Source organism: Streptomyces sp. NRRL F-5123, from assembly GCF_000721495.1.
Lineage (GTDB): Bacteria > Actinomycetota > Actinomycetes > Streptomycetales > Streptomycetaceae > Actinacidiphila.
The window spans coordinates 113,208-170,878 of sequence record NZ_JOHY01000037.1 but is presented as its reverse complement, the minus strand read 5'-3'; the positions used below and the strand labels follow the sequence as shown (position 1 = coordinate 170,878).

Sequence of the window (57,671 nt, the reverse complement as noted above, 5' to 3'; positions counted from 1 at the left end):
GGCTCTGGGGGAGTCGTTGAGCTTGCCGACCGTGCCCGAGACCACGACGGTGCAGTTCGGGGCCCGGTGCAGCCGCCAGCACAGCTCCGGGGTCTGGATGCGGCGGATCGAGACCTGCTGCTCCGCGGTGGAGGTCAGGAAGCGGGCCCGGGAGATGACGAGGGCGTTGCCGAACCGCCCGTCGTCGAGGCGCAGCCCGCCGTGGCAGGTGAAGTCGCGGATTTCGGTGTCCGGGGCGGGCGGGGCGGAGGGGGCGGCGCCGGGGACGGTGCGGCGTCCGCCGGACAGGTAGAGGGTGTGCTCGACGGCGATGCGGGCGGCGTTGAGGGCCTGCCGTCCGCCGGGGTTGCGCAGCGTCGCCCCGCGCAGGCTGAGCCGGCCGCCGATACGGGCGCTGCGCAGGCTCAGCTCGCCGGTGACGTCGATGAGCTCGGCGTCCAGGTCCTGCCCGACGGTGAGGCCGTCGGCGGCGATGGCCCGCGAGGAGCGGCCGGGGCGGACGGTGACGTCGTTGAGCAGCAGGTCGGTGCCGATGTGCGCGTCGGTCAGCCGTATGCCCCCGTCGATCCGGCACTGCGGCAGGTGCAGGTCGCCGCTCATCTGCAGCCGGGCGGCGTCCAGCCGCGGGATCCGGCAGCGCACCAGCCGCATGCTGCCGGCCTGGCACTCCTGGAGCATCAGGTGCTCGTCGAAGCGGCAGTCGTCGAACTGGACGTACGGCGTGACGGTGGCCCCCGACAGCATCAGCCGTCCGCCGACCCGCACCCCGGCGAGCTTGAGCGCGGTGACCCGCCCGGGCGCGGCCGGCGGCCCGGCGAGCAGCAGCTCGGCGACGACCTGTGCCCGTACCGTACGGTCCGCCCCCCACGCGGGGCCGTGCAGCGGGTCGTCCTCCGCGGCGATTCCGGTGCGCAGGTCCAGGGTGCGGCCCTGCCGGAAGGCCTCCCACATCCGCTGCTCGACCGCCGTCCAGTCCGGCGGCGCCCCCGCCCCGTGTGCAGCGTCACTCACCGGTGTCCCCTCCCCGTATCCCGACGCCGACACGCTAGTGCCCGCCGGGCCGGGGCGGGACCGCTCGTATCACGGAGTGGATGGCGCGGCCGGGCGGCCTGTCCGGGTCTCTACACTTGGCAGCGTGATCTCCCGAATCGATCTGCGCGGTGCCGCCTTCCCCGAGGGCGGGATCGACCGCGACCTGCTGCCCCGTGCCGACTTCGACGTCGAGGCCGCCCTTGAGGCTGTGCGGCCCATCTGCGACGACGTACGGCATCGCGGCTCGGCGGCGGTGCTCGATTTCGGGGAGCGCTTCGACGGTGTGCGCCCCGCCTCGCTGCGGGTGCCCGCGCAGGCCCTCACCGACGCCCTCGCGGAGCTGGACCCGGCGGTGCGGGCGGCGCTGGAGGAGTCGATCCGGCGGGCCCGGCTGGTGCACCGCGAGCAGCGGCGTACGGACGTCACGACACAGGTCGTGCCCGGCGGCACGGTCACCGAGCGGTGGGTCCCGGTGCGGCGCGTCGGGCTGTACGTGCCCGGCGGCATCGCCGTCTACCCGTCCTCCGTGGTGATGAACGTGGTGCCTGCGCAGGAGGCGGGCGTCGAGGGCATCGCGGTGTCCTCGCCCTCGCAGAAGGAGTTCGGCGGCCTGCCGCACCCGACGATCCTCGCGGCGTGCGCGCTGCTCGGCGTGACCGAGGTGTACGCGGCCGGCGGCGCCCAGGCCGTCGCGATGTTCGCCTACGGCACCGAGGACTGCCGCCCGGTCGACCTGGTCACCGGCCCCGGCAACATCTACGTGGCCGCCGCCAAGCGCCTGCTCAAGGGCCGGATCGGCATCGACGCCGAGGCCGGGCCCACCGAGATCGCGATCCTCGCCGACGACTCCGCCGACCCCGCCTTCGTCGCCGCCGACCTCATCAGCCAGGCCGAGCACGACCCGCTGGCCGCCGCGGTGCTGGTCAGCACCTCCGCGGAGCTGGCCGACGCCGTCGACAAGGAGCTGGACGTCCAGGTCGCCGCCGCCCGGCACCGCGAGCGGATCACCGCCGCGCTGTCCGGCCGGCAGTCCGCGACCGTGCTGGTCGACACCCTCGACCAGGGCCTGGAGGTGGTCGACGCCTACGCCGCCGAGCACCTGGAGATCCAGACCCGGGACGCCGCCGCCGTCGCCGCCCGGGTGCGCAACGCGGGCGCGGTCTTCGTCGGCCCGCACGCCCCCGTCTCGCTCGGCGACTACTGCGCCGGTTCCAACCACGTCCTGCCCACCGGCGGCTGCGCCTGCCACTCCTCGGGCCTGTCCGTGCAGTCCTTCCTGCGCGGCATCCACGTCGTCGACTACTCCCGCGACGCCCTCGCCGACGTCGCCGGCCACGTCGTGACGCTCGCCAACGCCGAGGACCTGCCGGCGCACGGCGCCGCGGTGCAGATCAGGTTCGAGGGAGGCGCGGCGCAGTGACCCGTATCGACGACCTGCCCATCCGCGACGAGCTGCGCGGCAAGTCCCCGTACGGCGCCCCGCAGCTCGACGTGCCCGTGCGGCTCAACACCAACGAGAACCCGTACCCGCTGCCCGACGCCCTCGTCGCCCGGATCGCCGAGCGGGTGGCCGAGGCCGCGCGCGGCCTCAACCGCTACCCGGACCGCGACGCGGTCGAGCTGCGCACCGCGCTCGCCGCGTACCTCGCCAAGACCGCGGGCCACGCGGTGACGCCCGAGCAGGTGTGGGCGGCCAACGGCTCCAACGAGATCATCCAGCAGCTGCTGCAGACCTTCGGCGGTCCCGGCCGCCGGGCGATCGGCTTCGAGCCGTCGTACTCGATGCACGCGCTGATCTCCCGCGGCACCGGCACCGGCTGGATCTCGGGGCCGCGGCGCGACGACTTCACGATCGACCTCGCCGCCGCCGTCGCGGAGATCGCCGAGCGCCGCCCCGAGGTGGTGTTCGTGTGCTCGCCCAACAACCCGACCGGCACGGCCGTCTCCGCCGAGACCGTCGTCGCGCTGTACGACGCGGCGCAGGAACGGGGCCCGGCGCTGGTCGTGATCGACGAGGCGTACGGCGAGTTCTCGCACCAGCCGTCGCTGCTGCCGCTCATCGAGGGCCGCCCCAACCTGGTGCTGACCCGCACCATGTCCAAGGCCTTCGGCGCCGCAGGGCTGCGCCTGGGCTACCTCGCCGCCGACCCGGCGGTGGTGGACGCGGTGCAGCTGGTCCGGCTGCCCTACCACCTGTCGGCCGTCACCCAGGCCACCGCGCTCGCCGCGCTGGAGCACACCGACACCCTGCTCGGCTACGTCGAGCAGCTCAAGACCGAGCGCGACCGCGTCGTCCGCGAGCTGACCGCGATCGGCTACCAGGTCACCGCCTCTGACGCGAACTTCGTGCAGTTCGGCGTCTTCGCCGACAACCGCACCGCCTGGGAGGCGATCCTCGCGCACGGCGTGCTGGTCCGGGACCTCTCGGTCCCCGGCCGGCTGCGGGTCTCGGTCGGCACCCCCGCCGAGAACGACGCGTTCCTGGACGCGGCGCGCGCGGTCTTCAAGGAGCACACAGCATGACGGAGGAGACGCGCATGAGCCGCGTGGGCCGCATCGAGCGCACCACCAAGGAAACCTCGGTGGTCGTCGAGATCGACCTGGACGGCACCGGGCAGGTGTCGGTGTCCACGGGCGTCGGTTTCTACGACCACATGCTCGACCAGCTCGGCCGGCACGGGCTGTTCGACCTGTCGGTCAAGACCGAGGGCGACCTGCACATCGACACCCACCACACCATCGAGGACACCGCCCTCGCGCTCGGCGCCGCCTTCAAGCAGGCGCTCGGCGACAAGGTGGGGATCTACCGCTTCGGCAACTGCACCGTCCCGCTCGACGAGTCGCTCGCGCAGGTCACCGTCGACCTCTCCGGCCGCCCGTACCTGGTGCACACCGAGCCGGAGACCATGGCGCCGATGATCGGCACGTACGACACCACGATGACCCGGCACATCCTGGAGTCCTTCGTCGCCCAGGCGCAGATCGCGCTGCACGTCCACGTGCCCTACGGGCGCAACGCCCACCACATCGTCGAGTGCCAGTTCAAGGCCCTCGCCCGCGCCCTGCGGTACGCCAGTGAGCGTGACCCGCGGGCGGCGGGAATCCTGCCGTCGACGAAGGGCGCGCTGTAGCCGTGAACAAGGGATCGACCCTCTTCATCCTGCTGGGGCTGTTCCTCGCCGGCGGGGTCTACTCGTTCTGGCAGCAGAAGCAGTCCAGGTCGCTGATCGCGCTGCTGGCCATCGGATCGGTGATGGCACTCGTCACCGGTCTGCTCCAGCTCTAGGGGGACGGACATGAGCAAGAGCGTCGTCGTACTGGACTACGGCTTCGGCAACATCCGCTCCGCCGAGCGCGCCCTCGCGCACGCCGGGGCCGACGTCGAGATCACCGCCGACTACGACAAGGCCATGGCCGCCGACGGGCTGCTGGTGCCCGGCGTGGGCGCCTTCGCGGCGTGCATGGCCGGGCTGAAGGAGGTCCGCGGCGACTGGATAGTGGGCCGGCGGCTGGCCGGCGGGCGGCCCGTCATGGGCATCTGCGTCGGCATGCAGATCCTCTTCGCCCGCGGCATCGAGCACGGCGTGGAGACCGAGGGCCTGGACGAGTGGCCCGGCACGGTGGAGCCGCTGCGGGCGCCCGTCGTCCCGCACATGGGCTGGAACACGGTGAAGGCCCCCGCGGACTCCCGGCTCTTCGCCGGGACGGACGCCGACACCCGCTACTACTTCGTGCACTCCTACGCGGTGCGCCGCTGGGAGATGGACGAGCGCAGCGACCGCATCCGCAGCCCGCAGGTGACCTGGTCCACGCACGGCGAGCCGTTCGTCGCCGCGGTGGAGAACGGCCCGCTGTGGGCCACGCAGTTCCACCCGGAGAAGTCCGGCGAGGCGGGCGCGCTGCTGCTGCGCAACTGGCTCGACACCTTCTAGGCCCGGCGGCCCTGCCCGGGGCGCCGCCCGCCAAGCCCCACCGCTCACCCATGACCCGAGGACGACCCCCGATGACCACCACGCTCGAACTGCTCCCCGCCGTCGACGTCCGCGACGGCCAGGCCGTACGCCTCGTGCACGGCGAGTCCGGCTCCGAGACGTCGTACGGCGACCCGATGGCCGCCGCACTCGCCTGGCAGAGCGCGGGCGCGGAGTGGCTGCATCTGGTCGACCTGGACGCGGCCTTCGGCACCGGCGACAACCGGGCGCAGATCGCCGAGGTCGCCCGCAGCATGGACATCAAGGTCGAGCTGTCCGGCGGCATCCGCGACGACGACACGCTCGCCGCGGCGCTCGCCACCGGCTGCACCCGGGTCAACCTCGGCACCGCGGCGCTGGAGACCCCGGAGTGGGTCGCGAAGGTCATCGCGCAGTACGGCGACAAGATCGCGGTGGGCCTCGACGTGCGCGGCACCACCCTGCGCGGCCGCGGCTGGACGCGCGACGGCGGCGACCTCTACGAGACGCTGGCCCGCCTGGACTCCGAGGGCTGCGCCCGCTACGTCGTGACCGACATCAACAAGGACGGCACGCTGCAGGGCCCCAACCTGGAGCTGCTGTCCGGCGTCTGCGCGGCCACCGACCGCCCGGTCGTCGCGTCCGGCGGCGTGAGCAGCCTGGACGACCTGCGCGCGATCGCCTCCCTCGTCCCGCAGGGCGTGGAAGGCGCGATCGTGGGAAAGGCGCTCTACGCGAAGGCGTTCACGCTCGAAGAGGCCCTGGAGGCTGTGTCCCGATGACCCCGAACCCCGCAGTACGGCGTGAGCAGTCCGGCAGTCCGCTGGAGGAGGCCTACGGTTTCGCGCACGCCGTCGCCGCGGGGGACAGGGTCCTGGTGTCCGGCACCCTGCCCGTCGTCGACGGCGAGGTGCGCGGCGAGGGCAGCCCGTACGAGCAGGCGCTGCTGGCGCTGCGCAACGCGCTCGCCGCGCTCGAACCGTTCGGCCTGGGCGCGGACAGCGTGGTCCGCACCCGGCTGTACCTGAGCCATGCCCGGGACGCCGACGACGTGGGCCGCGCCCACGCCGAGGTGCTCGGCGCGGTCCGCCCGGTGTCCACCATGGTGGTGGTGGCCGGCTTCACGGACTCCCGGGTGCTGGTGCAGGTCGAGATCGAGGCGTTCGGCGGATCGCGGGAAGCCCGGGACGCCCGGGGAGCCCGGGGAGCCCGGGAAGAGTCAGAAACCCGAGAAGAACGAGAAGACCGAGGAGACCCGGCATGACACTCGCCGTACGCGTCATCCCCTGCCTCGACGTGGACGGCGGACGGGTCGTCAAGGGCGTCAACTTCCAGAACCTGCGCGACGCCGGCGACCCGGTCGAGATGGCCCGGCTCTACGACGCCCAGGGCGCCGACGAGCTGACCTTCCTCGACATCACCGCCTCCTCCGGCGACCGCGAGACCACCTACGACGTGGTGCGCCGCACCGCCGAGCAGGTCTTCATCCCGCTCACCGTGGGCGGCGGCGTGCGCAGCGCCGACGACGTCGACAAGCTGCTGCGGGCCGGCGCCGACAAGGTCGGAGTCAACACCGCGGCCATCGCCCGGCCCGAGCTGCTGCGGGAGATCGCCGAGCGCTTCGGGCGCCAGGTGCTCGTGCTGTCGGTCGACGCCCGGCGCGCCGCCTCCGGCGAGGGCTTCGAGGTCACCACGCACGGCGGCCGCCGCGGCACGGGCATCGACGCGGTCGAGTGGGCCGAGCGGGCCGCCGAGCTGGGCGCGGGCGAGATCCTGCTCAACTCGATGGACGCCGACGGCACGAAGGACGGCTACGACACCGAGATGATCGCCGCGGTGCGCGCCCGGGTGTCGGTGCCGGTCATCGCCTCCGGCGGCGCGGGCCGGCTCGACGACTTCGCGCCGGCCGTCGCGGCGGGAGCGGACGCGGTGCTCGCGGCCTCCGTCTTCCACTTCGGCGACCTGCGGATCCCCGAGGTCAAGTCGGCGCTGCGCGAGGCGGGCCACCCCGTCAGGTAGCGGCCCCGCGGCTCAGCGGCCGGTCCGCGTGCAGACCAGGGTCGACAGGTCGGGCGCGAGCGGGATCTCCACCGTCCGCAGGGCCGGGTGGTCGAGCCAGTGCAGCCGGGCGGTGTCCGGGGCGCCGTTGTGGACGGGCGGGGCGCCGTGCGAGGGCGTGAAGTCGTCGATGACCAGGACGCCGCCCGGGGTGAGCAGCGCCGACGGGTCGGCGGCGGCCCCGCCCTTGGCCTGGCCGCCGCCGTCGAGGACGAGCAGGTCGAAGGGGCCGTGCTCGGCGATCGCCGTCCAGTCGCCCTGCCGCACGGTGACCCGGGGCGCGAGCGGCGCGAAGAGCTCCGCCGCCGCCTTCGCGCGCTCCGCGTCCTGCTCGACGCTCACGGCGGTGGCGCCGCTCCGCATGCCGGAGGCCAGCCAGGCCAGGCCCACCCCGCAACCGGTGCCGGTCTCGCCGATGCGCTGCGCGCCCGCCGCGAGCGCGTGCAGCAGCCGGCCCTGTTCGGGGCGGCAGGAGTAGGGGAAGTCCAGCCGGGTCGCCGTCCGTGCCGCACGCTCGACGAGGGGCGGCAGGTCACCGGGACCGCTGAGGTGTGCGCGGGTGCCGTCAAGAGACATGGCGGCATCCTGCCCTCCGGCCGGGAGCGGAGGGGCGCGATCAGGTGAGAAAGAAATATTGCGCAAATATAGTTGTGCAATATTTCTTTCGTATCTAACCTCGGTGGGGTGAGCGACCAGAACAGCACTCCCGGCACCCCCGGTGGCATGTACCAGATCACCGACCTCGACGCGCTCAAGGTCTTCACCCACCCCTTGCGCATCCGCCTCTACCGGGCCCTCCTCACCGCCCGCAGCGCCACCGCCTCCCATCTGGCCGACCAGGTCGACGAGGCCGTCTCGCTGGTCAGCTACCACCTGCGGAAGATGTCCGCGCACGGCTTCATCACCGAGGACCCGGGCCCCGGCACGGACGGCCGCGAGCGCTGGTGGAAGGTCTCCACCGACCGCGGCTGGTCCTTCCGCAGCGCCGACTTCGCCGACCGCCCGGAAGGCGCCGCCGTCCTCGCGCAGGTCACCCGGCAGCTGCTCGCCACCCGCGCCGAGCGCTACGAGCAGTTCCTCGACCAGCAGGCGGCCTGGCCGCGGGAGTGGACCGACGCGTCCTTCTCCTCGGAGTTCATGCCGCTCCTCACCGCCGCCGAACTCCAGCAGATGGCCGACGAGGTCACCGAGCTGATGCAGCGCTGGACCGACCGGGGACGGGCCGCCGAGGAGGCAGGCGACACCGCGGGCCGAGAGCACGTCGCCGTGCAGATGTACGGCTTCCCCTTCCGCCCCTGACGCCCCGCCCCTGACGCCCCGCTCCCGACGCCGCCCCCGACCGTCCGTCCCGATGTTGAGGAGACCGGCCCATGGCCCCGACCGCGACAGCCGCCGCCGCGACAGGCACCGGCCGGCCCGCGTACCGGGACGGCAACGTGCTGCGCTGGCTCGGCGCCTACACCGCCTCGATGCTCGGCGACTCCGTCTACTTCGTCGCCCTCGGCTTCGCCGCCGCCCGGGCCGTGCCCGCCGCGCAGGTCGGCCTGGTCATGGCGGCGGGGGCGGTGCCGAGGGCGCTCCTCATGCTCGGCGGGGGAGTGGTCGCCGACCGCTTCGGGCCGCGCCGGGTGGTCATCGGCAGCGACGCGGTGCGCTGCGTGCTGATCCTCGCCGCCGCGGCCGGGCTCGCGGCGGCCTCGCCGGGGCTGTGGCTGCTGGTCGCGCTGGCGCTGGCCTTCGGCGTGGTCGACGCGCTGTTCATGCCCGCCGTCGGCGCGCTGCCGCCGCGTATCACCACCTCCGACCAGCTCGTACGGGTACAGGGCCTGCGCGCGCTCGTGGTGCGGCTCGGGCAGGTCGCAGGGCCGCCCGCGGGCGGGCTCGCGATGGGCCTGGGCGGCGGCGCCACGGCCTTCCTGGTCGCCGGGCTGTTCTTCGCGGCGTCCGTGCCGCTGCTGCTCGGCACCCGTATCGACCCCGGCCCGCGCCCCGCGGCGACCCGGGCACCCGCGGGGAGGGAGCTGCGCGACGGGCTCGGCTACATCCGGCGGCACCCGCTGGTCGGCCCGCTGGTGCTGTCCGGCGCGCTGTGCGAGCTGGGCCTGGCCGGTCCGATGAACGTCGGCATGGTGCTGCTCGCCGAGCGGCGCGGCTGGGGCGCGAGCGGCTACGGCTGGGTGATCGCCGCGTTCGGCGCCGGCGCCGCCCTCAGCGCGGCGCTGCTGGCCGCCCGCGGGCGGATACGCCGGGCCGGGGCCGTGCAGATCGCGACGCTGCTGGTGGGGAGCGCGGCCCTCGGCCTCATCGGGATCTGGCCCGCGCTCGCCGCCGCGGCCGCCACCGCGTTCGTGGCCGGGCTGGTCTGCGGGGTGTGCGGGGGGCTCGCGACCGCGCTGATCCAGACCGCCACCGCACCCGGCTACCTCGGCCGGGTCACCTCCGTGATGAGCCTGACCGGATTCGGGCTCGCTCCGCTGGCCTACCCGCTCTTCGCCGCCGCCGCGGGCGCGCTGGGGCCCTCGCCGGTCTTCCTGGCCAGCGCCCTGCTCGCGGCCGTCGGCGGCGCGTTCACGGCCTTCCTGCCGGCCGTGCGGACCGCCGAGCTCCCCTGACGCCGCCGGGCGGTCAGACGCCGAGTTCCGCGACCGCCGCCTTGCCCACCGCGTCGGCCTCGCCCTCCGCCGTGACGTCCGCGACCGTCTGCCGCCCGAAGGCGTACATCGTCAGCTCGGCCGGTTCGCCGGTGACGGTCACGACGGGCGAGCCGCGGTGCGCCACCACCGTCTGGCCGTCCGGGCGACGCAGCACCAGGCCGACGGGGGAGCGGCGGCCGAAGATCCGGGCGGCGCGCTCCAGCCGCTTCCACAGTGCGTCCGCGAAGACCGGGTCGATCTCCCGCGGGGTCCACTCGGGCGCGGCGCGCCGCACGTCCTCGGTGTGGACGTAGAACTCCACCGTGTTGGACGCCTCGTCCAGCTGCTTGAGGGCGAACGGCGACAGCCGCGGCGGCCCCGTCCTGATCAGCCGGATCAGCTCGGCGTACGGGCGCTCCGCGTACTCGCGGCGGACCCTTTCGAGCCGGTCCGCGAGTCGCGGCACGACCAGGCCGGCCGCCGCGTCGCCGCGGCGTTCGCGTACGACGACATGGGCGGCAAGATCCCGGGTCGTCCAGTTCCCGCAGAGGGTCGGCGCGTCGGGCCCGGAAGCCTCCAGCAGGTCGGCGAGGAGCAGACGTTCACGCTGTGCATGGGTCGTCATGGCGCCAGGTTAGAACCCCGGCGCCGCTCCCGCCCGCTCCTCGCGACCGGCGCGTTACTTCATTTCCCGGCGCTACGCCAGCTTCTTGGTGAGCTTCTTGCCGTTGGTCCCGTCGTTGATGCTGAGCGCGCAGGTGACCGTCTTGCGGCCCTGGATCTCGTACGTCACCAACTGCGGGTAGAGCACGTACTCGTAGTACTCCTTGCCGTCCGCCGGCGCGTGCGCCTTGGCGTCGGCCTTGCACAGGTCGAATGCCTTGTCCTGGATGTCCTGCTCGGAGGCGAAGGTCCCGGACAGCGTCTTGGTGGCGACCGACTGCGCGTCGTGCGGCGTCGTGCAGGACACGACCTGCACCTCGTCGATGGTGTGCGTCATCGACGGGGCGTTGAAGCACTTGCCCGGGTCGACCACGATGTACGCGATGTCCTGGGAGTCCGACGCGGACGGGTCCGGCTCGTCGGAGCTGTCGTCGCTCGGGAGGTCGGTCGGCAGGTCCAGGCTCGGGAAATCGGTGGGCAGGCTGAACGTCGGTGACGGGATGTCCGTCGGCAGATGCGTCGCGGTCGGCATCGATATCGACGTCGTGTCCTTCGCGCTCGGCTTCTTGTCGCCGTCGCCACCGCCCGCTGCGACCGCGATGCCGATGATGGCGCCGACGACCACGACCGCGCCGACGGCTATCCAGACGTTGCGCTTGGTGTTGTTCGGCGGCGGGGGCGGCGGGAATCCGCCGGGCCCGTAACCGCCCTGCCCGAAGCCGCCGCCCTGCGGAGGGCCGCCGTAGCCGCCGCCCTGCGGGGGGCCGCCGTAGCCGCCGTCACCGGGGTAGCCGTAGCCCCCGCCGGGAGGGGCCGGTGGTCCGGGGGGCCCGGGCGGGCCGAAGCCGCCGCCCTGCTGCGGGTAGCCGTAACCGTCGTTCGGGGGCGGGGGAGGAGGCGGGCCGAAGCCCTGGGGCGGGCCGAAGCCGCCACCCTGGTCGGGGGGCGGCGGCGGGCCGTTGTGCGGAGGCGGAGGTGGAAAACCCATGCACGAAGGATGCCCCATACGGGTGACGGTCGCGAGTAACAACCCCGCGACAGCTTGGCTACAGCCAATCCGCTTATCCCCTTTGCCGGTTATCGATGCCGGTGCGCGCTTTCCGGGGCCTCGTGACGGTACGGATCCAGCCACTTCCGGCCGCGCACCCGGAGCCGGCCGCGTACCCCGGAAGGACCCGGTCCGGCATCCGGACACGTCATTTCCGCGCGCACCCCGAACGGCGGCATCATGGACCCCATGTCCCAGCTCGACCCCGCCGTCGCCGCCCGCCTCAAGCGCACCGCAGACGGCCTGGTGCCCGCCATCGCCCAGCAGTACGACACCGGTGAGGTGCTGATGCTCGGCTGGATGGACGACGAGGCGCTGCACCGCACCCTGACCACCGGCCGCTGCACGTACTGGAGCCGCAGCCGCGGCGAGTACTGGACCAAGGGCGACACCTCGGGGCACGTCCAGCACGTCAAGTCCGTCGCGCTGGACTGCGACGGCGACACCGTGCTCGTCCGGGTCGACCAGGTCGGCGCCGCCTGCCACACCGGGGACCGCACGTGCTTCGACGCGGACGTCCTGCTGCCCGCACCGGGCCAGTAAGGTCTGCGGCCATGGACCTGGACACGTTCCGCAAGCTCGCGGTCGACCGCCGCGTCATCCCGGTCAGCCGCCGCCTCCTCGCGGACGGCGACACGCCGGTCGGGCTCTACCGCAAGCTCGCCGGCGAGCGGGTCGGCACCTTCCTGCTGGAATCCGCCGACACCAGCTCCAACAGCGGCGCCGGCGGCGGTTCCTGGTCCCGCTACAGCTTCGTCGGGGTGCGCTCGGCGGCGACGCTGACCGTACGCGACGGGCAGGCGCACTGGCTCGGCTCCCCACCGGTCGGCGTGCCCGTCGACGGCGACCCGCTGCAGGCGCTGCGCGCCACCGTCGAGGCGCTGCACACCCCGCGCGACCTCACGTCCGGTATGCCGCCCTTCACCGGCGGCATGGTCGGCTACCTCGGCTACGACATCGTGCGCCGCCTGGAGCGCATCGGCGACAGCACCCACGACCCGCTGGACCTGCCCGAGCTGACCATGCTGCTCACCTCCGACCTCGCGGTGCTGGACCACTGGGACGGCACGGTGCTGCTGATCGCCAACGCGATCAACCACAACGACGAGGACACCGGTGTCGACGAGGCCTACGCCGACGCCGTCGCCCGCCTCGACGCGATGCAGGCCGACCTCGGCCGGGCGCTCCCGCAGCCGCCCGCCGAACTGCCCGCGTCGGTCGACTTCCCCGTCAGCTGGGGCTTCGGCGGCCAGGAGTACCAGAGCGCGGTCGTGGACATCAAGGAGCGCATCCACGCGGGCGAGGCCTTCCAGGTCGTCGTCTCGCAGCGGATGACGACGGACTGCGTGGCGAGCGCCCTCGACGTCTACCGCGTGCTGCGCACCACCAACCCCTCCCCGTACATGTACCTGCTGCGGCTGGAGGGCTTCGACGTCGTCGGCTCCAGCCCCGAGGCGCTCGTCAAGGTCGAGGACGGGCAGGCCATGGTGCACCCCATCGCGGGCACCCGGCCGCGCGGCGCGACCCCGCAGGCGGACGCGGCGCTCGCCGAGGAGCTGCTCGCCGACCCCAAGGAGCGCGCCGAGCACCTGATGCTCGTCGACCTCGGGCGCAACGACCTGGGGCGGGTGTGCGAGCCGGGCAGCGTCGAGGTCGTCGACTTCATGTCGGTCGAGCGCTACTCGCACGTCATGCACATCGTCTCGACCGTGACGGGCCGGGTGGCCGAGAACCGCACCGCCTTCGACGTGCTCACCGCGTGCTTCCCGGCCGGCACGCTGTCGGGCGCGCCCAAGCCGCGTGCCATGCAGATCATCGAGGAACTGGAGCCCGTCCGCCGCGGCGTCTACGGCGGCTGCGTCGGCTACCTGGACTTCGCCGGGGACTCCGACACCGCGATCGCCATCCGCACCGCGGTGCTGCGCGACGGCGTCGCGTACGTGCAGGCGGGCGCGGGCGTCGTCGCCGACTCCGACCCGGAGGCGGAGGACACCGAGTGCCGCAACAAGGCGGCGGCGGTGCTGCGCGCGGTCGCGATCGCCAACCACATGACGCGCGCGGCCCGGGCGTCGCAGCCCTCGTAGCGGATCCCTCTCACGGATGCCGGGGGGCGGGCCGTCACGCCCGCCCCGCCCCCCGGCCGTTCTGTCAGCCGGTCAGCCGGTGGAGGCGGTCGGGCCGTTCGGGGTGCCGATGCCGGTCGGGCCGTCGTAGCCGACCGCGCCCGTGCAGAGGTACGAGCCCGCGCACTCGCCGTTCGTGCCGCTCCGCACGTCGTTGAGCGCCTCGCCGTGCGTGTACGGGAAGGACACCGGGTAGGAGCCCTCGGACCCGGTGAGGGGGTGTGGGAGCGGCTTGTCCCGGTCTGCGCGTTCCGCGCCGCCGCGGGCCCCGGTCGCCGGTACCACCCGGCGGCAGGGGATAGTGGTGGGGTGACCTCCGTCCCGCGCCAGTCCGCCGCCGAAGAAACCGCCGCCGACGCCTCCGCCCCTGCCGCCGGGTCCGCGCCGGACGCCGCCGTGCCCGCGGGCGGCGACGTGTCCGCGTCCGCCGCCGTGCCCGCGGGCGGCGACGTGTCCGCGTCCGCGGAGGACCGCGCCGCGGCCGCGCGGCGCGCCGGGTTGCGCACCCTCGGCGTCGCACTGCCGGCGGGGGCGCTCGGGGCGAGCCTGGTGCTGGTCGCCGCGAGCAAGACCTGGTCGCGCGGCTACGCCGCCTTCGGCGAGACCAACCTCCCCGTGCACGCCAGCGGCACGGACACGACCGCGCTCCCCGGCGGGCTCGCCCTCGTGGGGCTGGCCTCGCTCGTCGCCGTCTTCGCCGTCCGCCGTACCGGCCGCTACATCGTCTCCGCCCTGCTCGCGCTCACCGGCCTCGGCACTGTGGCGGCCACGCTCGCCCGGCGCGGCAGCCACGCGGCAGTGAACGAGGCCGCCGCCTCCACCGCGGGCCTCGCGCACGACACCGCCCGGCACGTCACCACGACCGGCTGGCCCTTCGTCTCCGTCGCCGGCGGCCTGCTGCTGCTCGCCGCCGGGCTGCTCGCGCTGCGGTACGGCCCGTCCTGGCCGGCGATGTCCAGCCGCTACGACGCCCCGGGAGCCGCCCGCCCCGCCCGTACCCGGGCCACCGCCGCGGCCCGCCGCCCCGCGCCCGTCGACCCCGACCGCGCGGAGGACCTGTGGAAAGCCCTGGACCGCGGCGAGGACCCGACCGGGCCCGCCGCCTGAGACCGGCACCACACCCCGGCGCGCCCACCCCGCTGCACGTTCCGCCCCCGATACGCGCAACAATGGGGGCGGAGCAGGAGGCGAAGGTCGCCCCCGAGTGTGAGCATCAGGGAGTTCTTCATGGCGGCCCACTACGACCACGGACACACCCCGGCCGCCTGGACCGGCGTGATCATCTCCTTCGTCGGCTTCTGCGCCGCCGGTGTCTTCATCGTGGCCGCGGACCCGGTCCCGTTCTGGATCAGCATGGGCGTCACCCTGCTCGGCCCGGTGGTCGGCGGCATCATGAAGTCCATGGGCATGGGCCGCAAGACGCAGGTCACCGTGCCGGCGACGACGAGCGAGCGCGGCGAGCGCGAGCAGGCCGCCGCGCACGCCTGACCCCTCCGGGGCTCCGCCCCGTCCCTCCTCCGGCGCAGCCGTTCCCCTCGCGGGGGACGGGCTGCGCCGCCGCGTTTTCCGCTGCGCAGGGGCTCGTGCCCCGAAGGGGCGCGTGGGGGTACCTTCCAGGCGAAGCTGCGGGGGAGAACTGCGCGAGCAACCACCCACCGGCCGGTGGTCCGGACGCGAGAGCAACTGCCCCTTCGGGCCGGTGACCACCCGCGCCCCGGTCGGGGCTGGGAGGTACGCCCACGCGCCCCTGAAAACGCTCACCCCCCAGCCCCGCCGCAGGCTGGAAACGCTCACCCCCCAGCCCCGCCGCAGGCTGAAAACGCTCAACCCGCGGCGCAGCCGCCACCTCATCACCCGTACGGAGGCTTCCGGGGTGCCGGCCCGCGAAGGGCGGGGGAGGATCGGCGGCGTGACCCACGCCGCGACCGCCGCTCCCACCCGCGTACGCGGCGGGATCGCCGTACCGCTCGGTGTGCTCGGCGCCGTCCTCGCCGGGTTCGGCTACGTCGCAGCCGTCGACCCGAACCAGCCCGGGCACTACCCCGTGTGCCCGCTGCTGCACTACACGGGCCTGTACTGCCCGGGCTGCGGCGGCCTGCGCGGCGCCCACGCGCTCGCCCACGGGCACCTCGGCACCGCGCTGGGCTGCAACGCGGCCGCGGTCGCCGGGTACGCCGTCTTCGCCGCCGTCTGGACGCTGTGGTTCCTCCGCGCGCTGCGCGGCCGGCGCTTCGACCCCGCCCTGCCCCCCGCCGCGCTCTACGCCGTGTGCGGGCTCCTGCTGGCCTTCACCGTGGTCCGGAACCTGCCCTTCGGGGCGGCACTCGCGCCCTGAACTTGCCCCGGGTTCTCGCAACCGGGGCAAGATTGTCCAGGTGGTGGGACCGCGGATCACCGGATGCGGGCTGCCGGGCACCTGCCCGATACCATCGTCGGAGTCGGTGGTCACCGCCTCCGGCCTGATCATTTCGCTGTACGGCCGGCCGAAAGGGAGCTGTCGCGTGAGTGTGCTCGACGAGATCATCGACGGAGTCCGTGCCGACCTCGCCGAGCGGCAGGCTCGCGTGTCCCTCGACGAGCTCAAGGAGCGCGCCGCCAAGGCCCGTGACGCGAAGGACGGCGTCGCGGCCCTCCGCGGCGACGCCGTGAAGGTCATCTGCGAGGTCAAGCGGTCCAGCCCGTCCAAGGGCGCGCTCGCCGCGATCGCCGACCCCGCGGGCCTCGCCGCCGACTACGAGGCGGGCGGCGCGGCGGTCATCAGCGTCCTCACCGAGCAGCGCCGCTTCGGCGGCTCCCTCGCCGACCTGGAGGCGGTCCGCGCCAAGGTCGACATCCCCGTCCTGCGCAAGGACTTCATCGTCTCCGCCTACCAGCTGTGGGAGGCCCGCGCCTACGGGGCGGACCTCGCGCTGCTCATCGTGTCGGCCCTCGACCAGCCCGCGCTCGTCTCGCTCATCGAGCGGGCGGAGTCGATCGGCCTCACCCCGATCGTCGAGGTGCACGACGAGGAGGAGGTCGCGCGGGCGGTCGACGCCGGCGCGCGCATCATCGGCGTGAACGCGCGCGACCTGAAGACCTTGCAGGTCGACCGCGGCAATTTCGGGCGCGTCGCGCCGGAGATCCCGGACCACATCGTGAAGATCGCGGAGTCCGGGGTCCGCGGGCCCCACGATCTCATCGCCTACGCGAACGACGGCGCTGACGCGGTGCTCGTGGGTGAATCGCTCGTCACCGGGCGCGACCCCCGCACCGCGGTCGCGGACCTCGTCGCCGCCGGCGCCCACCCGGCCTTGCGGCCCGGCCGCGACTGACCTCACCTCCGCCCCGCCGGGCATCCCGGCCCCCGCCGGGCGGGCGTTTTCGGCTGCTGCACAGGGCGGCGGGCGTTTCCAGGCCGCGGCCGCATCGTGGGGCACCCGTTTCAGGCGCGCGTGGGGGTACTTCCACGAGCCCCTCAAAAACGCTCGCCCCCCGCGGCAGGCGCACCCGGCGGCGTCGGGGCAGCCCCCCCGAAAAAAGCTCACCCGGCACGGTAAGGTGAAGCCCATGTCATTGGACGTACGGCTGGCGCGCGGATGCCGGCCCCGGGGGTGCCGGGCGCCGGCGCGCCGGGTGCTGGGGCGGCGCGTGCGGTACGTCATCGGGTGCGAGCCCGGCCAGGTGAACGGCAGGCGATGGCGCCGCGGCGCGACAGCAGCCGCACAAGCACGCCCTCACCGCCACCCGTAGCAGCCGCCGAGCCGCGGCGTACGCGTGCCGTTCCGTCACCGCGCCCCGCGGGGCAAGCGCATCCGGACCCGCGTCCGGACGAGTCGAGCCCCGCGCGCAGCGCGTACGTACACCTGACCAGGGGACACCCATGCCAGCAGAGCACGACTTCTTCCTCCCCGACCCGGAGGGTCAAATCCCCAGCGCCGAGGGCTACTTCGGCGCGTTCGGCGGCAAGTTCATCCCGGAGGCGCTGGTCGCCGCCGTGGACGAGGTCGCCGCCGAGTACGAGAAGGCGAAGGCGGACCCCGCCTTCGCCGCCGAGCTGAACGACCTCCAGGCCAACTACACCGGCCGGCCGAGCGCGCTCACCGAGGTGCCGCGGTTCGGCGCCGAGGCGGGTGGCGCGCGGGTCTTCCTCAAGCGCGAGGACCTGAACCACACTGGCTCGCACAAGATCAACAACGTGCTGGGCCAGGCCCTGCTCACCAAGCGGATGGGCAAGACCCGGGTCATCGCCGAGACCGGCGCGGGCCAGCACGGCGTGGCCACGGCCACCGCGTGCGCGCTCTTCGGCCTGGAGTGCACGATCTACATGGGCGAGGTCGACACGAAGCGGCAGGCCCTGAACGTGGCGCGGATGCGCATGCTCGGCGCCGAGGTGATCGCCGTCACCTCGGGCAGCCGCACGCTCAAGGACGCCATCAACGAGGCCTTCCGCGACTGGGTCGCCAACGTCGACCGCACCCACTACCTCTTCGGTACGGTCGCCGGGCCGCACCCCTTCCCGGCGCTGGTGCGCGACTTCCACCGGGTGATCGGCGTCGAGGCCCGCCGCCAGCTGCTGGAGCGCACCGGGCGGCTGCCCGACGCGGCGGTGGCCTGCGTCGGCGGCGGCTCCAACGCCATGGGCCTCTTCCACGCCTTCCTGCCGGACGCCGGCGTCCGGCTGGTCGGCTGCGAGCCGGCCGGCCACGGCGTGGCGAGCGGCGAGCACGCGGCGACGCTGACCGCGGGCGAGCCCGGCATCCTGCACGGCTCGCGGTCGTACGTGCTCCAGGACGACGAGGGCCAGATCACCGAGCCGTACTCGATCTCCGCCGGGCTCGACTACCCGGGCGTCGGCCCCGAGCACGCCTACCTCAAGGACACCGGCCGCGCCGAGTACCGCGCGGTGACGGACGACGCGGCCATGCAGGCGCTGCGGCTGCTGTCGCGCACCGAGGGCATCATCCCGGCCATCGAGAGCGCGCACGCGCTGGCCGGCGCGCTGGAGCTGGGCCGCGAGCTGGGCCCGGAGGCCCTGCTCCTGGTCAACCTCTCCGGGCGCGGCGACAAGGACATGGACACGGCGGCCCGCTACTTCGGGCTGTACGACACCGAGAGCGCTGAGGGGGCGGCCAAGTGAGCGGCACGATCGAACTGCTGGACAAGACGCTCGCGGACGCGAAGGCCGAGAACCGCGCCGCGCTGATCGCGTACGTCCCCGCGGGCTTCCCGACCGTCGACGGCGGCATCGAGACGATCAAGGCGGCCTTCGACGGCGGCGCCGACATCGTCGAGGTCGGGCTGCCGCACAGCGACCCGGTGCTGGACGGCCCGGTCATCCAGACCGCCGACGACATCGCGCTGCGCGGCGGCGTCCGGATCGCCGACGTGCTGCGCACGGTGCGCGAGGCGTACGCGGCCACCGGCAAGCCGGTGCTGGTCATGACGTACTGGAACCCGGTCGACCGCTACGGTGCCGAGCGCTTCGCCGCCGAGCTGGCCGAGGCGGGCGGCGCCGGGTGCATCCTGCCCGACCTGCCGGTCGAGGAGTCCGGGACGTGGCGGAAGGCGGCCGCCGAGCACGGTCTCGGGACGGTCTTCGTCGTCGCGCCCTCCAGCCGCGACGAGCGGCTGGCGCGCATCACCGAGGCGGGCTCCGGCTTCGTCTACGCGGCCTCGCTCATGGGCGTGACCGGCACCCGCGCGAGCGTCGGCGAGCAGGCGGCCGACCTGGTGCGGCGCACCCGCGCCACGACCGGCCTGCCGGTGTGCGTCGGGCTCGGGGTGTCGAACGCCGCGCAGGCCGCCGAGGTGGCGGGCTTCGCCGACGGCGTCATCGTCGGATCGGCCTTCGTCAAGCGCGTACTGGACGCCGGTGACGACCTGGCCGCCGGGCTCGCCGCCGTCCGCGCGCTGGCCGCCGAGCTGGCCGAGGGCGTACGCAAGCGGGCCTGACGATCACCCGGGGGAGCGATTCTTGTCACTCCCGCGAGCGAAAAACGGTGGGGGGAGGCGCTGGGCGCATCCCCCCACCGTTGCGCTGGGCGTGAGCGAACGCAATCGAGACGGAAAACGCAGCGCCCGCGAGGCCCTGCGCGAGCAGCGTGCCCGGGAGCAGGCCCGGCAGCGCCGCAAGCGGACCCTGATCGCCGTGGCGGTGGTGGCGGCCGTACTGGGCGTCGGGGCGGTGATCGGGGTCGTGGCCAGCAACCACGGCTCGGGCAGCGGCGCCCTCCCCGGCACCCCTGCTGCCGCGCCCAGCGGCGCCACCGGCGACAACAGCCTGGTGATCCCGGTCGGCGCCGCGGACGCGCCCTCGGTCCTGACGATCTACGAGGACTTCCGCTGCCCGGCGTGCGACGCCTTCGAGAAGCAGTTCACGCCCACCATCCACGCGCTGGAGGACAGCGGGCAGATGCGCACCGATTACCACCTGGTGACGCTCATCGACGGCAACCTCGGCGGCGACGGCTCGCTCAACGCCGCGAACGCCGCGGCCTGCGCCCAGGACGCCGGGAAGTTCCGCGCCTACCACGACGTCCTCTACGACAACCAGCCCGACGAGCAGGACGACAAGTTCGGCGACAAGGACACTCTGCTCTCCCTCGCCGAGAAGGTGCCCGGACTGAAGACGGCCGCCTTCACGTCCTGTGTGAACGACGGCACACACGACAACTGGGTGCGCAAATCCAACGACGCCTTCGGCAAATCCGGGTTCAACTCCACCCCGACCGTGCTGCTGAACGGCAAGAGCGTCTACGGCACCAGCCCCGCGCTCACCCCGGACAGCCTCAAGCAGAGGGTCGCGGACGCCAACAAGGGCAAGCCCGCCGGCACGGCGACGGCCTCCCCCGGCCCGACGGCGACGGCAACACCGACAGGGACCGCGAGCCCGTCGCCGTGAGCCGCCCCGGGCTCCGCGGGCACCGCCCCGGCGGTCACGCGGAGCCGCGGGGGCCCGACGCTGCGCGCCCGGCCGTTATCCAGACGTAGCCGGGCGGGCTGCCGTGTGCGCGTCCGGCACGGTAGCGTCGGACATTGCCATGGAACTCGCATTCATCCCCAGCCCCTCGCACGGCGTCGTCCACCTCGGACCGGTCCCGCTGCGCGGCTACGCGTTCTGCATCATCATCGGCGTCTTCATCGCCGTCTGGTACGGCAACAAGCGCTGGATCGCCCGCGGCGGCAAGGTCGGCACGGTCGCCGACATCGCCGTGTGGGCGGTGCCCTTCGGCCTCGTCGGCGGCCGGCTCTACCACGTGATCACCGACTACGAGCTGTACTTCACCGACGGCAAGGACTGGGTCGACGCCTTCAAGGTGTGGCAGGGCGGCCTGGGTATCTGGGGTGCCATCGCGATGGGCGCGCTGGGCGCCTGGATCGGCTGCCGCCGCCGCGGCATCGCTCTGCCCGCGTACGCCGACGCCATCGCGCCGGGCATCGCCCTCGCGCAGGCCGCGGGCCGCTGGGGCAACTGGTTCAACCAGGAGCTGTACGGCAAGCCCACCACGCTGCCGTGGGGCCTGAAGATCGACGCCGCGCACCGCCCGGACGCCACGCCGGACCTGGTCACGTACCACCCGACCTTCCTGTACGAGTCGCTGTGGTGCGTCGGTGTAGCGCTGCTGGTGATCTGGGCCGACCGCCGCTTCAAGCTCGGGCACGGGCGGGCCTTCGCGCTCTACGTGGCCGCGTACACGGTGGGGCGGTTCTGGATCGAGCACATGCGCGTCGACTACGCGCACCGCATTCTGGGCATGCGTCTCAACGACTGGACGGCGATCGTCGTCTTCGCCGCGGCCGTGGTGTACCTCGTGGTGTCGAGCAGGCTGCGGCCGGGCCGCGAGGCGGTCGTGGAGCCGGGCGCGGACGGTGCCGCGGGCATCAAGGCGGCCGACGTGACCGGCGGGGCCGGAGACGCGGGGGACGCCGGGAAGCCCGCCGCGGACGCCGAGGACGTCTCCGAGCCCGGGACCGAGGCCGGAGCGGGGGCCGACGAGGACACCGAAACCGCCGCCGAGCAGCCGGAAGAGGGCGCGGCGGAACCCGCCGGCAAGCCCGCCGCGGGCTAGTTTTCGCAGGTCAGGGCAGCCTTTCCTTGCTGGCGGAGGGCTGCCGCCCCCCGGTACGGTCGAATCTGTTTCCGGATTCCGCGGCCGTGCGGCCGCGCGGGGGAGGGGTGGACCGTATGACCAGCGCAGCCGTCGAGGACGCCGCCTCCGCCCCGTCCACCCCCTACCACGTACCCCACCACCAGCACCGGGACGTGTCCGGCGGCTGGCTTCGGCCCGCGGTCTTCGGGGCGATGGACGGCCTGGTGTCGAACCTCGCACTGATGACCGGCGTGGCCGGCGGCGATGTGAGTTCGCGCACCGTCGTCGTGACGGGTCTGGCCGGGCTCGCGGCCGGCGCCTTCTCCATGGCCGCCGGGGAGTACACCTCGGTGGCCTCGCAGCGCGAGCTGGTCGAGGCCGAGCTCGCGGTCGAGCGGATCGAGCTGGACCGGCACCCCGAGGACGAGCTGCGCGAGCTGGCCGCGCTGTACGTGTCGCGCGGCGTGGAGCCGGAGCTGGCGCACGAGGTGGCCCGGCAGCTGTCGAAGGACCCCGAGCAGGCGCTGGAGATCCACGCCCGCGAGGAGCTGGGCATCGACCCGGGCGACCTGCCGTCGCCGCTGGTGGCCGCGTCCTCGTCGTTCGTGTCCTTCGCGCTGGGCGCGCTGCTCCCCGTGCTGCCCTACCTGCTGGGCGCGGACGCCCTGTGGCCTGCGGTGCTGCTGGCGCTCGCCGGTCTCTTCGGCTGCGGCGCGGCCGTGGCGCGCGTCACGGCCCGGTCGTGGTGGTACAGCGGTCTGCGGCAGCTGGTCTTGGGTGCGGCGGCCGGTGGAGTTACCTTCGTACTGGGAAGCCTGATCGGCTCCGCCGTCGGCTGACCGAATTCCGTCCGCCGGCACACCCGTAACAAGTCTTGTGTTTCGTGGCCGTTTCAGTCAGCGCCACACCGGGCATCACTCGGTAACCCAACCGGCAGAGCTGCCAGGGCACCCCTCGGCATCGTCGGTAACCCCCGCGGTACGAGGACGGCCCGATATGGCCGCTCCACCCCTTCGGTATGTCCATATGGTGATACTGAGTATCCGGTTCTCGAACACTCGGCCATCATGTAACCTGCACGAAATCGCAGAGGGCCAACGTCGTCCCTGTTGCGCATGCCTGGAGACAGGCGATGCTTTCAAGCCAATGACGACGACGGGAGAGCCATGCGTTCGCGTTCCGCGTTCATGGACGGGCACCCCGCCCCGCAGGGGATGTACGACCCCCGCAACGAGCACGACGCCTGCGGCGTCGGCTTTGTGGCCACCCTCACCGGCGAGGCCAGCCATGCCCTCGTGGAGCAGGCCCTCACCGTCCTGCGCAACCTGGAGCACCGCGGAGCCACCGGCGCCGAGCCCGACACGGGTGACGGCGCGGGCATCCTGCTCCAGGTCCCTGACGCGTTCCTGCGCGACGCCGCCGGCTTCGACCTGCCCGCCGCCGGGCACTACGCGGTCGGCCTGGCGTTCCTCCCCGTCGAGCCGGACGACCGCGTCAAGGCCGTCGACGCCATCGAGCGCATCGCCGCCGAGGAGGGCCTGACCGTCCTCGGCTGGCGCGAGGTCCCGGTCGCCCCGGACATGCTGGGCTCCAGCGCCCGCGCCACCATGCCGTTCTTCTCCCAGCTCTTCGTCGCCGACGCCGACGGTGCCGCGAAGTCCGGCATCGAGCTGGACCGGCCTGCCTTCGTGCTGCGCAAGCGCGCCGAGCGCGAGGCCGAGGTCTACTTCCCGTCGCTGTCCGCGCGCACCCTCGTCTACAAGGGCATGCTCACCACCGGGCAGCTGGAGCCGTTCTTCCCGGACCTGTCCGACCGGCGCACCGCCACCGCCATCGCGCTGGTGCACTCGCGCTTCTCGACGAACACCTTCCCGAGCTGGCCGCTCGCCCACCCGTACCGCTTCGTGGCGCACAACGGCGAGATCAACACCGTCAAGGGCAACCGCAACTGGATGCGCGCCCGCGAGTCGCAGCTGGCCAGCGAGCTGTTCACCGGCGACCTGGAGCGGATCTACCCGATCTGTACGCCCGGCGCGTCCGACACCGCGTCCTTCGACGAAGTCCTCGAGCTGCTGCACCTCGGCGGCCGCTCGCTGCCGCACAGCGTGCTCATGATGATCCCCGAGGCGTGGGAGAACCACGAGTCGATGGACCCCGCCCGGCGGGCGTTCTACCAGTACCACTCCACGCTCATGGAGCCGTGGGACGGCCCGGCGTGCGTCGCCTTCTCCGACGGCTCCGTCGTCGGCGCGGTCCTGGACCGCAACGGTCTGCGCCCCGGCCGCTACTGGGTCACCGACGACGGCCTGGTCGTCCTCGCCTCCGAGTCCGGCGTGCTGGACATCGAGCCCTCCCGCATCGTGCGCAAGGGCCGGCTGCAGCCGGGCCGGATGTTCCTCGTCGACACGGTCACGCACCGTATCGTCGAGGACGACGAGATCAAGGCCGAGATGGCCGCGCAGAACCCGTACGCCGACTGGCTGGACGCCGGCCTGATCGACCTGGCCGACCTGCCCGAGCGCGAGCACATCGTGCACACCCACGCCTCGGTCACCCGCCGCCAGCAGACCTTCGGCTACACCGAGGAGGAGCTGCGCGTCCTGCTCGCGCCCATGGCGCGCACCGGCGCCGAGCCGATCGGCTCGATGGGCACCGACACGCCGATCGCGGCGCTGTCCGACCGGCCGCGGCTGCTCTTCGACTACTTCACCCAGCTCTTCGCGCAGGTCACCAACCCGCCCCTGGACGCGATCCGGGAAGAGCTGGTCACCTCGCTGATCTCCACGATCGGCCCGTCCGGCAACCTGCTGGAGCCCAGCCCGGCGTCCTGTCGCAACATCACGCTGCCCTTCCCCGTGATCGACAACGACGACCTGGCCAAGCTCATCCACGTCAACGCCGACGGCGACATGCCCGGCCTGAAGGCCGCCACGCTCTCCGGCCTCTACCGGGTCACCGGCGGCGGCGAGGCGCTGGCCGCCCGGCTCGCCGAGATCTGCGCCGAGGCGGACGCCGCGATCGAGGACGGCGCCCGGCTGATCGTGCTGTCCGACCGGCACTCCGACGCCGAGCACGCGCCGATCCCGTCGCTGCTGCTCACCTCCGCGGTGCACCACCACCTCATCCGCACCAAGCAGCGCACCCAGGTGGGCGTGCTGGTCGAGGCCGGCGACGTCCGTGAGGTCCACCACGTCGCGCTCCTGATCGGCTACGGCGCCGCGGCCGTCAACCCGTACCTGGCCATGGAGTCCGTCGAGGACCTGGTCGCCGCGGGGACCTTCCTGGACGGCATCGAGCCCGAGGCCGCGATGCGCAACCTCATCAAGGCGCTCGGCAAGGGCGTCCTGAAGGTCATGTCCAAGATGGGCATCTCCACCGTGGCCTCCTACCGCGGTGCCCAGGTCTTCGAGGCCGTCGGCCTGGACAGCGACTTCGTGGACACCTACTTCCACCTCACCGACACCAAGATCGGCGGCGCGGGCATCGACGTCGTCGCCGCCGAGGTCGCCGCCCGGCACGCCAAGGCCTACCCGGTCTCCGGCATCCAGGCCGCGCACCGCCGGCTGGAGATCGGCGGCGAGTACCAGTGGCGCCGCGAGGGCGAGCCGCACCTGTTCGACCCCGACACGGTCTTCCGGCTGCAGCACGCCACCCGCACCCGGCGCTACGACATCTTCAAGCAGTACACCGGCCGGGTGAACGAGCAGTCCGAGCGCCTCATGACGCTGCGCGGCCTGTTCGGCCTGTCCTCCGACCGGCAGCCCGTGCCGCTGGACGAGGTCGAGCCGGTCTCCGAGATCGTCAAGCGCTTCTCCACCGGCGCGATGTCGTACGGCTCGATCTCCCGCGAGGCGCACGAGACGCTCGCCATCGCGATGAACCAGCTCGGCGGCAAGTCCAACACCGGCGAGGGCGGCGAGGACCCGGACCGGCTGTACGACCCGGCCCGGCGCAGCGCCATCAAGCAGGTCGCCTCCGGCCGCTTCGGCGTCACCTCGGAGTACCTGGTCAACGCGGACGACATCCAGATCAAGATGGCCCAGGGCGCCAAGCCCGGCGAGGGCGGCCAGCTGCCCGGCCACAAGGTCTACCCGTGGGTCGCCACCACCCGGCACTCCACCCCGGGCGTCGGCCTGATCTCCCCGCCGCCGCACCACGACATCTACTCCATCGAGGACCTCGCCCAGCTGATCCACGACCTGAAGAACGCCAACCCGAAGGCGCGCATTCACGTCAAGCTGGTCTCCGAGGTCGGCGTCGGCACCGTCGCCGCGGGCGTCAGCAAGGCGCACGCCGACGTGGTGCTGATCTCCGGCCACGACGGCGGCACCGGCGCCTCGCCGCTCACCTCGCTCAAGCACGCGGGCGGCCCCTGGGAGCTGGGCCTGGCCGAGACGCAGCAGACGCTGCTGCTCAACGGGCTGCGCGACCGCATCGTCGTGCAGACCGACGGCCAGCTCAAGACCGGCCGCGACGTCGTCATCGCCGCGCTGCTCGGCGCCGAGGAGTTCGGCTTCGCGACCGCGCCGCTGGTCGTCTCCGGCTGCGTCATGATGCGGGTGTGCCACCTGGACACCTGCCCGGTCGGCGTCGCCACGCAGAACCCGGTGCTGCGCGACCGCTTCTCCGGCAAGCCGGAGTTCGTGGTCAACTTCTTCGAGTTCATCGCCGAGGAGGTCCGCGAGCTGCTCGCCGAGCTGGGCTTCCGCAGCATCGAGGAGGCCGTCGGCCACGCCGAGGTCATCGACGCCGGCCGCGCCGTGGACCACTGGAAGGCCCAGGGCCTGGACCTCGCCCCGCTGCTGCACGTGCCGGACCTGCCCGAAGGCGCCGTCCGGCACCGCATCACCGAGCAGGACCACGGCCTGGCCAAGGCGCTGGACAACGAGCTGATCAAGCTCGCCGCCGACGCCCTGGACAGCGGCGCCCCGGTCCGCGCGCAGGTCGCCATCCGCAACGTCAACCGCACGGTCGGCACCATGCTCGGCCACGAGGTGACGAAGAAGTACGGCGGCGCGGGCCTGCCCGAGGGCACCATCGACATCACCTTCACCGGCTCCGCGGGCCAGTCCTTCGGCGCGTTCCTGCCCAAGGGCATCACCCTGCGGCTGGAGGGCGACGCCAACGACTACGTCGGCAAGGGCCTGTCCGGCGGCCGGGTCGTCGTCCGGCCCGACCGCGGCGCCGACCACCTCGCCGAGTACAGCACCATCGCGGGCAACACCATCGCCTACGGCGCCACCGGCGGCGAGCTGTTCCTGCGCGGCCGCACCGGCGAGCGGTTCTGCGTCCGCAACTCCGGCGCGACCGTCGTCTCCGAGGGCGTGGGCGACCACGGCTGCGAGTACATGACCGGCGGCCGGGCCGTCGTCCTCGGCCCGACCGGGCGGAACTTCGCGGCCGGCATGTCCGGCGGTATCGCCTACGTCCTGGACCTGGACCCGGCGGCCGTCAACCGCGGCATGGTCGAGATCGAGGCGCTGGACGCCGACGACATCACGTGGCTGCACGACGTGGTGCGCCGCCACGCAGAGGAGACCGGCTCCACGGTCGCCGAGCGGCTGCTCGCCGACTGGGGCGGCGCCCTCACCCGCTTCGGCAAGGTCATGCCGAGGGACTACAAGGCAGTGCTCGCCGCCAAGAACGCCGCCGAGCAGGCCGGACTCTCCGAGTCCGAGACCACCGCGAAGATGATGGAGGCGGCAAATGGCTGACCCCAAGGGCTTCCTCACCACCGGCCGCGAGGGCGCGCCCACCCGCCCGGTCGAGGAGCGCAAGCAGGACTGGAACGAGGTCTACGTCCCCGGCGGGCTGCTGCCGATCATCACCAAGCAGGCCGGCCGCTGCATGGACTGCGGCATCCCGTTCTGCCACAACGGCTGCCCCCTCGGGAACCTGATCCCCGAGTGGAACGACTACGCCTACCGCGAGGACTGGAAGGCCGCCTCCGAGCGGCTGCACGCCACCAACAACTTCCCGGAGTTCACCGGGCGGCTGTGCCCGGCGCCCTGCGAGTCGGCGTGCGTACTCGGCATCAACCAGCCGGCCGTCACCATCAAGAACGTCGAAGTCACCATCATCGACAAGGCGTGGGACGCCGGTGACGTCACGCCGCAGCCGCCCGAGCGGCTGTCCGGCAAGACCGTCGCCGTCATCGGCTCGGGCCCCGCAGGCCTGGCCGCCGCCCAGCAGCTCACCCGCGCCGGGCACACCGTCGCGGTGTACGAGCGGGCCGACCGCATCGGCGGACTGCTGCGCTACGGCATCCCCGAGTTCAAGATGGAGAAGCGGCACATCAACCGGCGCATCGAGCAGATGCGCGCGGAGGGCACCAAGTTCCGCACCGGCGTGCAGATCGGCACCGACCTGGACGCGGCGAAGCTCGCCAAGCGGTACGACGCCGTCGTCATCGCGGCCGGCGCGACCGTCTCCCGCGACCTCCCCGCCGAGGGCCGCGAACTGGCCGGCGTGCACTACGCCATGGAGTACCTGCCGCTGGCCAACAAGGTGCAGGAGGGCGACTTCGTGACGTCCCCCATCACCGCCGAGGGCAAGCACGTCGTGGTCATCGGCGGCGGCGACACCGGCGCGGACTGCGTGGGCACCGCCCACCGCCAGGGCGCGCTGTCGGTCACCCAGCTGGAGATCATGCCGCGCCCCTCCGACGACCGCCCCGCCGGCCAGCCCTGGCCGACGATGCCGGCCGTCTACAAGGTCACCTCCGCGCACGAGGAGGGCGGCGAGCGGGTCTACTCGGTCAACACGGTGAAGTTCACCGGCGACGCCGATGGCAACGTCCGCGAGCTGCACCTGGTCGAGGTCGTGTTCCAGGACGGCAGGTTCGTCCCCCAGGAGGGCACCGAGCGCGTCATCCCGGCCGACCTGGTCACCCTCGCGATGGGCTTCACCGGCACCGACCAGTCCAACGGCCTGGTCGACCAGCTCGGGCTCCAGCTCGACGCCCGCGGCAACATCGCCCGTGACGCGAACTACGCGACCAACGTCGACGGCGTCTTCGTCGCCGGCGACGCGGGCCGCGGCCAGTCCCTCATCGTCTGGGCCATCGCCGAGGGCCGCTCCGCGGCGAAGTCGGTCGACGCGTACCTGACCGGACTCCCCTCGGCCCTCCCCTCCCCGATCCGCCCGACGGACCGGCCCCTGACCGTCTGACGGTCCCCCGCCTGTCCCGCACAACGACGTGCGGTGCAGTAACACCACAGCGCCCACCCTTCCCCGACCACGGAGGTGGGCGCTGTGCGTTGTTTCCGGGGGCGCTGCGGGGGGCGTGGTGCGGTGTCCCGCGCGACCGGCCCCTCACCGGCAGAAGACCGCGACGCCTACCGCAAGAGGCACCCCCGGAAGCGGCCCCCGAAAAGCAGAAGCTCACGTGTCGAGCGCCAGCTCCGCCCCGCACAGCGTGCACCTGGCCCGCACCCGGCCCCGGCAGGGCAGGCGGAGGCGCTGGAAGCAGTGCGGGCAGGGGAAGGAGACCTTGACGCCCGAGGGGTCGGAGGAGAAGGCGTACCCCGGGCCGGAGGCCAGGGCGCGGCGGTCGCGGGTGTAGCGGCGGCGGGCGGTCCAGCCCGCGGCGGCGAGGGGGGCGGCGCGCAGGTCCTCGATGTGGCGGTCGCGGCCCGCGCGGTAGGCGTCGACGGCCTGCGGGGAGCGGAACCACGGCTCGGGGTCCTCCGCGAAGGCCGCGCCCCGCTTGGCGAGGACGTAGCCGAACTCCTCCGGCGTGAGGTAGCCCAGCTTGTACGCGGCCCGTGTGACCCGGTCGCCGACGACCGCCGCGTCCTCGCGGTATGCGTCGAGCAGCAGCCACCCCGCCCCGAGGTACGTGGCAGCGGTGTCCGTGAGGATCTCGTTGTCGCGGGTGCCGGGCAGCGAGAGCCCGAGCCGGTGCAGGTAGACGTGCATGACCTCGTGCGCGAGGGCCGCGGCCACGTCCCGCCGGTCGGCCTTGAACCGGGCGTGCAGCTCGATGAAGTACTCGGGCCCGGCGGCCAGTTCGACGTTCCCGGCGTGGACCATGTCGCGGAAGCTCACGACCATCCGCGCGTCCGGCAGCCGGAAGTGCTGCACCATCACCTTCGCGACGCGCTGCACGCCGAGGTAGAGGTCCTCCTCCGCGGGGAACGCGGCGAGTTCGGGGTGCACGCTGGCGGCGAAGCGCCGTACGCCGTCCCCGGAGAGCCGCCGGTGGAGCGCGGCGAGCGCGGTCCGTACGGTGTCCAGGTGCGGGAAGCCGTGCACGATCGGCCCGCCCCCCGTGCCCTGCTCCGTCTCCTCGGCGTACCCGGCCATGGCCACCTCCCCCTACGCCGACGAGCCTACGCGCCGGAGCACCGCGGCGCTTACCGGGCGGCGGCCCGGTAGGGCAGCATGAGCCGCATGCCTGTTCTGACCCACGCCGAGGCCGAGACCCGTGCCCGCGACCTGACCGTCATCCACTACGCGCTCGACCTCGACCTCACCCGCGGGGACGAGGTGTTCGGCTCGACGGCCGTGATCCGGTTCGAGGCCCGGCGCGACTGCGACACCTTCGCCGAGATCCGCCCCGCCGCCCTGCGCCGCGTCGTCCTCGACGGCCGCGCGCTCGACCCGGCGCTGCTGGACGACAACCGGCTGCCGCTGGCGGGCCTGGCCGCGGGCGAGCACGAGCTGACGGTCGAGGCGGACATGCCGTACTCGCGCACCGGCGAGGGCATGCACCGCTTCACCGACCCGGCGGACGGCGAGGCATACGTCCACAGCCAGCTGTTCATGAACGACATGCAGCAGGTCGCCGCGTCCTTCGACCAGCCGGACCTGAAGGCGGTCTTCGACGTCACCGTGACCGCCCCGCCCCAGTGGACGGTGCTCGGCAACGGCGTCGCGACCCGTACCGCGCCGGGCCGCTGGCAGCTCGCGACGACCCCGCCGCTGGCGACGTACTTCGTGGCGGTCGCCGCCGGGCCGTGGCACTCGGTGCGCACCGAGCACGCCGGGCTGCCGTTCGGCCTGCACTGCCGCCGCTCGCTCGCGCCGCACCTGGACCGGGACGCGGCCGCGCTGTTCGACATCACCCGTCGCTGCTTCGACCGCTACCACGAGCTGTTCGACGAGCCCTACCCGTACGACTCCTACGACCAGGCGTTCGTGCCGGAGTTCAACGCGGGCGCGATGGAGAACCCCGGGCTCGTCACCTTCCGCGAGGCGTACCTGCCGCGCTCGGCGGTCACGCCCGCCGAGGAGCAGTTCCGCGCGGTGGTGATCGCGCACGAGATGGCGCACATGTGGTTCGGCGACCTCGTCACGCTGCGCTGGTGGGACGACATCTGGCTGAACGAGTCCTTCGCCGAGTACATGGGCTTCCAGGTGCTCTCGGAGGCGACGTCCTTCACGGGCACGTGGACGGACTTCGCCGTCGCCCGCAAGGCGTGGGGCTACGACGCCGACCAGCGGCCCTCGACGCACCCGGTCGCGCCCGACCCGGCGGACGTGCCCGACACCGCGTCCGCGCTCAACAACTTCGACGGCATCTCGTACGCCAAGGGCGCCTCCGCGCTGCGGCAGCTCGTCACCTGGCTCGGCCCCAAGGCCTTCACCGCAGGGCTCAACACGCACTTCGCCCGGCACCGCTTCGGCAACGCCGACCTCGCCGACTTCATCGACTCCCTCGGCAGCGCGACCGACCGCGACGTCCCCGCGTGGGCCGCGGCCTGGCTGCGCACCTCGGGCGTCGACACCCTCACCCCCGACACGCCGCCCGGCGCGCCCGAGGGGTTCTGGCGGCTGGAGATCCGGCACCGCGGCACCCGCCCGCACCGCGTCGGCGTCGGACTGTACGACCGGGCCGTCGCCGACCCCGGCACGCTGGTGCTGCGCGAGCGCCTCACGGTGGACGTCGCCGCCGGGTCGGTCGGCGAGCACCACGACCTGTCCGGGCCGCGGCCCGACCTCATCCTGCTCAACGACGGCGACCTCACGTACACCAAGGTCCACTTCGACCCGCAGTCGTGGGAGACGCTGCGCGACACCCTCGGCGGGCTGCCCGACCCGCTCGGGCGGGCCGTCGCCTGGAACGCCGCGCGCACCCTCGTACGCGACGGGGGCCTGCCGCCCGCGGACTACCTCGCCCTTGCCGCCGCCCACCTGCCGGGCGAGCCGGAGCCCGCGATCGTCGAGGCCGTCCTCACCTTCGCCCGCACCCTGGTCGCCGACCGGTACCTCTCCCCGGACGCCCGCCCGGCGGCGCTGCGCACGCTGGGCGCGATCGCCCGGCAGCTCCTCGCGGCAGGCCTCGACGGCACGCGCCTGACCGCGACCCGCACGCTGGTCGACTGCGCGTACGACGAGGAGTCCGTGGCGGAGCTGCGCGGCTGGTACGACGGCGGCGAGATCCCCGGCGGCGCGCCGCTCGACCCCGAGCTGCGCTGGCGCATGCTGCTGCGGCTGGCCGTGCTCGGGGCGGCGTCGGCCGCCGAGATCGACGCGGCGCTGGCCGCCGACCCGAGCGCGACGGGCCTCGAGGGCGCCGCCCGCTGCCGCGCCGCCCTCCCCTCGGCCGAGGCCAAGGCCGCGGCGTGGGAGGCGATGTTCACCGACGACACGCTGTCGAACTACCTCTTCGCGGCCCACGCGCAGGGCTTCTGGCAGCCCGAGCACGCCGATCTGACCGCGGACTACGTGGCCCGCTACTTCGCGGACGCCCCGCCGCTCGCCGCCCGCCGCGGCACGGCGATCGCCTCGGAGGCGGGGAGGACGGCGTTCCCCTCGACGGCGGTCTCGACGCAGACCCTGGAGCTGGGCCGCGAGTGCCTCACCTCGACGGGCCTGACGCCCGCGTTGGCGCGGTCCCTGTCTGACCGCCTCGACGACCTGGCCCGCACCCTGCGCGTCCGCGGGGGCGCGGCCTGACTCCGCGGTGGGGGTGGCCCGAGTCGGCGCTCCGGGCTGCCCCTTCCGCCGAAGGCGGGTCCTTGCGGTGGGCGGGTGGCCGAGCGGGCAGTTCTCCCCCAGAGCTTCGCCTGGGAGAAACGCCCGCGCGCCCCTGAAACGAGTGCCCTCCCCCGCAGCAGCCCCCGCTGCAGGAACAACGGGTGCCCTCGCCCCGCACACATCACCCCCACCGGCAGGCAGCCGCCAACGATGCCGGAGGGGGACGGTGCGGGGTGCCCCCGCAGGAATGCGCATCGAGGCCCTTGCCGAATACGGGAGAGGTCGGACGCGCATTCCGAGGAGGTGCCCCGTGCCGGCCGGCACCCGACCCACACCGCACGGAGTGCGCGATGCCCCGCCGGGCAACCAAAGGGGCGCGTGGGGGCATCTCCCAGGCGAAGCCCTGGGGGAGAACTGCGCGAGCAACCCCCCACGCGCAGAAGGTCGCGTAAAGCACCTCCAGGCGCACCCCGGGGCGACCCGGATCAGCCCCCACGGGCGAAAGAGCGCGGGCACCACCGCAAAACGCACCGCGCAGCGAACCGTACCGCCGCACGCAGTGGCTCGTTGGGCTCTCCGGGAGAGAGGACGGGTCCAGATGGAGATGCCCGCGCTGGCCGGAGGCCGGCACGGGGCCGCGGAACTGCGGCCGCTGGTCGAGACGGTGCTGGCAGCGTTGGAGGAGGGCGCGGCGGCGCGGGGCGGGCCGGTGCCGGCCGGGGGGCCGGGGGAGACGGCGCGGCGGGTCGCGGGGGCGATGGGGCGGCCGATGCAGGGGCACGGGACGGGCGCGCACGAGGCGCTGCACACGCTCGTACGGGAGATGGCGCGGGGCGCGGCGGACCCGGCGGACGCGTACTGCGCCGCCCATCTGCACTGCCCGCCCCTCGCGCTCGCGGCAGCCGCGGAACTGGGGGCGGCGGCGCTGAACCCGTCGCTGGACTCCTGGGACCAGGCGCCCGCGGCGACGGAGATCGAGGGGCGGGCCGCGGCGGTGCTGGGCGCGCTGGTCTACCCGGACCTGCCCGCGCCGGACGCGCTCATGACCACCGGCGGTACGGAGTCGAACCAGCTCGCCCTGCTGCTGGCCCGGGAGCGGGCGGCGGGGGGCCCGCGCGTGCAGGTGGTGTGCGGGGCCAACGCGCACCACAGCGTGCAGCGCGCGGCCTGGCTGCTGGGCCTGCCCAAGCCGATCGCCGTGGACACGCCCGCGGGCGTGCTGGACCCGGCAGCGGTGGACGCCGCCCTCGACGAACTGCCCGGCCGCGCCCTGCTCGTCGCGACCGCGGGAACGACGGACACCGGGGCCATCGACCCGCTGCCGCAGCTCGCCCAGACCGCCGCGCGGCACGGCGCGGAGCTGCACGTGGACGCGGCCTACGGCGGGCCGCTGCTCTTCAGCCGGCACGAGGCGGGCAAGCTCGACGGGCTCCAGTCGGCGGTCTCCGTCACCCTCGACCTGCACAAGCTGGGGTGGCAGCCGGTCGCCGCGGGCCTGCTGGCCGTGCCGGACGGCGCCGCCCTGCGCCCGCTCGGCCACCAGGCCGACTATCTGAACGCCGCCGACGACACCGAGGCCGGCATGCCCGACCTGCTGGGCCGCTCGCTGCGGACGACCCGCCGCCCGGACGTGCTCAAGATCGCCGTCACGCTGCGGGCGCTCGGCCGCGAGGGCATGGCGGCCCTGGTCGACGCGGTGTGCGGGCACGCCCGGGAGCTCGCCGCGGCGGTGGAGCGCCACCCGGACCTGGAGCTGTACGCGCAGCCCACGATCAGCACCGTCCTCTTCCGCCCCGCGGGCGCCGGCGACGAGCAGGTGGCGGCGCTGCGCCGGGAGCTGATGTACGAGGGCCGGGCGGTACTCGGCCGCGCCACCGTGGACGGCCGGCTGTGGCTCAAGGCGACCCTGCTCAACCCGCACATCCGCCCGCAGGACCTGGACGCCCTGCTCCGCCTGGTGACCGACGCGCACACCCGGCGGGCGCAGGAGCTGTCCTGACCCGCCGGGCGCTGCACCACGGAAGGAAGGCCCAGTCCGATGAACGCCCCGACCCCGCAGCCCGCGGAGCCCGACCCCACCCCCGGCCCGCACCGGGCCGCGCCCCCCGAGCCCGCGCCCCCCGGGCCCGCCGCCCTCGCCCCGCCCGCGCCGGACCGGCCCCCGTACGCCGCCCCCGCCCCCGAGTACGCCGCGGCCCCGCAGCAAGCCCCTGACCAGCAAGCCCCCGACCAGCCGACAGACCAGCCGGCCCCCGACCAGGAAGACCCCGAGCCCTTCGACCTGCTCGGGATCGGGGTCGGGCCCTTCAACCTCTCGCTCGCCGCCCTCGCCGACGCCGTACCGGGCCTGACCGCCGCCTTCTACGACCAGCGCCAGGCCTTCCACTGGCACCCGGGGCTGCTGGTGGACGGCGCCACCCTGCAAGTGCCCTTCCTCGCCGACCTGGTGACCCTCGTCGACCCGGCGAGCCGCTGGTCGTTCCTGAACCACCTCAAATCCCGCGAGCGGCTCTTCCCCTTCTACTTCGCCGAGCGCTTCCACATCCACCGCGCCGAGTACGACGCCTACTGCCGCTGGGTCGCCGACGCCCTGCCGTCCACGCACTTCGGGCAGCAGGTCGACACGGTCCGCTGGGATCCGGGGCACGCCCGCTTCGAGGTCGACCACACCCAGCTCGACGCACGCGGCGAGGCCGAGGCGCTGGGCCGCACGTACGCCCGGCACCTGGTGCTCGGCGTAGGCACCGCCCCGTACGTCCCCGAGCCGCTGCGGCCGCTCGCGGAGGCGCCGACCGTGCCCGTCGTGCACTCGGCGGAGTACGTCCCGCAGCGCGAGCGGCTGCTCGCGGCCGAGCACGTCACGGTGATCGGCTCGGGGCAGTCCGGCGCCGAGGTCTTCCTCGACCTGCTGCGGTCGCGGCCGGTGGGGCGGGAGGCGATCACCTGGCTGGCCCGTACCCCCGCGTTCGCGCCGATGGAGTACAGCCGGCTCGGCCTGGAGCACTTCACCCCGGATTACACGCGGTACTTCCACGCCCTGGCCGAGCCGGTGCGCGACGGGCTCCTGCCGCGGCAGTGGCAGCTGCACAAGGGCATCGACACCGAGACGATCACCGCGATCCACGACGAGCTCTACCGCCGCACCCTCGACGGCGGCTGGCCGGACGCGGTGCTCACGCCCGGGGTGAGCGTGCGCACGGCCGGGCGGATCGGCACCACCGCGATCGAACTGCACCTGGAGCACCCCGAGCAGGGCACCCGCAGCCGGCTGGTGACCAACGCCGTGGTGCTGGCGACCGGCTACCGCGAGCGCCCGCTCGACCAGCTGCTCGCCCCGCTGGAGGACCGGCTGCTGCGCGACGCCTCGGGCCGGCCGCGGGTGGACGCGCGGCACCGGCTGGAGCTGGACCGTTCGGTGACCGGCCGGATCTACGTGCAGAACGCCGAGCGCCACACCCACGGCGTCGGCGCCCCGGACCTGGGCCTGGCCGCGTGGCGCTCGGCGGTGATCCTCAACGACCTGACCGCGCTGCTGGCCGGCACCGAGTACTACCCGCTGCCGGCCAGGACCGCCTTCACCACGTTCGGCCTCGGCGACCCCGCCCGCACCCGCGCCGGGGGAGGGGCCGCCGGGGCGGAGTCGGCTATGCGAACACCGGCACTCCGGCGCGGGTGAGCCGCCACTGGTCGGCCGGGAAGGACGCCGGGTCGATGCCGCCGTGCGCCCGGACCCACGCGATGATCGTGTTGCGGATCTCGTCGGAGTTGGACCACACCGACTGCGCCGCGGCCACGTGCGGGTAGTTGCTGCCGCCGCTGGAGCGGTAGTTGTTGACGGCGAGCACGAACTGCGCCGCCGGGTCGACCGGCTGCCCGCCCGCGGTGAGGTTCACGATGCGCGAGCCGGCCGGCTGGGCGATGTCGATGTCGTACGACAGCCCGCTGAGCACGTCGTAGCTGAAGTCGGGCGTGTTGTTGGCGTTGGTGAGCTTCGCCGGGTCGACGGGCGCGTCCGGCGCGGTCTGCACGAAGTAGGCCGCGGACCACTCCAGGTAGTCCTTGACCTGGGCGCCGGTGAGGATCTTGGCGTCCAGGGTGTTCTCGTAGACGTACAGGCCCGCGACGTCCCGCAGCGAGACCTGGCCGGCCGGGATCGCGGCGGTGCGGGAGAAGGGCGAGGCCTCGGAGATCACCGGCAGGTCGGCGTACTGGGTGCCCGCCAGCGCGGCCTTGACGGTGTCGGCCTGGACCAGGTTGAGGAAGTCGATGATCGGCGTGTCCTTGTACGTGGACTGCGCCGCGGACATCGCGACGGTGCAGGTGCCGATGATCTGGTTGACATAAGCGACGACCTTCTGGTGCTCGTCCCGGACCAGGCGCGCCACCTGCGGGTCCTCGGCGACGGTGTTGGCGTTGCGCACCTCGGCGGTGACCGAGGAGACGTGCCAGCGGCCGCGCTCGAAGGTGAGGTCGATGTCGAAGACCGACAGCCGCATGCCCCAGTACAGCGGCTCGGACAACACGACGGTCTTCCCGGTCTCCTCGTTGACGACCAGGGTCTGCGGCCGCTCGACGTGGGTGTGGCCGACCAGGATCGCGTCGATGCCCGGCACCTGCGCGGCGACCTGCGAGGACGCGTTCTCCGGGTAGGGCACGGCGTCGCCGTACGTGGTGCCGCCGTCCAGGCCCGAGTGGTCGGTGCAGATCACCACGTCGCAGCCGAGGGCCCGCAGCTTCGGGACGTATACCTTCGCCTGCTCCACCAGGCCCGGGAAGGCCATCTTGCCCTGCACGTTGGCCTTGTCCCACACCGCGATGCCGGGGTTGGTCAGGCCCAGGATCCCGACCTTGACCGGCGGCAGGCCCGGTACCTTCAGCTCCTTGACCAGGTAGGGCGGGAAGGCGGGCTTGAGCGTCTTGGCGTCGACGGCGTTGGCGGCCAGCAGCGGGAAGTCGCACTGTTCCTGGAAGGCGCGCAGCAGCGGGATGCCGTAGTTGAACTCGTGGTTGCCGAGCGCGGCGGCGTCGTACTTCATGTGGTTCATGGCCAGCGCCATCGGGTGCTGCGGGCCCGTGCGCGCGCCGGTGATGGGCTCCACGCGGGCGAAGTAGTACGACAGCTGGGTGCCCTGGATGATGTCGCCGGCGTCGATCAGCAGCGTGCGGTCGTGGCCCTTCTCGGCGCGGGCCTGCTCGACGAGGGTGGCGATCTTGGCGAGGCCGACGTCGTTGTGGGTGGCGTCGTCGTACTCGGCGTTCGTGAAGTAGTCCCAGTTCAGGGCATGGCCGTGCAGGTCGGTGGTGCCGAGGACGCGCAGCCCGAAGGTCTTCTGCCGCCCGTGGCCCTCGCCGGCCTCCGCGGCCTGCGCGGGGGCGGCGGCGACCGCGCCCGCGGCGCCCGCGAGCGCGACGCCGGCGCCGGTGGCGGCCGAGCGGTTGATGAAGTCCCTGCGGTTGAGCGGCATGTCGTTCTCCTTGACGGTTCGCGGGCGCTGAAGCACAACGCGCGTAGATTGTGGACCAACGACAGGCCGGAGCAACAGGCCTTGCAGGTTAACTACTGTTGTCGTCGCGACCGGGGTGCTCATCCGAGCGGCCCCCCGCACACTTCGAAAGTTGTCAACAACCGTTAATTCAGCTGTCGTTGGGCAGTTGCCCGTAGAGGCCACGACTACCAACCGGTAAGTCATACGCTCGACACATGCGCCGAGCCAAGATTGTCTGCACCCTGGGACCTGCCACCGACTCCTACGACCAGATCAAGGCCCTGGTCGAGGCCGGAATGGACGTGGCACGCCTCAACCTGAGCCACGGAAGTTACGCCGAGCACGAGGACCGTTACCGTCGGGTGCGCAAGGCCTCCGACGAGATCGGCCGCAGCGTCGGCATCCTGGCGGACCTTCAGGGCCCGAAGATCAGGCTCGGCCGTTTCGCGGAGGGCCCTGTACTGCTTGAACGCGGTGACCTGTTCACCATCACCGCCGACGACATCGAGGGTGACCAGCAGATCTGCGGCACCACGTACAAGGGCCTGCCGGCCGACGTGGCGCGCGGCGAGCGGATCCTGGTCGACGACGGCCGGGTCACCCTGGAGGTGACGGACGTCGAGGGGCCGCGGGTGCACACCATGTGTATCGAGGGCGGCCTGGTCTCCGACAACAAGGGCCTCAACCTGCCGGGCGTCGCGGTGTCCGTGCCCGCGCTGTCCGACAAGGACATCCGGGACCTGCGCTGGGCGCTGCGCACCGGCGCGGACGTCGTCGCGCTGTCCTTCGTGCGCTCCGGGCGGGACGTGGACGACGTGCTGCGGGTGATGGCCGAGGAGGGCCGCCGGGTCCCGGTGATCGCCAAGATCGAGAAGCCGCAGGCGGTCGACAACCTCGAAGAGATCGTGGACGCCTTCGACGGCATCATGGTCGCCCGCGGCGACCTGGGTGTGGAGATGCCGCTGGAGGCGGTGCCGCTGGTGCAGAAACGTGCGGTCGCGCTGGCCCGGCGGAACGCCAAGCCGGTCATCGTCGCCACCCAGATGCTGGACTCGATGATCGACAACTCCCGCCCCACGCGCGCCGAGGCCAGCGACGTGGCCAACGCGGTCATGGACGGCACGGACGCGGTCATGCTGTCCGGCGAGACCAGCGTCGGCAAGTACCCGATCGCGACCGTCAAGACGATGGCGCGGATCGTCCGGGCGGCCGAGGAGGACATGCTCACGGCCGGCCTCGCGCCGCTCACCGACTCCTCCAAGCCGCGCACCCAGGGCGGCGCGGTGGCCAGGGCCGCCGCCGAGATGGGCGACTTCCTGGACGCCCGCTTCCTGGTCGCCTTCACGCAGTCCGGCGACACCGTCCGCCGGCTGTCCCGCTACCGCTCGCCCATCCCGGTGCTGGCCTTCACCCCGGAGCAGTCCACCCGCTCCCAGCTCACCCTGACCTGGGGCGTGGAGGCCTTCCTCGGCCCGATGGTGCAGACGACCGACGAGATGGTGCGGCAGGTGGACGAGGAGCTGCTGCGGATCGGCCGCTGCAAGAAGGGCGACGTCGTGGTGATCACGGCGGGCTCGCCGCCCGGAATGCCCGGCACCACCAATATGGTCCGGGTCCACCACATCGGTGTCGACGAGCTACCGCCGCGTAATGGGTGAACTCGAAATAGCTCCTGACTTCTTCCGCGCCCCCGTCGGCCACCGCCCGCGGGGGCGCGGTTTTTCGGCCCTCCGGACCCCCTCCGGGTATTTGCCCCTCGACTGCAATTAACGCTGCGTAACGCGCGCGCAATAAACATTCCCGGCGTCCGGCCGAACGGCCCGCGGCGGTCCCCGCCTGCCGCCCCCGCGGCCCCGGTCCGGCCGGTGGCGCCCCCGGAGGCCTTGCCCCGCACGGGAAGTGCGGTTTTCACTATCTGGGCGCCTCGGTGGCAAGTGGGCTATGTACGAAAAGTCCCCCGGAATCTCAAGAGAAGCTCAAGAGTTTCGGATCGGCATAACAAGACAGTCACACTCTTGGCCGCACCTATGCCTAATGGCACGAACCAGGCCTAGAGTCACGGCCAGTCACCGCGCCACCGGATTTGTCAGTTCGGGTTCCGCGCGCGGCTTCGGCTTCTCATGAGAGAAGGCCGTGTAGGGGAAAGGACTGACCGTGCGACAGCGTTCCTTGCTGATTCTCACCTCCGTGATCGCCACCGGGGCCCTCACGCTCTCCGCGTGCGGCTCACGCAGCGACGACGACAAAAAGGGCGGGGACAGCGGCGGCTCCGGCAGCAGCAGTGCTGCCTCCGGCGACAACATCACCGTGGTGATCGGCGTCGACGCGCCGCTGACCGGCGCCAACTCCGCCACCGGCCTGGGCATCCAGTACGGCGTCAAGCTCGCCGTCGAAGACGCGAACGCCAAGAAGCTCGTCCCCGGTGTGACCTTCCAGGTCAAGGCGCTGGACGACAAGGCGAACCCGGCCAACGGCCAGCAGAACGCCACGGCGTTCGTCTCCGACAAGAGCGTCATCGCCGCCGTCGGGCCGCTGAACTCCAACGTGGCCCTGACGATGCAGCAGGTCTTCAGCGACGCCAACATGGTGGAGATCTCGCCCTCCAACACCAACCCGGCGCTGACGCAGGGCAAGGACTGGGCGTCCGGCAAGCAGGTGCGCCCCTTCAAGACCTACTTCCGCACCGCCACCACCGACGCCAACCAGGGCAACTTCGCCGCCGACTACGCGGTCAACACGCTCAAGAAGAAGAGCGCGTTCGTCGTCGACGACAAGCAGACCTACGGCGCGGGCCTCGCGGCGATCTTCAAGGAGAAGTTCGGCGCGCTGGGCGGCAAGGTCATCGGCACCGACCACATCAACACCGGTGACAACGACTACTCCACCCTCGTCACCAAGATCAAGAACTCGCACGCCGACATGCTCTACTACGGCGGCCAGTACGACGAGGCCGAGCTGATCACCAAGCAGCTCAAGGCGGCCGGTGTGAACATCCCGCTCATGGGCGGCGACGGCATGTACTCCGACACGTACATCAAGACCGCCGGCCAGGCCGCCGAGGGCGACATCGCGACCTCCGTGGGCGTGCCCGTCGACAGCCTGCCCGCCGCGCAGGAGTTCATCAAGGCGTACAAGGCGAACAAGTACCCGGGTGACTACGGCACCTACGGCGGTTACTCGTACGACGCCGCCACCGCCATCATCAAGGCGGTCGGCCAGGTGGTCCAGGCCAACAACGGCAAGCTGCCCGACGACGCCCGCGCGAAGGTCGTCGACGGCGTGCAGAAGGCCGACTTCGACGGCATCGCCGGCCACATCTCGTTCGACCAGTACGGCGACACCACCAACAAGCAGCTCACGGTCTACCAGGTCAAGAGCGGCAAGTGGGTGGCGGTCAAGTCCGGCGTGTACACCGGCTGACCGACCCCGGTACCACCCGGGCCGCGCGGTCGGTCGCACCGACCGCGCGGCCCGCAGTACATCCGGGCCCCGGCGAACCCGCCGGGCCCCGCCACCGGTCCCACCCTGTCACCCGTCCCCGTCCACCCAGCGACATGGAGGCCATGCGGTGCACACCCTGCCGCAACAGCTGGCCAACGGGCTGTTCATCGGCTCGATGTACGGGCTCATCGCCATCGGCTACACGATGGTGTACGGCATCGTCCAGCTCATCAACTTCGCCCACGGCGAGATCTACATGACCGGCGCCTTCGGTGCGCTCGCGGTCTACACGAACCTTCCCGACGGCATGTCCATATGGGCGGCGCTGCCGCTCATGCTGGCCGGCGGCGCCATCGTGTCCGTCCTCATCGCGGTCGGCGCGGAACGTCTCGCCTACCGCCCGCTGCGGAACGCCCCACGGCTGGCACCGCTGATCACCGCCATCGGCCTCTCCCTCGCGCTCCAGCAGGCGGTCTTCCTCTGGTACCCGAACGCCACCGCGGGCAAGCACTTCCCGCAGCTGCCCGGCGGTCCGTTCCACGTGGGCTCCGTCGACATCCAGACCGGTGACATCTTCCTGGTGGCCGCGGCCGTGGTGTGCATGACCGCGCTCGCCGGCTTCGTCCGCACCTCGCGCACCGGCCGGGCGATGCAGGCCACCGCGCAGGACCCGGACACGGCGAAGCTGATGGGCATCGACACCAACCGCATCATCGTGATCGCCTTCGCCATCGGCGGCTTCTTCGCCGCCGTCGCCGGTCTCGCCTCCGGCCTGAAGTACGGCCAGATCAAGTACGACATCGGCTTCCAGGCGGGCCTGAAGGCCTTCACCGCCGCCGTCCTCGGCGGCATCGGCAACATCTACGGAGCCATGCTCGGCGGCCTCGTCCTCGGCATCGCCGAGTCCTGCTCCTCCGCGTACATCTCCAACATCCCCGGCATGCAGCAGCTCGGCGGCAGCGAGTGGGCCAACGTCTGGGCGTTCGTCCTGCTCATCGTGGTGCTGCTGGTCCGGCCGCAGGGCCTGCTCGGCGAACGCGTAGCGGACAGGGCGTGATCGTATGACCGACCTTCCCACCACGGCACAGGGACTGCCCGTCACCGACCCGGACGGCGGACGCGTCCTGAGGTACCTGCCGCTGCCCTTCGCCGCCGCGCGGCTGCTGGTGCTGCTCGGCGCCGCGGTGTCGATCGCCTCGACCTTCATGTCGTGGACGTACACCACCGACTTCCCGGGCGACCTGACCGTCAGCGGCTACCCCGGCGGCCTGCAGATCATGACGCTGGTCGCCGGAATCCTGACCGCCGTCGTCGCGCTGGGCGCCTTCCGGGTGCCCGGCCTGGGGTGGCTCAACCCCAGCCGCTCGTACAACTCGGTGCTGCTGCTGGCCGTCGGCACCTTCGGCACCACCTGGTACACCGTCATCGACATCGCGGCCAAGCTGCACGGCCTGGCCAACCTCGACCCCGGCGGCTGGATCGCCGCCGGCGGCAGCGCGGTCCTGGTGATCGGCGCGCTCGGGCTGCCCGCCCACCGCCCGCCGCTGGAGGAGGACGACGACTACGCCGAGCGCGGCCTGTTCGCCTCCGCCGGCGTCGTCCGGCTCTACCACCTCCTGCGCGGCCTGCGGGTCAGCAACGCCGAACTCAAGGTCGCCGACCCCCGCCGCCTCAACGTCTGGCTCCAGCGGCTGGCGATCGTCGTGGTCTTCGCCGCGGCCGTGAAGGTCCTCACCTACGGCCTCGCGACCAGCTACAGCGACATCTTCATCGGCTTCATGATCGTCGTCTGCTTCACCTTCTGGGGCCTGGCCGGCGCCGGGCTCACCCGGCAGTTCCAGCAGATCACCCGGCAGAACAAGATCTTCTCCTCCAGCGCCTGCATCGTCGCCGCCATCGCCTACCCGTTCGTCCAGAACGACGAGCACTGGGCCAACCTCGGCGTCAACATCCTCATCGTCGGCACCGTCGCCCTCGGCCTGAACATCGTCGTCGGCCTCACCGGCCTGCTGGACCTCGGGTACGTCGCTTTCCTCGGCGTCGGCGCCTACACCGCCGCCCTGGTCTCCGGCTCCCAGTACTCGATCTGGTCCGGCACGCAGTTCCCGTTCTGGGCCGCCGCCCTCACCGGAGCCGCCGCGGCCCTGGTGTTCGGCGTGCTGATCGGCGCCCCGACGCTGCGGCTGCGCGGCGACTACCTGGCCATCGTCACGCTCGGCTTCGGAGAGATCTTCCGTATCGTCGTCAACAACCTCGACGGCGTGAGCGGCCCGAAGATCACCAACGGCCCGAACGGCATCGCCGTCATCCCGGACCTGTCGATCTTCGGCTACAACCTGGGCAAGACCCATGACGTCGGCGGCTTCGAGCTCGGCAGGTTCGCCAACTACTACCTGCTGATGCTGCTGATCACCGTCATCGTGGTGCTGGTCTTCACCCGGGCCGCCGACTCCCGGATCGGCCGCTCGTGGATCGCCATCCGCGAGGACGAGACCGCGGCCACCGCGATGGGCATCAACGGCTTCCGGGTCAAGCTCGTCGCCTTCGCCCTCGGCGCCTGCCTCGCGGGCCTGGCCGGCACCGTCAGCGCGCACGTCACCAACTCCGTGGTGCCCACCCCGTACGTCTTCTCCGGCTCGACGCCGCCGAACTCCGCCTTCCTGCTCGCCGCCGTCGTCCTCGGCGGCATGGGTACGGTCAGCGGTCCGATCCTGGGCGCGTCGCTGCTCTTCCTGATCCCGGAGAAGCTGGACTTCCTCGCCAAGTACGAGCTGTTCGCCTTCGGCCTCGCGCTGGTCCTGATCATGCGGCTGCGGCCGGAGGGCATCATCGCCAACCGGCGCAGGCAACTGGAGTTCCACGAGGACGAAGCCACCGCGCCCGGCAAGCGCACCCTCGGCGACGACACCGTATCCGTCGGCACGGCGGGGGCGTGAAGGACACCATGACCACCACCATTCCGCACCAGTCCGCCCCGCGCGACGAGCCTGGCGGCCCGCTGCTCCAGGCCAGCGGCGTCGTCATGCGGTTCGGCGGCCTGACCGCCGTCCGCGACGTCGACCTCACCGTCAACTCCGGGGAGATCGTCGGGCTCATCGGCCCCAACGGCGCGGGCAAGACCACCTTCTTCAACTGCCTCACCGGGCTGTACGTCCCGACCGAGGGCACCGTCAGCTACCGCGGCACGGTGCTGCCGCCCAAGCCGCACCTGGTCACCAAGGCCGGCATCGCCCGCACCTTCCAGAACATCCGGCTGTTCGCCAACATGACGGTGCTGGAGAACGTCCTGGTCGGGCGGCACACCAGGACCAAGGAAGGGCTGATCTCGGCGATCATCCGCGGTCCCGGCTACCACCGGGCGGAGGCCACCTCGCGGGCCCGCGCGATGGAGCTGCTGGAATTCACCGGCCTCGCCGGCAAGGCCGACCACCTCGCCCGCAACCTGCCCTACGGCGAGCAGCGCAAGCTGGAGATCGCCCGCGCGCTCGCGAGCGAGCCCGGTCTGCTGCTGCTCGACGAGCCGACCGCGGGCATGAACCCGCAGGAGACCCGGGCCACCGAGGAACTGGTCTTCGCCGTCCGGGACCAGGGTGTCGCCGTGCTCGTCATCGAGCACGACATGCGCTTCATCTTCAACCTGTGCGACCGCGTCGCCGTGCTCGTGCAGGGCGAGAAGCTGGTCGAGGGCAGCTCCGAGGTCGTCCAGCAGGACGAGCGGGTCATCGCCGCGTACCTCGGCGAGCCCTTCGACGCGGGCGGGGAGCAGGCGCAGCCGGAGCCCTCGGCGGAGCCGTTGCCGGAGCCGCAGCCGGAGGCGTCGCCGGAGGCGTCGCCGGAACCGGAACCGGAACCGGAACCGTCGCCGGAGCCTTCGCCGGAACCGGAGCAGGGGCAGGACGAGCAGCAGGAGAACGACAAATGACCGCACTGCTCGAAGTGGACAACCTGCGCGTCGCGTACGGCAAGATCGAGGCCGTCAAGGGCATCTCGTTCTCCGTCGAGGCCGGCCAGGTCGTCACCCTCATCGGCACCAACGGCGCGGGTAAGACCACCACCCTGCGCACCCTCAGCGGGCTGCTGCGGCCCGTCGGCGGGAAGATCGTCTTCGACGGGCGCCCGCTGCACCGCGAACCCGCCCACAAGATCGTGGCGCTGGGCCTGGCCCACTCGCCCGAGGGCAGGCACATCTTCCCCAGCCTGACCATCGAGCAGAACCTCCAGCTCGGCGCGTACCTCCGCAAGGACGCCGCCGGGATCACGCAGGACATGGAGCGCGCCTACACGCTCTTCCCGATCCTCGGCGAGCGCCGCAAGCAGGCCGCGGGCACCCTGTCCGGCGGTGAGCAGCAGATGCTGGCCATGGGCCGGGCGCTGATGTGCCGGCCCAAGCTGCTGATGCTGGACGAACCGTCGATGGGCCTGTCGCCGATCATGATGCAGAAGATCATGGCGACGATCAAGGAGCTCAAGGAGCAGGGCACCACCATCCTGCTCGTCGAGCAGAACGCGCAGGCCGCGCTGTCGCTCGCCGACCAGGCGCACGTCATGGAGGTCGGCACCATCAAGCTCTCCGGCACCGGCGCGGAGCTGCTGACCGACGAGGGCGTCCGCAAGACCTACCTCGGCGAGGACTGAGCCGCGCCCGTACGCGGAAGGGGCCGCACCCGGATCGCCGGGTGCGGCCCCCTCGTCGTACGGACGTACCGTCGTACGGACGTACCGTCGTACGGACGTACCGTCGTCGGCGGCTCTACTCGCCCGCGACCTCCTCGATCACGGCCTGGGCCACCGCCTGCATCGACATCCGGCGGTCCATCGACGTCTTCTGGATCCAGCGGAAGGCGGCCGGCTCCGTCAGGCCGTACTTCGTCTGCAGCACGCTCTTCGCGCGGTCCACCAGCTTGCGCGTCTCCAGCCGCTGCGAGAGGTCGGCGACCTCGTCCTCCAGCGCCCGCAGCTCCTGGAAGCGGCTGACCGCCATCTCGATCGCCGGCACCAGGTCGCTCTTGCTGAACGGCTTGACCAGGTAGGCCATCGCGCCCGCGTCCCGCGCCCGCTCCACCAGCTCGCGCTGCGAGAAGGCGGTGAGCATCAGCACCGGCGCGAGCTTCTCGCCCGCGATGCGCTCGGCCGCCGAGATCCCGTCCAGCACCGGCATCTTCACGTCGAGGATCACCAGGTCCGGGCGGTGTTCCTCGGCGAGTTTGATCGCCGCCTCCCCGTCGCCGGCCTCGCCGACGACCGCGTAGCCCTCCTCCTCCAGCATCTCCTTGAGGTCCAGCCGGATCAGCGCCTCGTCCTCCGCGATCACCACACGGGTGGTCTGCGGGGGTACGTGCGACGATGCCGCGGGCTGCTCGGACGGCTGGTCGGCGGGCGGATCGGTCTGCTCGCCGGACTGCGCGGCGGGCTCGTCGGGGGCGCTCACGGTGCTCCTCGGTTCAGGCGGGGTGCTGCTACTAGAGCCTACCCAGCTCCGCTAAGGTAGGACCACGCAGGACCGCCGTAGGCCCCGCGTTTCGCAAGGAGCCCCGGTAGCCCAGCGGTAGAGGCAGTGCTCTCAAACAGCATCCAGCGTGGGTTCGAATCCCACCCGGGGTACCACAACTTCCCACACCCAGGTAAAGGTGCCTTTGGCAAGGTCACTGAACAGGGTGAACTTTCGTTCGGTCGCGTCTGCCGGTCGACCTTCGTCGTGCATTCTCGGTCGTATGTACGACCTCGCGACCCGTTGTCGGGCCCTTGCCCTGCTTGCCGAAGGCCACAGCCTCAACGCCACCAGTCGTAGCACCGGCATATCGCGTGCGGCCATCCGCGGCTGGGCCACCCACGGGCCGGGAATGTCCGGCACCGGCCGCACCCCGCTGTGCACCGACGGCCCGGCCTACCCGTACCTACTCGGGCTCTACCTGGGCGACGGCTGCCTCAGCCGAAACGGCCGCGGCGTCTACGCCCTGCGGATCGCCTGTTCCAACTCATGGCCCGGCCTCATCGATGCTTGCGAGCACGCCATCCGTGCCGTCCGGCCGGGCGGCTCCGTCTGCCGTGTGCGACAGCAGGGCTGCGTCCAGGTCACGGCATGCAGCAAGCAATGGCCGACGGTCTTTCCCCAGCATGGCCCCGGTCGCAAGCACGAGCGTCACATCGCGCTTGAACCGTGGCAGCAGACGATCGTCGACACGTACCCGTGGGAGTTCGTCCGCGGTTTGGTGCACTCCGACGGATGCCGCATCACCAACTGGACGACAAGGCTGGTTGGAGGCGAACCGAAGCGCTACGAGTACCCGCGGTATTTCTTCACCAACGTCTCCGACGGCATACGTGCGCTCTTCTGCGAAACCCTCGACTTGGTCGGCGTGGAATGGAGGGTAGCCGGAGGCGGCAAGCGGCCGTACAGCGTCTCTGTCGCCCGCCGGGCCTCCGTGGAGCTCATGGATCTGCACGTCGGGGCCAAGTACTGAGACGGGGTCACGCCGTCGCCGCGGGGGCGGCTGGGCGCAGCATGCAGGTCAGCCGGGCGGTGCAGACGCGCTTGCCGGAGTCGTCGTCGGTGATCACGATCTCGTAGGTGGCCGAGGAGCGGCCGCGGTGCACCGGCGTCGCGGTGCCCGTGACCTGGCCCTGGCGCATACCGCGGTGGTGCGTCGCGTTGAGGTCGACACCGACCGCGATCTTGCTGGGTCCGCCGTGCAGCATCGCGCCGACCGAGCCCAGCGTTTCCGCCAGCACCGCCGAGGCGCCGCCGTGCAGCAGTCCGTACGGCTGGGTGTTGCCCTCCACCGGCATCGTGCCGACCACCTGCTCCGGCGACGCCTCCAGGATGCGGATGTTCATCCGCACGCCCAGGTGGCCGGCTGAGAAGAGCGCCTGCAGGTCGATGCCGAGCCCGGCGTACTGCTCCAGGATCTCCTGCGGGAAACGGGTGACGGTCTGCTCGCCCATGCGCTCGGCTCCGATCGGCCTCTACGTCGCTGTCGTGGTGGGTGTACCGGACAGCCTTGTCCTTATCCCTCGCTTTCTACCGCACAGGCGCGGTCACGGGCGCGCCGGGTCGGCCGGGGCACCCTCGCGGGACCTCTCCAGCCGGATGACGACGGACTTGGCGGCGGGCGTGTTGCTGGTCTCGGCCGTGTGGTCCAGCGGGATCAGCACGTTGGTCTCCGGGTAGTACGCGGCGGTGCATCCGCGCGGTGTCGGGTAGTGGACGACCCGGAAGCCGTCCGCGCGCCGCTCCGAGCCGTCCCGCCACTCGCTGACCAGGTCGGCGTAATCCCCGTCGCGCAGGCCTGCGGCCGCCGCGTCGTCGGCGTGCACCAGCACCACCCGGCGGCCGCCCTTGATCCCGCGGTAGCGGTCGTCGAGGCCGTAGATCGTGGTGTTGTACTGGTCGTGCGAGCGCAGCGTCTGCAGCAGCAGTCGGCCCTCGGGCACGGTGGGGTACTCCAGCGGCGCGGCCGTGAAGTTGGCCTTGCCGGTCGCGGTGGGGAAGGTGCGCGTGTCGCGCGGGCCGTGCGGCAGCGTGAAGCCGCCGGGGCGGCGCACCTTGGCGTTGAAGTCGTCGAAGCCCGGCACCACGCGGGCGATGCGGTCGCGGATCAGGTCGTAGTCGCTCTCGAACTCCGCCCACGGCACCCCGCTGCGGTCGCCGAACACCGCGCGGGCCAGCCGGGAGACGATCGCCGGCTCCGACAGCAGCTGCGGCGAGGCCGGCGCCAGCCCGCCGCGTGAGGCGTGCACCATGCCCATCGAGTCCTCGACGCTGACGAACTGCGGGCCGGCGGCCTGCACGTCCTTCTCGGTGCGGCCGAGCGTCGGCAGGATCAGCGCGCGGGCGCCGGTCACCGCGTGCGAGCGGTTGAGTTTCGTCGAGACGTGCACGGTCAGCCGGGCGCGGCGCATCGCCGCCTCCGTGACGTCGGTGTCGGGGGAGGCCGCGACGAAGTTGCCGCCCATCGCGAAGAAGACCTTCGCCTGCCCGTCGCGCAGCGCGCGGATCGCCCGCACCACGTCCAGGCCGTGCTCGCGCGGCGGCTCGAAGCCGAACTCCTTCTGCAGGGCGTCCAGGAAGGCCGCGGTGGGCCGCTCGAAGATGCCCATCGTGCGGTCGCCCTGCACGTTGCTGTGTCCGCGCACCGGGCAGACCCCGGCGCCCGGGCGGCCCACGTTGCCGCGCAGCAGCAGGAAGTTGACGACCTCGCGGATCGTCGGCACCGCGTGCTTGTGCTGGGTCAGGCCCATCGCCCAGCACACCACGACGCTTTTCGCGTCCAGCACCATGGCGTGGAGCTTCTCGATCTCGGCCCGCTCCAGGCCGGTGGCTCGCTCCACCTCCGCCCAGTCCGCGGCGCGGGCCGCGGCCTCGTAGTCGGCGAAGCCGTGGGTGTGCTCGGCGATGAAGGCGCGGTCCAGCGCGCCCGCCTCGATCAGCAGCCGGCCCAGCGCCCGGAAGAGCGCCTGGTCGCCGCCCAGCCGCACGGGCAGGAAGAGGTCGGTGAGCTTGGTGCCCGGTCCCGCGAGGCCCCCCGCGGTCTGCGGGTTGCGGAAGCGCTCCATGCCCGCCTCGGGCAGCGGGTTGACGGTGACGACCTTCGCGCCGCCGCGCTTGGCCTTCTCCAGGGCCGACAGCATCCGCGGGTGGTTCGTGCCCGGGTTCTGGCCTGCCACGACGATCAGCTCGGCGCGGTGCAGGTCGTCGAGCAGCACACTGCCCTTGCCGACGCCGAGGGTCTCGGTCAGGGCCGAGCCGGACGACTCGTGGCACATGTTGGAGCAGTCCGGCAGGTTGTTGGTGCCGAACTCGCGGGCGAAGAGCTGGAAGAGGAAGGCGGCCTCGTTGCTGGTGCGGCCGGAGGTGTAGAAGACGGCCTCGTCCGGTGAGCCGAGCGCGTGCAGTTCCTCGGCGACCAGCTCGAAGGCCCGCTCCCACGGCACGGCCTCGTAGTGCTCGGCGCCCTCCGCCAGGTACATCGGCTGGGTGATGCGGCCCTGCTGCCCGAGCCAGTAGCCGCTGCGCCGGGCGAGGTCGGCGACCGGGTGCGCGGCGAAGAAGTCGGGCGTGACGCGGCGCAGTGTCGCCTCCTCGGCGACGGCCTTGGCGCCGTTCTCGCAGAACTCGAAGGTGTGCCGGTGGTCCGGCTCCGGCCACGCGCACCCGGGGCAGTCGAAACCGTCCTTCTGGTTGACCTTGAGCAGCGTGAGCGTCGCCCGCCGGGCGCCCATCTGCGCCCCGGCCACCTTCATCGTGTGCCCGACCGCCGGCAACCCGGCGGCAGCCTTCTTCGGCGCGCTGACGTGCGGCGCGTCCTGGACGGGATCACCCTCGGGAGCCTTCTTCGCCATAGCGACGATCCTCCCACCGTTTGTTGCCGCCGGCTCCGCCTCCGGGCGCTTGTATGCGGTTTGGGGGCGGAGCCGGACGGAGTCCGGGGGGAGGTCGACCGTGCTCGGTCCCTCGTTCCCCGGAACCTCCGCTCGCCCCGGAGCTTCGCCTGGGCGGGTGCCCCCATCGTTGCGATACGGGCGCGCCCCTTGGCTCGCCGTCCACCGGCGAACCCACCTCCGTCGGCGATGCCGGGCGGCGCGGATCGCGTGCCCCGACCCGGTTGGAATCCGGGATTGTCGGTGGCGCGTGGGAGGATCGCTCACGTGGCAACGAAAGCATCGAAGACGACGACCGACCGCCCCCGCCTGATGCTGCTGGACGGGCATTCGCTGGCGTACCGGGCGTTCTACGCGCTGCCCGTGGAGAATTTCAGCACCGCCACGGGGCAGCCGACGAACGCGATCTACGGCTTCACGTCCATGCTGTCGAACACGCTGCGTGACGAGCAGCCGACGCATCTGGCGGTCGCCTTCGACGTCTCCCGCAAGACCTGGCGCTTCGACGAGTATCCGGAGTACAAGGCGACGCGCACCAAGACGCCCGACGAGTTCCGCAGCCAGGTCGAGCTGATCGGCGAGCTGCTGGACTCGATGGGGGTGAAGCGCTTCGCCGTCGAGGGATTCGAGGCGGACGACGTCATCGCCACCCTCGCCACCCAGGCCGAGGAGCTCGGCTACGACGTGCTCATCGTCACCGGCGACCGGGATTCCTTCCAGCTGGTCAGCGACCACGTCACCGTGCTCTACCCGACCAAGGGCGTGTCCGAGCTGACGCGGTACACCCCGGCGAAGGTCGAGGAGAAGTACGGCCTGACCCCGCGGCAGTACCCGGACTTCGCGGCGCTGCGCGGCGACCCGTCCGACAACCTGCCCGGCATCCCCGGCGTGGGGCCGAAGACGGCGACGAAGTGGATCAACGAGTTCGGCTCGTTCGAGGCGCTGGTCGAGCGGGTGGACGAGGTCAAGGGCAAGGCCGGCGAGGCGCTGCGGGAGCACCTGGACGCCGTCAAGCTCAACCGTCGGCTGACCGAGATGGTCAAGGACGTCGCGCTGCCCGTCGGCCCCGAGGGCCTGGAGCGCGTGCCGTACGACCGCGCCGCGGTCACCGGCGTGCTGGACGTGCTGGAGTTCCGCCACGCCAACTTCCGCGACCGGCTCTTCGCCGCCGACCCCGGCGAGGCGGAGGAGGAGGCGGAGGTCGCCGAGGGCGTCGCCGTCGAGGGCACGGTGCTGGCCGCCGGTGACCTGCCGGACTGGCTCGCCGGGCACGGCGGGGTGCCGGTCGGCCTCGCCACCGTCGACACCTGGGCGCTGGGCGCCGGCAGCGTCACCCAGATCGCGCTCGCCACCGCGGAGGATGCCGCGTGGTTCGACCCCGCGCAGCTCGACGAGGCCGACGAGCGGGCCTTCGCCGGCTGGCTCGCCGACCCCGGCCGCCCCAAGGTGCTGCACAACGCCAAGAACACCGCCCGGGTCTTCGCCGAGCACGGCTGGACGGTCGAGGGGGTGTCGATGGACACCGCGCTCGCCGCCTACCTGATCAAGCCGGGCCGCCGCTCCTTCGCGCTCGACGTGCTGTCGGTGGAGTATCTGGGCCGCGAGCTGGCCCCGGTCGACAGCGGCAGCGGCCAGCTCGCCTTCGGTGAAGAGGGCGACGAGGAGGGCGCGGCCGCAGCCGGCGCCCTGATGGTGCAGGCCCGCACGGTGCTCGACCTCGGCGAGGTCTTCGGCGCGCGGCTGCCCGAGGTCGGCGCCGCCGAGCTGCTGCACGACCTGGAGCTGCCGACGTCCGCGCTGCTGGCGAAGATGGAGCGGACCGGCATCGCCGCCGACCGGGCCCATCTGGAGGGACTGGAGCAGCAGTTCGCCGCCGCCGTCCAGCACGCGGTGGGCGAGGCGCACGCCTCGGTGGGCCACGAGTTCAACCTCGGCTCGCCCAAGCAGCTCCAGGAGGTGCTGTTCGGAGAGCTGGGCCTGCCCAAGACCAAGAAGACCAAGACGGGCTACACCACGGACGCCGACGCGCTGGCCTGGCTCGCCGCGCAGACCGAGCACGAGCTGCCGGTCATCATGCTGAGGCACCGCGAGCAGGCCAAGCTGCGCGTCACCGTGGAGGGCCTGGTCAAGACGGTCGCCCCTGACGGGCGGATCCACACCACCTTCAGCCAGATCGTCGCCGCCACCGGCCGGCTGTCGTCCACCGACCCCAACCTGCAGAACGTGCCGGTCCGCACCGACGAGGGCCGGGCCATCCGCCGCGGCTTCGTCGTCGGCGCGGGCTACGAGTCGCTGCTGACCGCGGACTACAGCCAGATCGAGCTGCGCGTCATGGCCCACCTGTCCGAGGACGAAGGCCTCATCGCCGCCTTCACCTCCGGCGAGGACCTGCACACCACCGTCGGCTCCCAGGTCTTCGGCGTCGGGCGGGACGCGGTCGACGCGGAGATGCGCCGCAAGATCAAGGCCATGTCCTACGGCCTGGCGTACGGGCTGTCGGCCTTCGGCCTGTCGCAGCAGCTCGGCATCGAGGCCGCCGAGGCGCGCGCGCTCATGGAGACGTACTTCGAGCGCTTCGGCGGGGTGCGCGACTACCTGCACCGCGTCGTCGAGGAGGCCCGCGTCACCGGCTACACCGAGACGCTGCTCGGCCGCCGCCGGTACCTGCCCGACCTCAACAGTGACAACCGGCAGCGCCGCGAGATGGCCGAGCGCATGGCGCTCAACGCGCCGATCCAGGGCTCGGCCGCGGACATCGTCAAGCTCGCGATGCTGCGGGTCGACGAGGCGCTCACCAAGGAGCAGCTGGCGTCCCGCATGCTGCTCCAGGTGCACGACGAGATCGTGCTCGAGGTCGCCCCCGGCGAGCGGGCCGCGGTCGAGGAGTTGGTGCGCCGCGAGATGGCCGGGGCGTATCCGCTGCGCGCGCCGCTGGACGTGTCGGTGGGCGCCGGGCCCGACTGGGAGTCGGCGGCCCACTGAGTCCCCCGGGGCGGGGCCGCGCGCTCCGGCGCGCGCCCCGCCGGGCCGGTGACCAGCAGGTGACCGGGGGGAAAACGGCGGGCGGTGACAAGCCGGCCGTGCCCGTTTGCGCACATTTTGAGTACGTCCGCACGGTGGTCACGTGCCGCAAGTTGCCGTAGGGTCGGCGGAGTTGTGGCGCCGGGGACGGCGCACTCCGCACCTGGGAGGGGAAGCGCCCTATGGCAGCGCGGCGTTACGGCCGAAGGCTACGCAGGGGAGCGGCCGGCACGGCGGTTGCCGCCGCGGCGATGGCGGCGCTCAGCGCGTCACAGGCACCGGGCTTCCTCCCGGTCGCCCACGCCGCCCCCGCTCACACGGAGCAGCAGACGACCGTGGCCCCGCCACCCGGGCCGGCCATCGACGGTGACACGCCCTACATCACCGACATGCCGCCGCTGAACACCCCCACCGGACCGCCGCTGGTCTCCCCGACACCGGGAGCCCCCGGCGGTCCTTCGGTGAACGTCCCCACCGACGGCTCCGGCCTGCCCGCGACCGTGCTCGCCGCCTACCAGCGCGCCGAGGCCTCCGTCGCCGAGAGCGACCCCGGCTGCCACCTGCCCTGGGAACTCCTCGCCGCCATCGGCCAGGTCGAGTCCAACCAGGCCCGGCACGGTGCGGTCGACGCCAACGGCACCACCTACAAGCCGATCCTCGGGCCCGTCCTCAACGGCAACGGCTTCGCGAACATCAGCGACACGGACGGCGGGCGCTACGACGGGGACCCGGTCCACGACCGGGCCGTCGGGCCCATGCAGTTCATCCCCTCGACGTGGGAGCGCTGGGGAGCGGACGGCAACGGCGACGGCAGGGACGACCCGAACAACATCTACGACGCCGCGCTCGCCGCCGCGCACTACCTGTGCGCGGACGGCCGGGACCTCGCCGTGCCGGCCCAGATGGACCGGGCGATCCTCGGCTACAACCACTCGCAGGCCTACCTCTCGCTGGTCCGCGCCTGGTACGACCACTTCAAGCAGGGCGGGGCCGTCTCCGTGCCCGACAGCCCCGGTACGCCGGCGGCTCCGGCCAAGCCCGGTGCGCCGGGCAAGCCGCCTACTACCACGCCGCCCGCGGCGGGCAGCGGCGGCGAGTCCACGACGCCGGTCGAGCCCGGGGGCGGCACGACGACGCCGCCGCCGACCGACGGCGGGACGACGACCCCGCCGCCGAGCGACGGCTCGGGCGACCCGACCACGCCGCCCACGGACGGCGGGACGACCACGCCGCCGCCGAGTGACGGCTCGGGCGACCCGACGACCCCGCCCACGGACGGGGGTTCGACGGACCCGACGACGCCGCCGGTGTGCGAGTCGCCGACCCCGACGGACTCGGCGACGCCGACCCCCACGGACTCCGGCACGCAGACGGAGGACCCGTGCGCGACGGCTGCGCCGACGCCTGAGGAGACCCCGTCCGGGGCGGGTTCCGCCTCTCCCTCGGCCTCGCAGCCGGCGACCGCTGACGCGGTGGGGTCCTCGGAGAGCTGAGCCCCTGCGGGCGGGGGGCGGTTGCGCCCCGGGGTGCCTCTTGAGGTGGGTGCCGCGACCTTCCCCCGATGGTGGGCCGGCCGCGCGTTTCTCGCCCTGGGCTCTGCCTGGGAGGTGCCCCCCCGCGGCTCTGGTTTGTCCCCCGCGCGGCATACGCGAGCCCCTGACGTGCGGCCCCCCTGCGGGGGCAGGCTCGCGGGCGCTTCCCTCCCGCGGGTGGGGGCAGGCTTGCGGGCGAGGGCGAGCGATTTAGGGGCGCGTGGGGGTACCTCCCAGGCGAAGCTCTGGGGGAGAACTGCGCGCTCAGCCCCGCCGGGCGAAGGCAGCATGCCACGGCAAGTGGCAGTTACCTAGGCGCGCTCAGCCCCGCCGGGCGAAGGCAGCATGCCACGGCAAGTGGCAGTCACCTAAGCGCGCTCAGCCCCCGGCGGGGGGACGGTCCCGCCGCGGCGGGACGGGGCAGCTCGGGGGGCGCCCAGCCCCCGCGGAGGCTCAGGTGCGGGGGTTGAGGCGGCGCGTAGGGACCGTGGTGGAGGGGTCCTCCGGCCACGGATGGCGGGGGTAGCGGCCGCGGAGTTCGGCGCGGACGGCGGGGTAGCCGGTGCGCCAGAAGGAGGCGAGGTCGGCGGTCACCGCGGCGGGGCGGCCTGCGGGGGAGAGCAGGTGGACGAGGACGGGCACGCCCGCGATGCGCGGGGTGTCCGCGAGGCCGAACATCTCCTGGAGCTTCACCGCGAGGACGGGCTGCTCGCCCGTGTAGTCGACGCGGACGCGGGAGCCGCTCGGCACCTCCAGGCGTTCGGGCGCCAGCTCCGCGAAGCGCGCCGCGTCGCCGGACGCCCAGGGCAGCAGCCGCGGAAGGGCGCGGCCCGCGTCCGTACGCTCCAGGTCGGCGCGGCGGCGGGCGGTGGCCAGCTCGGGGCCGAGCCACTCCGGGGCGCGCTCCAGCAGGGCGGCCTCGGCGACGTCGGGCCACGGCTCGCCCAGCACGCGGTGCAGGAACGCCATCCGGTGCCGCAGCTCCACGGCCTCCCGGGGCCAGCGCAGCAGCCCCGTACCCTCGGCGGCGAGCCCGTCGAGGAGTGCGGCGCGCACCGCGGCGGGGTCGGGGGAGCGCAGCGGGGCCGACTCCAGCTCCACCGCGCCGAGCCGCTCGACGCGCCGGGCCACCACGTCGCCCTGGGCCCAGCGCACCTCCTCGTACGCCTGCAGCGCCCACCCGGCCGCGGCCCGCGCGGTCGTCCCGTCGGCCACCGCGGCGAGCCGCACCCGCGCCGCCGCCCGGCCCGCGGCACGGTCGGCGACCGCGACGGCAACCCATTCGGCGCCGCCGAGCGCGTCCCCGACGTCCGCGGCGGTGCCGGACACCATCAGATACCCGCCTCCTGTCCGCCGCCGCGCCAGCCGCTCGGGAAAGGCCAGCGCGACGACCAGCCCGGCTGCGTCGTCGTCGCTGAGCCGGGCGCCGGGCGTGTCCGGCCGCCGGTCTCCGCTCCCGGCGCGGGTGGGGGCTGTCCGCGGGGTGCCGCCGGCGTTCGGGGCACGCTCGGCTTCGTTCGCCCGGCCGGGGGTGGCTGTTCGTGGGCTTCCGGCTTCGTTCGCCGGGCCGGGCGTGGGCTCTGCGGCGCGGGTGGGGGCTGTCCGCGGGGTGCCGCCGGCGGTTGGGGCACGCTCGGCTTCGTCCGTCGGGCCGGGCGTGGGTTTCGCGGCGCGGCCGGGGGCCGCCGTTCGCGGGTCCCCGGCTGCGGCCCCTGACTCCGCCCCCGCAGGGGCGAGCCCCGACGCTGTGTTGCCCTCCGTGCGCAGGGCCGCCTCCAGGCGGCGGGACTCCGCGCGCCAGCGCGGGGCGTACGCGTCGGTCGCGCGGCGGGCGGTGTGCCAGGCGGCCGTCAGGTCGGGGCCGTACGTCGAGGGGACCTCCTCGGAGAGGAGGGCGGTGAGTTCGGCGGCGCGGGAGGCGCCGACCTCGGGGGCGGCGTCGAGGAGGGCGCGGGCCAGCCGGGGGTGCAGGCCGAGGCGGGTGAGGCGGCGGCCGCGCGGGGTGGCGCGGCCCGCGTCGTCGACGGCGTCCAGCGTGCGCAGCGTGGCGCGGGCGGCGGCCAGCGCGCCGGACGGCGGCGGGTCCAGCAGGGCCAGGCCCGTCGCGTCGGGCTCGCCCCAGCACGCGGCCTGGAGGGCGAAGGCGGTGAGGTCGGCGAGGGCGATCTCCGGCTCGGGCTGCCGGGCCAGCCGGTCGTGCTCGGCCTGCGACCAGCAGCGGAAGACCGTGCCGGGCGCCTCCCGCCCGGCCCGCCCGGCGCGCTGCTCGGCGGCGGCCCGCGACACCCGCACCGTGGTGAGCGCGCCCAGCCCG

47 protein-coding genes and 1 tRNA gene (2 of these 48 cut by a window edge) are annotated in these 57,671 nt (G+C 72.9%); 37 read left to right on the top strand and 11 right to left on the bottom strand.

What is annotated here, in order from left to right; all coding sequences use genetic code 11:
• Positions 1–951: the 5' portion of an oxidoreductase gene (locus IH54_RS0126020; RefSeq protein ID WP_199923464.1), read on the bottom strand. The gene continues 573 nt to the left of window position 1, outside the view; the window shows 951 of its 1,524 coding nt (coding positions 1–951); the start codon lies at positions 949–951; its stop codon lies beyond the left edge, outside the window.
• A gap of 184 nt (positions 952–1,135) precedes the next feature.
• Here IH54_RS0126020 and hisD point away from each other — a divergent pair, with 184 nt between their 5' ends.
• The 8 genes from hisD (at position 1,136) to hisF (ending at position 7,001) form a co-directional block, all read left to right on the top strand.
• Positions 1,136–2,452, top strand: a complete 1,317-nt coding sequence (gene hisD, locus IH54_RS0126015; RefSeq protein WP_031521195.1) for a histidinol dehydrogenase — start codon at positions 1,136–1,138, stop codon at positions 2,450–2,452.
• Positions 2,449–3,555 carry a histidinol-phosphate transaminase gene (locus IH54_RS0126010; protein ID WP_031521194.1) on the top strand — a complete coding sequence of 369 codons (1,107 nt, stop codon included), beginning with the start codon at positions 2,449–2,451 and terminating at the stop codon, positions 3,553–3,555. The genes hisD and IH54_RS0126010 overlap by 4 nt, the downstream gene beginning before the upstream one ends.
• A gap of 14 nt (positions 3,556–3,569) precedes the next feature.
• Positions 3,570–4,163 (top strand): imidazoleglycerol-phosphate dehydratase HisB, encoded by a 594-nt coding sequence (gene hisB / locus IH54_RS0126005; protein ID WP_031521192.1) that lies wholly within the window; start codon positions 3,570–3,572, stop codon positions 4,161–4,163.
• Between the two features lie 2 nt (positions 4,164–4,165).
• Complete coding sequence (locus IH54_RS46290; RefSeq protein ID WP_031521189.1) at positions 4,166–4,318, top strand: hypothetical protein; 153 nt, start codon at positions 4,166–4,168, stop codon at positions 4,316–4,318.
• 10 nt (positions 4,319–4,328) lie between these two features.
• Positions 4,329–4,964, top strand: coding sequence for an imidazole glycerol phosphate synthase subunit HisH (gene hisH, locus IH54_RS0125995; RefSeq protein ID WP_031521187.1), 636 nt, complete (start codon positions 4,329–4,331; stop codon positions 4,962–4,964).
• 71 nt (positions 4,965–5,035) lie between these two features.
• Positions 5,036–5,764, top strand: coding sequence for a bifunctional 1-(5-phosphoribosyl)-5-((5-phosphoribosylamino)methylideneamino)imidazole-4-carboxamide isomerase/phosphoribosylanthranilate isomerase PriA (gene priA / locus IH54_RS0125990; protein WP_031521184.1), 729 nt, complete (start codon positions 5,036–5,038; stop codon positions 5,762–5,764).
• The gene (locus IH54_RS0125985) at positions 5,761–6,246 is read left to right on the top strand and encodes a Rid family hydrolase (RefSeq protein WP_063762372.1); all 486 of its coding nucleotides are present in this window, start codon (positions 5,761–5,763) and stop codon (positions 6,244–6,246) included. Before priA ends, IH54_RS0125985 begins: the two co-directional genes overlap by 4 nt.
• Positions 6,243–7,001: an imidazole glycerol phosphate synthase subunit HisF gene (hisF, locus tag IH54_RS0125980; protein ID WP_031521179.1), complete on the top strand. Its 759-nt coding sequence runs from the start codon at positions 6,243–6,245 to the stop codon at positions 6,999–7,001. Before IH54_RS0125985 ends, hisF begins: the two co-directional genes overlap by 4 nt.
• A gap of 12 nt (positions 7,002–7,013) precedes the next feature.
• Here hisF and IH54_RS0125975 read toward each other — a convergent pair whose 3' ends face one another.
• Complete coding sequence (locus tag IH54_RS0125975; protein ID WP_031521176.1) at positions 7,014–7,616, bottom strand: O-methyltransferase; 603 nt, start codon at positions 7,614–7,616, stop codon at positions 7,014–7,016.
• 147 nt (positions 7,617–7,763) lie between these two features.
• On the opposite strand from IH54_RS0125975, the gene IH54_RS0125970 reads away from it, so the two are divergent.
• Entirely contained in the window at positions 7,764–8,339 is a 576-nt protein-coding gene (locus IH54_RS0125970) for a winged helix-turn-helix domain-containing protein (protein ID WP_031521173.1), read from the top strand.
• Between the two features lie 71 nt (positions 8,340–8,410).
• Positions 8,411–9,652 carry an MFS transporter gene (locus IH54_RS0125965; RefSeq protein WP_031521171.1) on the top strand — a complete coding sequence of 414 codons (1,242 nt, stop codon included), beginning with the start codon at positions 8,411–8,413 and terminating at the stop codon, positions 9,650–9,652.
• A 13-nt stretch (positions 9,653–9,665) separates the two neighbouring features.
• Here the strand turns inward: IH54_RS0125965 and IH54_RS0125960 are convergent, their stop codons facing one another.
• Positions 9,666–10,298 (bottom strand): TIGR03085 family metal-binding protein, encoded by a 633-nt coding sequence (locus IH54_RS0125960; RefSeq protein ID WP_031521168.1) that lies wholly within the window; start codon positions 10,296–10,298, stop codon positions 9,666–9,668.
• 72 nt (positions 10,299–10,370) lie between these two features.
• A complete protein-coding gene (locus tag IH54_RS0125955) occupies positions 10,371–11,324 on the bottom strand; it encodes a hypothetical protein (RefSeq protein ID WP_031521166.1) in 954 nt (317 codons plus the stop codon).
• Positions 11,325–11,564: 240 nt separating this feature from the next.
• Between IH54_RS0125955 and hisI the strand changes: the two genes are divergently transcribed.
• Together hisI and IH54_RS0125945 are read left to right on the top strand one after the other, a co-directional pair.
• On the top strand, positions 11,565–11,927 hold the full coding sequence (gene hisI / locus IH54_RS0125950) for a phosphoribosyl-AMP cyclohydrolase (protein ID WP_031521164.1): 363 nt from the start codon (positions 11,565–11,567) through the stop codon (positions 11,925–11,927).
• Positions 11,928–11,938: 11 nt separating this feature from the next.
• Positions 11,939–13,468, top strand: coding sequence for an anthranilate synthase component I (locus tag IH54_RS0125945; RefSeq protein WP_031521162.1), 1,530 nt, complete (start codon positions 11,939–11,941; stop codon positions 13,466–13,468).
• 72 nt (positions 13,469–13,540) lie between these two features.
• On the opposite strand, the gene IH54_RS45695 is transcribed toward IH54_RS0125945, so the two are convergent.
• On the bottom strand, positions 13,541–13,696 hold the full coding sequence (locus IH54_RS45695; protein ID WP_159012068.1) for a hypothetical protein: 156 nt from the start codon (positions 13,694–13,696) through the stop codon (positions 13,541–13,543).
• Between the two features lie 243 nt (positions 13,697–13,939).
• On the opposite strand from IH54_RS45695, the gene IH54_RS0125935 reads away from it, so the two are divergent.
• The 12 genes from IH54_RS0125935 to IH54_RS0125885 all read left to right on the top strand — a co-directional run bounded on the left by IH54_RS0125935 (position 13,940) and on the right by IH54_RS0125885 (position 28,746).
• Positions 13,940–14,614, top strand: coding sequence for a TIGR02234 family membrane protein (locus tag IH54_RS0125935; protein WP_199923463.1), 675 nt, complete (start codon positions 13,940–13,942; stop codon positions 14,612–14,614).
• Between the two features lie 120 nt (positions 14,615–14,734).
• Positions 14,735–14,995, top strand: a complete 261-nt coding sequence (locus IH54_RS0125930; protein WP_031521156.1) for an HGxxPAAW family protein — start codon at positions 14,735–14,737, stop codon at positions 14,993–14,995.
• A 412-nt stretch (positions 14,996–15,407) separates the two neighbouring features.
• On the top strand, positions 15,408–15,842 hold the full coding sequence (locus IH54_RS0125925) for a DUF2752 domain-containing protein (RefSeq protein ID WP_043182260.1): 435 nt from the start codon (positions 15,408–15,410) through the stop codon (positions 15,840–15,842).
• Between the two features lie 166 nt (positions 15,843–16,008).
• Entirely contained in the window at positions 16,009–16,818 is an 810-nt protein-coding gene (trpC, locus tag IH54_RS0125920) for an indole-3-glycerol phosphate synthase TrpC (RefSeq protein ID WP_031521152.1), read from the top strand.
• Between the two features lie 235 nt (positions 16,819–17,053).
• Complete coding sequence (gene trpM, locus IH54_RS48140; RefSeq protein ID WP_078862520.1) at positions 17,054–17,236, top strand: tryptophan biosynthesis modulator TrpM; 183 nt, start codon at positions 17,054–17,056, stop codon at positions 17,234–17,236.
• A gap of 130 nt (positions 17,237–17,366) precedes the next feature.
• The gene (gene trpB, locus IH54_RS0125915; protein ID WP_031521150.1) at positions 17,367–18,623 is read left to right on the top strand and encodes a tryptophan synthase subunit beta; all 1,257 of its coding nucleotides are present in this window, start codon (positions 17,367–17,369) and stop codon (positions 18,621–18,623) included.
• Positions 18,620–19,438, top strand: coding sequence for a tryptophan synthase subunit alpha (gene trpA / locus IH54_RS0125910; protein ID WP_031521148.1), 819 nt, complete (start codon positions 18,620–18,622; stop codon positions 19,436–19,438). Before trpB ends, trpA begins: the two co-directional genes overlap by 4 nt.
• A 91-nt stretch (positions 19,439–19,529) precedes the next feature.
• Entirely contained in the window at positions 19,530–20,387 is an 858-nt protein-coding gene (locus tag IH54_RS0125905) for a DsbA family protein (protein ID WP_031521146.1), read from the top strand.
• A 139-nt stretch (positions 20,388–20,526) separates the two neighbouring features.
• Positions 20,527–21,555, top strand: a complete 1,029-nt coding sequence (gene lgt, locus IH54_RS0125900) for a prolipoprotein diacylglyceryl transferase (protein WP_031521144.1) — start codon at positions 20,527–20,529, stop codon at positions 21,553–21,555.
• Between the two features lie 116 nt (positions 21,556–21,671).
• Entirely contained in the window at positions 21,672–22,415 is a 744-nt protein-coding gene (locus IH54_RS0125895; RefSeq protein ID WP_031521142.1) for a VIT1/CCC1 transporter family protein, read from the top strand.
• A gap of 327 nt (positions 22,416–22,742) precedes the next feature.
• Positions 22,743–27,290: a glutamate synthase large subunit gene (gene gltB, locus IH54_RS0125890; RefSeq protein ID WP_031521139.1), complete on the top strand. Its 4,548-nt coding sequence runs from the start codon at positions 22,743–22,745 to the stop codon at positions 27,288–27,290.
• Positions 27,283–28,746, top strand: coding sequence for a glutamate synthase subunit beta (locus tag IH54_RS0125885; RefSeq protein ID WP_031521137.1), 1,464 nt, complete (start codon positions 27,283–27,285; stop codon positions 28,744–28,746). The genes gltB and IH54_RS0125885 overlap by 8 nt, the downstream gene beginning before the upstream one ends.
• A gap of 213 nt (positions 28,747–28,959) precedes the next feature.
• On the opposite strand, the gene IH54_RS0125880 is transcribed toward IH54_RS0125885, so the two are convergent.
• Complete coding sequence (locus tag IH54_RS0125880; protein WP_052397868.1) at positions 28,960–29,883, bottom strand: hypothetical protein; 924 nt, start codon at positions 29,881–29,883, stop codon at positions 28,960–28,962.
• A gap of 87 nt (positions 29,884–29,970) precedes the next feature.
• Between IH54_RS0125880 and pepN the strand changes: the two genes are divergently transcribed.
• The 3 genes from pepN to IH54_RS0125865 all read left to right on the top strand — a co-directional run bounded on the left by pepN (position 29,971) and on the right by IH54_RS0125865 (position 36,175).
• On the top strand, positions 29,971–32,478 hold the full coding sequence (gene pepN, locus IH54_RS0125875; protein WP_043182226.1) for an aminopeptidase N: 2,508 nt from the start codon (positions 29,971–29,973) through the stop codon (positions 32,476–32,478).
• Positions 32,479–33,097: 619 nt separating this feature from the next.
• Entirely contained in the window at positions 33,098–34,498 is a 1,401-nt protein-coding gene (locus IH54_RS0125870) for a pyridoxal phosphate-dependent decarboxylase family protein (protein ID WP_031521129.1), read from the top strand.
• A 39-nt stretch (positions 34,499–34,537) separates the two neighbouring features.
• A complete protein-coding gene (locus IH54_RS0125865; protein WP_078862519.1) occupies positions 34,538–36,175 on the top strand; it encodes a lysine N(6)-hydroxylase/L-ornithine N(5)-oxygenase family protein in 1,638 nt (545 codons plus the stop codon).
• Here the strand turns inward: IH54_RS0125865 and IH54_RS0125860 are convergent.
• Positions 36,144–37,964, bottom strand: a complete 1,821-nt coding sequence (locus IH54_RS0125860; protein ID WP_031521125.1) for a bifunctional metallophosphatase/5'-nucleotidase — start codon at positions 37,962–37,964, stop codon at positions 36,144–36,146. The genes IH54_RS0125865 and IH54_RS0125860 overlap by 32 nt on opposite strands.
• A gap of 236 nt (positions 37,965–38,200) precedes the next feature.
• Between IH54_RS0125860 and pyk the strand changes: the two genes are divergently transcribed.
• From pyk to IH54_RS0125830, 6 genes are all read left to right on the top strand, one after another.
• Positions 38,201–39,643, top strand: coding sequence for a pyruvate kinase (gene pyk / locus IH54_RS0125855; RefSeq protein ID WP_031521123.1), 1,443 nt, complete (start codon positions 38,201–38,203; stop codon positions 39,641–39,643).
• 496 nt (positions 39,644–40,139) lie between these two features.
• A complete protein-coding gene (locus tag IH54_RS0125850; protein WP_234343838.1) occupies positions 40,140–41,405 on the top strand; it encodes a branched-chain amino acid ABC transporter substrate-binding protein in 1,266 nt (421 codons plus the stop codon).
• 148 nt (positions 41,406–41,553) lie between these two features.
• A complete protein-coding gene (locus IH54_RS0125845) occupies positions 41,554–42,483 on the top strand; it encodes a branched-chain amino acid ABC transporter permease (protein WP_031521117.1) in 930 nt (309 codons plus the stop codon).
• Positions 42,484–42,487: 4 nt separating this feature from the next.
• Positions 42,488–44,362: a branched-chain amino acid ABC transporter permease gene (locus IH54_RS0125840; RefSeq protein WP_031521114.1), complete on the top strand. Its 1,875-nt coding sequence runs from the start codon at positions 42,488–42,490 to the stop codon at positions 44,360–44,362.
• 8 nt (positions 44,363–44,370) lie between these two features.
• The gene (locus tag IH54_RS0125835; RefSeq protein WP_031521111.1) at positions 44,371–45,348 is read left to right on the top strand and encodes an ABC transporter ATP-binding protein; all 978 of its coding nucleotides are present in this window, start codon (positions 44,371–44,373) and stop codon (positions 45,346–45,348) included.
• Positions 45,345–46,061, top strand: a complete 717-nt coding sequence (locus tag IH54_RS0125830) for an ABC transporter ATP-binding protein (RefSeq protein WP_031521109.1) — start codon at positions 45,345–45,347, stop codon at positions 46,059–46,061. The genes IH54_RS0125835 and IH54_RS0125830 overlap by 4 nt, the downstream gene beginning before the upstream one ends.
• 115 nt (positions 46,062–46,176) lie before the next feature.
• Here IH54_RS0125830 and IH54_RS0125825 read toward each other — a convergent pair whose 3' ends face one another.
• Positions 46,177–46,740, bottom strand: coding sequence for an ANTAR domain-containing response regulator (locus IH54_RS0125825; protein ID WP_234343848.1), 564 nt, complete (start codon positions 46,738–46,740; stop codon positions 46,177–46,179).
• Positions 46,741–46,954: 214 nt separating this feature from the next.
• Here IH54_RS0125825 and IH54_RS0125820 point away from each other — a divergent pair.
• A tRNA-Leu gene (locus IH54_RS0125820) sits at positions 46,955–47,030 on the top strand.
• A 107-nt stretch (positions 47,031–47,137) separates the two neighbouring features.
• Positions 47,138–47,887: a helix-turn-helix domain-containing protein gene (locus tag IH54_RS0125815; protein WP_031521104.1), complete on the top strand. Its 750-nt coding sequence runs from the start codon at positions 47,138–47,140 to the stop codon at positions 47,885–47,887.
• Between the two features lie 7 nt (positions 47,888–47,894).
• Here IH54_RS0125815 and IH54_RS0125810 read toward each other — a convergent pair whose 3' ends face one another.
• The gene (locus IH54_RS0125810) at positions 47,895–48,368 is read right to left on the bottom strand and encodes a PaaI family thioesterase (RefSeq protein WP_031521102.1); all 474 of its coding nucleotides are present in this window, start codon (positions 48,366–48,368) and stop codon (positions 47,895–47,897) included.
• Between the two features lie 93 nt (positions 48,369–48,461).
• Positions 48,462–50,765, bottom strand: a complete 2,304-nt coding sequence (locus tag IH54_RS0125805) for an FdhF/YdeP family oxidoreductase (RefSeq protein ID WP_031521100.1) — start codon at positions 50,763–50,765, stop codon at positions 48,462–48,464.
• Between the two features lie 306 nt (positions 50,766–51,071).
• Here IH54_RS0125805 and polA point away from each other — a divergent pair, with 306 nt between their 5' ends.
• Positions 51,072–53,786: a DNA polymerase I gene (gene polA, locus IH54_RS0125800; RefSeq protein WP_199923462.1), complete on the top strand. Its 2,715-nt coding sequence runs from the start codon at positions 51,072–51,074 to the stop codon at positions 53,784–53,786.
• Positions 53,787–54,007: 221 nt separating this feature from the next.
• Positions 54,008–55,318, top strand: coding sequence for a lytic transglycosylase domain-containing protein (locus IH54_RS0125795; protein ID WP_031521096.1), 1,311 nt, complete (start codon positions 54,008–54,010; stop codon positions 55,316–55,318).
• Positions 55,319–55,810: 492 nt separating this feature from the next.
• Here the strand turns inward: IH54_RS0125795 and IH54_RS0125790 are convergent, their stop codons facing one another.
• Positions 55,811–57,671, bottom strand: the 3' portion of a protein-coding gene (locus IH54_RS0125790; protein WP_031521093.1) for an ATP-dependent RNA helicase. 944 nt of this gene lie beyond the right edge of the window; 1,861 of the gene's 2,805 nt are visible here — the last part of the coding sequence; its start codon lies off the right edge, out of view; the stop codon is at positions 55,811–55,813.

Bases quoted from the DNA above. Each gene is read 5' to 3' on its own strand.
- IH54_RS0125895 (WP_031521142.1), top strand. From the start codon at position 21,672: ATGACCAGCGCAGCCGTCGAGGACGCCGCCTCCGCCCCGTCCACCCCC.
- hisF (WP_031521179.1), top strand. From the start codon at position 6,243: ATGACACTCGCCGTACGCGTCATCCCCTGCCTCGACGTGGACGGCGGA.
- IH54_RS0125960 (WP_031521168.1), bottom strand. From the start codon at position 10,298: ATGACGACCCATGCACAGCGTGAACGTCTGCTCCTCGCCGACCTGCTG.
- IH54_RS0125930 (WP_031521156.1), top strand. From the start codon at position 14,735: ATGGCGGCCCACTACGACCACGGACACACCCCGGCCGCCTGGACCGGC.
- trpB (WP_031521150.1), top strand. From the start codon at position 17,367: ATGCCAGCAGAGCACGACTTCTTCCTCCCCGACCCGGAGGGTCAAATC.
- hisH (WP_031521187.1), top strand. From the start codon at position 4,329: ATGAGCAAGAGCGTCGTCGTACTGGACTACGGCTTCGGCAACATCCGC.
- IH54_RS0125945 (WP_031521162.1), top strand. From the start codon at position 11,939: ATGGACCTGGACACGTTCCGCAAGCTCGCGGTCGACCGCCGCGTCATC.
- IH54_RS0125830 (WP_031521109.1), top strand. From the start codon at position 45,345: ATGACCGCACTGCTCGAAGTGGACAACCTGCGCGTCGCGTACGGCAAG.
- IH54_RS0125840 (WP_031521114.1), top strand. From the start codon at position 42,488: ATGACCGACCTTCCCACCACGGCACAGGGACTGCCCGTCACCGACCCG.
- gltB (WP_031521139.1), top strand. From the start codon at position 22,743: ATGCGTTCGCGTTCCGCGTTCATGGACGGGCACCCCGCCCCGCAGGGG.
- IH54_RS0125880 (WP_052397868.1), bottom strand. From the start codon at position 29,883: ATGGCCGGGTACGCCGAGGAGACGGAGCAGGGCACGGGGGGCGGGCCG.
- IH54_RS0125965 (WP_031521171.1), top strand. From the start codon at position 8,411: ATGGCCCCGACCGCGACAGCCGCCGCCGCGACAGGCACCGGCCGGCCC.
- IH54_RS0125835 (WP_031521111.1), top strand. From the start codon at position 44,371: ATGACCACCACCATTCCGCACCAGTCCGCCCCGCGCGACGAGCCTGGC.
- IH54_RS0125955 (WP_031521166.1), bottom strand. From the start codon at position 11,324: ATGGGTTTTCCACCTCCGCCTCCGCACAACGGCCCGCCGCCGCCCCCC.
- IH54_RS0125815 (WP_031521104.1), top strand. From the start codon at position 47,138: ATGTACGACCTCGCGACCCGTTGTCGGGCCCTTGCCCTGCTTGCCGAA.
- IH54_RS0125975 (WP_031521176.1), bottom strand. From the start codon at position 7,616: ATGTCTCTTGACGGCACCCGCGCACACCTCAGCGGTCCCGGTGACCTG.
- IH54_RS0125865 (WP_078862519.1), top strand. From the start codon at position 34,538: ATGAACGCCCCGACCCCGCAGCCCGCGGAGCCCGACCCCACCCCCGGC.
- IH54_RS0125885 (WP_031521137.1), top strand. From the start codon at position 27,283: ATGGCTGACCCCAAGGGCTTCCTCACCACCGGCCGCGAGGGCGCGCCC.
- hisI (WP_031521164.1), top strand. From the start codon at position 11,565: ATGGACCCCATGTCCCAGCTCGACCCCGCCGTCGCCGCCCGCCTCAAG.
- pyk (WP_031521123.1), top strand. From the start codon at position 38,201: ATGCGCCGAGCCAAGATTGTCTGCACCCTGGGACCTGCCACCGACTCC.
- IH54_RS0125985 (WP_063762372.1), top strand. From the start codon at position 5,761: ATGACCCCGAACCCCGCAGTACGGCGTGAGCAGTCCGGCAGTCCGCTG.
- IH54_RS0125860 (WP_031521125.1), bottom strand. From the start codon at position 37,964: ATGCCGCTCAACCGCAGGGACTTCATCAACCGCTCGGCCGCCACCGGC.
- priA (WP_031521184.1), top strand. From the start codon at position 5,036: ATGACCACCACGCTCGAACTGCTCCCCGCCGTCGACGTCCGCGACGGC.
- IH54_RS0125970 (WP_031521173.1), top strand. From the start codon at position 7,764: ATGTACCAGATCACCGACCTCGACGCGCTCAAGGTCTTCACCCACCCC.
- pepN (WP_043182226.1), top strand. From the start codon at position 29,971: ATGCCTGTTCTGACCCACGCCGAGGCCGAGACCCGTGCCCGCGACCTG.
- hisB (WP_031521192.1), top strand. From the start codon at position 3,570: ATGAGCCGCGTGGGCCGCATCGAGCGCACCACCAAGGAAACCTCGGTG.
- IH54_RS0125805 (WP_031521100.1), bottom strand. From the start codon at position 50,765: ATGGCGAAGAAGGCTCCCGAGGGTGATCCCGTCCAGGACGCGCCGCAC.
- IH54_RS0125810 (WP_031521102.1), bottom strand. From the start codon at position 48,368: ATGGGCGAGCAGACCGTCACCCGTTTCCCGCAGGAGATCCTGGAGCAG.
- IH54_RS0125870 (WP_031521129.1), top strand. From the start codon at position 33,098: ATGGAGATGCCCGCGCTGGCCGGAGGCCGGCACGGGGCCGCGGAACTG.
- lgt (WP_031521144.1), top strand. From the start codon at position 20,527: ATGGAACTCGCATTCATCCCCAGCCCCTCGCACGGCGTCGTCCACCTC.
- trpM (WP_078862520.1), top strand. From the start codon at position 17,054: ATGTCATTGGACGTACGGCTGGCGCGCGGATGCCGGCCCCGGGGGTGC.
- IH54_RS0125795 (WP_031521096.1), top strand. From the start codon at position 54,008: ATGGCAGCGCGGCGTTACGGCCGAAGGCTACGCAGGGGAGCGGCCGGC.